The sequence below is a fragment of the Fischerella major NIES-592 genome (genome assembly GCF_001904645.1).
GTDB lineage: Bacteria > Cyanobacteriota > Cyanobacteriia > Cyanobacteriales > Nostocaceae > Fischerella > Fischerella thermalis.
In genome coordinates this window covers 346,029-395,206 of the sequence record NZ_MRCA01000005.1, presented here as the reverse complement: position 1 = coordinate 395,206, position 49,178 = coordinate 346,029, and the positions used below count along the sequence as shown (strand labels likewise).

General features: G+C 40.7%; 49 protein-coding genes, 2 tRNA genes and 1 pseudogene (1 of these 52 only partly in view). 31 read left to right on the top strand and 21 right to left on the bottom strand.

Translation table 11 applies throughout. The features are described from left to right. Positions 1 to 388: 388 nt before the first annotated feature. The 3 genes from NIES592_RS12530 (at position 389) to NIES592_RS12515 (ending at position 2,716) form a co-directional block, all read left to right on the top strand. Positions 389 to 754 (top strand): hypothetical protein, encoded by a 366-nt coding sequence (locus tag NIES592_RS12530; protein WP_062250557.1) that lies wholly within the window; start codon positions 389 to 391, stop codon positions 752 to 754. Positions 755 to 1,432: 678 nt separating this feature from the next. Further along, positions 1,433 to 2,200, top strand: a complete 768-nt coding sequence (locus NIES592_RS12520) for a ChaB family protein (RefSeq protein WP_062246757.1) — start codon at positions 1,433 to 1,435, stop codon at positions 2,198 to 2,200. Positions 2,201 to 2,533: 333 nt separating this feature from the next. Beyond that, on the top strand, positions 2,534 to 2,716 hold the full coding sequence (locus tag NIES592_RS12515) for a CsbD family protein (protein ID WP_009453724.1): 183 nt from the start codon (positions 2,534 to 2,536) through the stop codon (positions 2,714 to 2,716). Between the two features lie 480 nt (positions 2,717 to 3,196). On the opposite strand, the gene NIES592_RS12510 is transcribed toward NIES592_RS12515, so the two are convergent. After that, the gene (locus NIES592_RS12510; RefSeq protein WP_009453725.1) at positions 3,197 to 3,472 is read right to left on the bottom strand and encodes a GlsB/YeaQ/YmgE family stress response membrane protein; all 276 of its coding nucleotides are present in this window, start codon (positions 3,470 to 3,472) and stop codon (positions 3,197 to 3,199) included. 540 nt (positions 3,473 to 4,012) lie between these two features. Then, positions 4,013 to 4,732: a response regulator gene (locus NIES592_RS12505; RefSeq protein WP_009453726.1), complete on the bottom strand. Its 720-nt coding sequence runs from the start codon at positions 4,730 to 4,732 to the stop codon at positions 4,013 to 4,015. A gap of 990 nt (positions 4,733 to 5,722) precedes the next feature. Here NIES592_RS12505 and NIES592_RS12500 point away from each other — a divergent pair. The 4 genes from NIES592_RS12500 to NIES592_RS12485 all read left to right on the top strand — a co-directional run bounded on the left by NIES592_RS12500 (position 5,723) and on the right by NIES592_RS12485 (position 10,035). Next, the gene (locus tag NIES592_RS12500; protein ID WP_073555896.1) at positions 5,723 to 6,154 is read left to right on the top strand and encodes a response regulator; all 432 of its coding nucleotides are present in this window, start codon (positions 5,723 to 5,725) and stop codon (positions 6,152 to 6,154) included. Positions 6,155 to 6,422: 268 nt separating this feature from the next. Further along, entirely contained in the window at positions 6,423 to 7,763 is a 1,341-nt protein-coding gene (locus NIES592_RS12495) for an ATP-binding response regulator (protein WP_062246753.1), read from the top strand. A 144-nt stretch (positions 7,764 to 7,907) separates the two neighbouring features. Then, positions 7,908 to 9,029, top strand: coding sequence for an ATP-binding response regulator (locus NIES592_RS12490; RefSeq protein WP_062246751.1), 1,122 nt, complete (start codon positions 7,908 to 7,910; stop codon positions 9,027 to 9,029). A gap of 601 nt (positions 9,030 to 9,630) precedes the next feature. After that, entirely contained in the window at positions 9,631 to 10,035 is a 405-nt protein-coding gene (locus NIES592_RS12485; RefSeq protein WP_062246748.1) for a DUF2294 domain-containing protein, read from the top strand. Between the two features lie 20 nt (positions 10,036 to 10,055). Here the strand turns inward: NIES592_RS12485 and NIES592_RS12480 are convergent, their stop codons facing one another. Then, the gene (locus tag NIES592_RS12480) at positions 10,056 to 10,547 is read right to left on the bottom strand and encodes a response regulator (RefSeq protein ID WP_062246746.1); all 492 of its coding nucleotides are present in this window, start codon (positions 10,545 to 10,547) and stop codon (positions 10,056 to 10,058) included. Positions 10,548 to 11,213: 666 nt separating this feature from the next. Here NIES592_RS12480 and NIES592_RS12475 point away from each other — a divergent pair. The 5 genes from NIES592_RS12475 (at position 11,214) to NIES592_RS12460 (ending at position 14,192) form a co-directional block, all read left to right on the top strand. Further along, positions 11,214 to 11,414, top strand: a complete 201-nt coding sequence (locus NIES592_RS12475; protein WP_016865358.1) for a hypothetical protein — start codon at positions 11,214 to 11,216, stop codon at positions 11,412 to 11,414. A gap of 211 nt (positions 11,415 to 11,625) precedes the next feature. Further along, a tRNA-Arg gene (locus NIES592_RS25145) sits at positions 11,626 to 11,695 on the top strand. Positions 11,696 to 11,746: 51 nt separating this feature from the next. Continuing rightward, entirely contained in the window at positions 11,747 to 12,196 is a 450-nt protein-coding gene (locus NIES592_RS25885) for a hypothetical protein (protein WP_256678125.1), read from the top strand. Between the two features lie 206 nt (positions 12,197 to 12,402). Beyond that, a tRNA-Asn gene (locus NIES592_RS12465) sits at positions 12,403 to 12,471 on the top strand. A gap of 287 nt (positions 12,472 to 12,758) precedes the next feature. Continuing rightward, positions 12,759 to 14,192 (top strand): vWA domain-containing protein, encoded by a 1,434-nt coding sequence (locus NIES592_RS12460; RefSeq protein WP_073555895.1) that lies wholly within the window; start codon positions 12,759 to 12,761, stop codon positions 14,190 to 14,192. 63 nt (positions 14,193 to 14,255) lie between these two features. On the opposite strand, the gene rpsU is transcribed toward NIES592_RS12460, so the two are convergent. Both rpsU and NIES592_RS12450 read right to left on the bottom strand, forming a co-directional pair. After that, positions 14,256 to 14,453: a 30S ribosomal protein S21 gene (gene rpsU, locus NIES592_RS12455; protein ID WP_009453736.1), complete on the bottom strand. Its 198-nt coding sequence runs from the start codon at positions 14,451 to 14,453 to the stop codon at positions 14,256 to 14,258. Between the two features lie 227 nt (positions 14,454 to 14,680). Continuing rightward, positions 14,681 to 14,992: an RNA recognition motif domain-containing protein gene (locus NIES592_RS12450; protein ID WP_009453737.1), complete on the bottom strand. Its 312-nt coding sequence runs from the start codon at positions 14,990 to 14,992 to the stop codon at positions 14,681 to 14,683. 158 nt (positions 14,993 to 15,150) lie between these two features. On the opposite strand from NIES592_RS12450, the gene NIES592_RS12445 reads away from it, so the two are divergent. Next, positions 15,151 to 15,954 (top strand): vWA domain-containing protein, encoded by an 804-nt coding sequence (locus tag NIES592_RS12445; protein WP_073555894.1) that lies wholly within the window; start codon positions 15,151 to 15,153, stop codon positions 15,952 to 15,954. 297 nt (positions 15,955 to 16,251) lie between these two features. After that, positions 16,252 to 16,344 (top strand): annotated as a pseudogene (locus NIES592_RS26270) (helix-turn-helix domain-containing protein); the annotation flags it as partial. A gap of 501 nt (positions 16,345 to 16,845) precedes the next feature. Here NIES592_RS26270 and hetR read toward each other — a convergent pair. The 5 genes from hetR to NIES592_RS12415 form a co-directional block, all read right to left on the bottom strand. After that, the gene (gene hetR, locus NIES592_RS12435) at positions 16,846 to 17,745 is read right to left on the bottom strand and encodes a heterocyst differentiation master regulator HetR (RefSeq protein WP_016871868.1); all 900 of its coding nucleotides are present in this window, start codon (positions 17,743 to 17,745) and stop codon (positions 16,846 to 16,848) included. Between the two features lie 1,008 nt (positions 17,746 to 18,753). Next, entirely contained in the window at positions 18,754 to 19,977 is a 1,224-nt protein-coding gene (locus tag NIES592_RS26265) for a DMT family transporter (protein ID WP_371915100.1), read from the bottom strand. Then, positions 19,922 to 20,677 (bottom strand): coiled-coil domain-containing protein, encoded by a 756-nt coding sequence (locus NIES592_RS26260; protein WP_371915099.1) that lies wholly within the window; start codon positions 20,675 to 20,677, stop codon positions 19,922 to 19,924. Before NIES592_RS26260 ends, NIES592_RS26265 begins: the two co-directional genes overlap by 56 nt. A 416-nt stretch (positions 20,678 to 21,093) precedes the next feature. Further along, a complete protein-coding gene (locus tag NIES592_RS12420; protein WP_178379535.1) occupies positions 21,094 to 22,395 on the bottom strand; it encodes an inorganic phosphate transporter in 1,302 nt (433 codons plus the stop codon). 113 nt (positions 22,396 to 22,508) lie between these two features. After that, the gene (locus NIES592_RS12415) at positions 22,509 to 23,555 is read right to left on the bottom strand and encodes a zinc-dependent dehydrogenase (RefSeq protein ID WP_062246740.1); all 1,047 of its coding nucleotides are present in this window, start codon (positions 23,553 to 23,555) and stop codon (positions 22,509 to 22,511) included. Between the two features lie 473 nt (positions 23,556 to 24,028). Here NIES592_RS12415 and NIES592_RS12410 point away from each other — a divergent pair, with 473 nt between their 5' ends. Together NIES592_RS12410 and patX are read left to right on the top strand one after the other, a co-directional pair. Then, a complete protein-coding gene (locus NIES592_RS12410) occupies positions 24,029 to 25,804 on the top strand; it encodes an FAD-dependent oxidoreductase (protein ID WP_073555892.1) in 1,776 nt (591 codons plus the stop codon). Between the two features lie 109 nt (positions 25,805 to 25,913). After that, on the top strand, positions 25,914 to 26,219 hold the full coding sequence (gene patX / locus NIES592_RS12405) for a heterocyst-inhibiting protein PatX (protein ID WP_062246735.1): 306 nt from the start codon (positions 25,914 to 25,916) through the stop codon (positions 26,217 to 26,219). A gap of 582 nt (positions 26,220 to 26,801) precedes the next feature. Here the strand turns inward: patX and NIES592_RS12400 are convergent. Next, a complete protein-coding gene (locus tag NIES592_RS12400) occupies positions 26,802 to 27,857 on the bottom strand; it encodes a class I SAM-dependent methyltransferase (RefSeq protein ID WP_062246733.1) in 1,056 nt (351 codons plus the stop codon). Between the two features lie 314 nt (positions 27,858 to 28,171). On the opposite strand from NIES592_RS12400, the gene NIES592_RS12395 reads away from it, so the two are divergent. Continuing rightward, entirely contained in the window at positions 28,172 to 28,372 is a 201-nt protein-coding gene (locus NIES592_RS12395; RefSeq protein WP_009453750.1) for a hypothetical protein, read from the top strand. Positions 28,373 to 28,689: 317 nt separating this feature from the next. Here NIES592_RS12395 and glnA read toward each other — a convergent pair whose 3' ends face one another. Further along, positions 28,690 to 30,105 carry a type I glutamate--ammonia ligase gene (glnA, locus tag NIES592_RS12390; protein ID WP_009453751.1) on the bottom strand — a complete coding sequence of 472 codons (1,416 nt, stop codon included), beginning with the start codon at positions 30,103 to 30,105 and terminating at the stop codon, positions 28,690 to 28,692. 363 nt (positions 30,106 to 30,468) lie between these two features. Here glnA and apcB point away from each other — a divergent pair, with 363 nt between their 5' ends. Both apcB and NIES592_RS12380 read left to right on the top strand, forming a co-directional pair. After that, entirely contained in the window at positions 30,469 to 30,978 is a 510-nt protein-coding gene (apcB, locus tag NIES592_RS12385) for an allophycocyanin subunit beta (RefSeq protein ID WP_062246731.1), read from the top strand. A gap of 172 nt (positions 30,979 to 31,150) precedes the next feature. Further along, the gene (locus tag NIES592_RS12380) at positions 31,151 to 31,987 is read left to right on the top strand and encodes a TlyA family RNA methyltransferase (RefSeq protein ID WP_073555912.1); all 837 of its coding nucleotides are present in this window, start codon (positions 31,151 to 31,153) and stop codon (positions 31,985 to 31,987) included. On the opposite strand, the gene NIES592_RS12375 is transcribed toward NIES592_RS12380, so the two are convergent. Together NIES592_RS12375 and NIES592_RS12370 are read right to left on the bottom strand one after the other, a co-directional pair. Beyond that, positions 31,984 to 32,208 carry a Calvin cycle protein CP12 gene (locus tag NIES592_RS12375; protein WP_062246729.1) on the bottom strand — a complete coding sequence of 75 codons (225 nt, stop codon included), beginning with the start codon at positions 32,206 to 32,208 and terminating at the stop codon, positions 31,984 to 31,986. The genes NIES592_RS12380 and NIES592_RS12375 overlap by 4 nt on opposite strands. 426 nt (positions 32,209 to 32,634) lie before the next feature. Next, the gene (locus tag NIES592_RS12370; protein ID WP_062246727.1) at positions 32,635 to 33,705 is read right to left on the bottom strand and encodes a Photosystem Q(B) protein 1; all 1,071 of its coding nucleotides are present in this window, start codon (positions 33,703 to 33,705) and stop codon (positions 32,635 to 32,637) included. A 420-nt stretch (positions 33,706 to 34,125) separates the two neighbouring features. Between NIES592_RS12370 and NIES592_RS12365 the strand changes: the two genes are divergently transcribed. Beyond that, a complete protein-coding gene (locus tag NIES592_RS12365) occupies positions 34,126 to 34,353 on the top strand; it encodes a hypothetical protein (RefSeq protein ID WP_009453756.1) in 228 nt (75 codons plus the stop codon). A gap of 10 nt (positions 34,354 to 34,363) precedes the next feature. Here the strand turns inward: NIES592_RS12365 and NIES592_RS12360 are convergent, their stop codons facing one another. Next, positions 34,364 to 35,746: a GTP-binding protein gene (locus NIES592_RS12360; protein WP_062246725.1), complete on the bottom strand. Its 1,383-nt coding sequence runs from the start codon at positions 35,744 to 35,746 to the stop codon at positions 34,364 to 34,366. Between the two features lie 222 nt (positions 35,747 to 35,968). Then, positions 35,969 to 36,118 carry a hypothetical protein gene (locus NIES592_RS25140; protein WP_016871874.1) on the bottom strand — a complete coding sequence of 50 codons (150 nt, stop codon included), beginning with the start codon at positions 36,116 to 36,118 and terminating at the stop codon, positions 35,969 to 35,971. 25 nt (positions 36,119 to 36,143) lie between these two features. Here NIES592_RS25140 and NIES592_RS12355 point away from each other — a divergent pair, with 25 nt between their 5' ends. The 3 genes from NIES592_RS12355 (at position 36,144) to NIES592_RS12345 (ending at position 37,497) form a co-directional block, all read left to right on the top strand. Continuing rightward, the gene (locus tag NIES592_RS12355) at positions 36,144 to 37,004 is read left to right on the top strand and encodes an HIT family protein (RefSeq protein ID WP_073555891.1); all 861 of its coding nucleotides are present in this window, start codon (positions 36,144 to 36,146) and stop codon (positions 37,002 to 37,004) included. 83 nt (positions 37,005 to 37,087) lie between these two features. Then, positions 37,088 to 37,291 carry a type II toxin-antitoxin system HicB family antitoxin gene (locus NIES592_RS12350; RefSeq protein WP_026723058.1) on the top strand — a complete coding sequence of 68 codons (204 nt, stop codon included), beginning with the start codon at positions 37,088 to 37,090 and terminating at the stop codon, positions 37,289 to 37,291. After that, positions 37,288 to 37,497 carry a type II toxin-antitoxin system HicA family toxin gene (locus tag NIES592_RS12345; RefSeq protein ID WP_062246721.1) on the top strand — a complete coding sequence of 70 codons (210 nt, stop codon included), beginning with the start codon at positions 37,288 to 37,290 and terminating at the stop codon, positions 37,495 to 37,497. The genes NIES592_RS12350 and NIES592_RS12345 overlap by 4 nt, the downstream gene beginning before the upstream one ends. Before the next feature lie 128 nt (positions 37,498 to 37,625). On the opposite strand, the gene NIES592_RS12340 is transcribed toward NIES592_RS12345, so the two are convergent. The 3 genes from NIES592_RS12340 to NIES592_RS12330 form a co-directional block, all read right to left on the bottom strand. Beyond that, positions 37,626 to 37,856: a type II toxin-antitoxin system HicB family antitoxin gene (locus tag NIES592_RS12340; RefSeq protein WP_073555890.1), complete on the bottom strand. Its 231-nt coding sequence runs from the start codon at positions 37,854 to 37,856 to the stop codon at positions 37,626 to 37,628. Then, positions 37,853 to 38,140 carry a hypothetical protein gene (locus NIES592_RS12335; protein WP_073555889.1) on the bottom strand — a complete coding sequence of 96 codons (288 nt, stop codon included), beginning with the start codon at positions 38,138 to 38,140 and terminating at the stop codon, positions 37,853 to 37,855. Before NIES592_RS12335 ends, NIES592_RS12340 begins: the two co-directional genes overlap by 4 nt. 433 nt (positions 38,141 to 38,573) lie before the next feature. Then, positions 38,574 to 39,098 carry a COP23 domain-containing protein gene (locus NIES592_RS12330; protein ID WP_370745862.1) on the bottom strand — a complete coding sequence of 175 codons (525 nt, stop codon included), beginning with the start codon at positions 39,096 to 39,098 and terminating at the stop codon, positions 38,574 to 38,576. Between the two features lie 477 nt (positions 39,099 to 39,575). Between NIES592_RS12330 and NIES592_RS12325 the strand changes: the two genes are divergently transcribed. Continuing rightward, positions 39,576 to 39,890 (top strand): hypothetical protein, encoded by a 315-nt coding sequence (locus NIES592_RS12325; RefSeq protein ID WP_073555887.1) that lies wholly within the window; start codon positions 39,576 to 39,578, stop codon positions 39,888 to 39,890. A 454-nt stretch (positions 39,891 to 40,344) separates the two neighbouring features. On the opposite strand, the gene tftA is transcribed toward NIES592_RS12325, so the two are convergent. Continuing rightward, positions 40,345 to 41,694: a hormogonium tapered terminus morphoprotein TftA gene (gene tftA, locus NIES592_RS12320; protein WP_073555886.1), complete on the bottom strand. Its 1,350-nt coding sequence runs from the start codon at positions 41,692 to 41,694 to the stop codon at positions 40,345 to 40,347. A 171-nt stretch (positions 41,695 to 41,865) separates the two neighbouring features. Between tftA and dnaG the strand changes: the two genes are divergently transcribed. The 7 genes from dnaG (at position 41,866) to NIES592_RS12285 (ending at position 46,864) form a co-directional block, all read left to right on the top strand. Next, complete coding sequence (dnaG, locus tag NIES592_RS12315) at positions 41,866 to 43,797, top strand: DNA primase (RefSeq protein WP_073555885.1); 1,932 nt, start codon at positions 41,866 to 41,868, stop codon at positions 43,795 to 43,797. A 394-nt stretch (positions 43,798 to 44,191) separates the two neighbouring features. Further along, positions 44,192 to 44,914 carry an MBL fold metallo-hydrolase gene (locus NIES592_RS12310; protein ID WP_073555884.1) on the top strand — a complete coding sequence of 241 codons (723 nt, stop codon included), beginning with the start codon at positions 44,192 to 44,194 and terminating at the stop codon, positions 44,912 to 44,914. A gap of 40 nt (positions 44,915 to 44,954) precedes the next feature. Then, the gene (locus NIES592_RS12305) at positions 44,955 to 45,374 is read left to right on the top strand and encodes a YeeE/YedE family protein (RefSeq protein WP_062246704.1); all 420 of its coding nucleotides are present in this window, start codon (positions 44,955 to 44,957) and stop codon (positions 45,372 to 45,374) included. Positions 45,375 to 45,441: 67 nt separating this feature from the next. Next, positions 45,442 to 45,903: a YeeE/YedE family protein gene (locus tag NIES592_RS12300; protein WP_073555883.1), complete on the top strand. Its 462-nt coding sequence runs from the start codon at positions 45,442 to 45,444 to the stop codon at positions 45,901 to 45,903. 25 nt (positions 45,904 to 45,928) lie between these two features. After that, positions 45,929 to 46,207, top strand: coding sequence for a SulP family inorganic anion transporter (locus NIES592_RS25875; RefSeq protein ID WP_073555882.1), 279 nt, complete (start codon positions 45,929 to 45,931; stop codon positions 46,205 to 46,207). Between the two features lie 3 nt (positions 46,208 to 46,210). After that, complete coding sequence (locus tag NIES592_RS25870; RefSeq protein ID WP_146005817.1) at positions 46,211 to 46,372, top strand: SulP family inorganic anion transporter; 162 nt, start codon at positions 46,211 to 46,213, stop codon at positions 46,370 to 46,372. Between the two features lie 105 nt (positions 46,373 to 46,477). Further along, positions 46,478 to 46,864 (top strand): ArsR/SmtB family transcription factor, encoded by a 387-nt coding sequence (locus tag NIES592_RS12285; RefSeq protein WP_073555881.1) that lies wholly within the window; start codon positions 46,478 to 46,480, stop codon positions 46,862 to 46,864. Between the two features lie 165 nt (positions 46,865 to 47,029). Here NIES592_RS12285 and NIES592_RS12280 read toward each other — a convergent pair whose 3' ends face one another. Beyond that, positions 47,030 to 49,178, bottom strand: partial view of a zinc-dependent metalloprotease gene (locus NIES592_RS12280; protein ID WP_073555880.1) — the 3' portion only. The gene runs 782 nt beyond the window's last position; the window shows 2,149 of its 2,931 coding nt (coding positions 783–2,931); its start codon lies off the right edge, out of view; its stop codon occupies positions 47,030 to 47,032.

Below are 49,178 nucleotides of genomic sequence, written 5' to 3'. Positions count from 1 at the left end.
GTGTGTATCGGTGGTCGATTTCTAAAAAAACGTTTTTTACCAGGCGCAAGGAATTTTGCGTCTCCATATTCAATTCACATCAGGCGTAAGTAATAATTTAATAACTAGCCTGACAAATATATATCAAAATATCTATCTCTAGAGAGAATATCTTGTAAATTCTTGTATTCAGACTTTCAGTCTACAGGTCGATTTAATAAATCTAGATTCCCGACTATAAAATTACTATGCACGCATTTAAAAAATCAATGTGAAATGCAATCAAGAAAAATTTATTGAGACAGATAAATAAAAGTGAATACTAGATCAACAACAGCATTTAGTATTTATGACTGCTCAATTTTCTCTTGATTTTATATTACTTACACCAGTCCCTGGAGGAATTAAAATGCAAAAATCTATTTCTTTGTTAGGTTTTATTTTTCGTCCCGTACGTTTTCTGTTTGTAGCCTTTACATGTGCTTTGCTGTTGTTCTCTAATGCTTTTCCTGCTGCTGCAATACAAAGCTATCAAAGCAATCCAACAGAAGCTACCGATCAATTGCTTGAAACTCAGCGTCAAACGGACGAGGTAGCTAAATCTGCTCCTCTGGGATTGAAAGAAACTCAACAGCGTACCAGTGGAGGAGGACTGAACGAAGTTCAAGGTACTGCTGATGCTGAAAAAATGAATCGTCCTGAAAATTCTCAAGAAGCAGTTTCAGTAGAAGAAGAAGTAAGCAACTTTTTGAAAAAAGTTACCGGTAATAAGTAATAGACATCAAATGTCTTTTGCCCCAGAATTTTTAACTGGGGATTTATTTTCTATAACTTTCTCTATATAGCAGAAAGTCAAATCCCCGAATTATCCAAAAATCCGGGTCTCTGTGTCTGATAATTTTTGAATTAAAATAAGAACGCTATAGATTTATATTGCTAAAAAAGCCAGGTTTATTTCATTCTCCCCTAGTCCGCCAAGGATTTTAATTCTTGGCTCATAGTTCAAGTCGGTTAAAACCTATTACTAAATAAAACATAATCATTCTTTGGATTGATGTTATGTCACTAATGAATTGCTGAAGTTATAAGAGGAGTTAGCTTAAGGATTGAGAAACAAGGTAGATAGAATTGACACCTCATGAATAAGAAAGTTCGTAGTAAGTGTTATCTTCGCCAAATATATCAAGACTAGAGACTTACGTCTAATGTGAATTAACAAAGGCGCTAATAGATCATGGGAAATACTCAACAAACCAATGACCACTCAACCACCCATGAAAGATCCATCTGTGTTATCTGTGTTTCTCGGTGTGTATCAGTGGTCGATTTCTAAAAAAACGTTTTTTACCAGGCGCAAGGAATATTGCGTCTCCATATTCAATTCACATCAGGCGTGACTTACTACGAACTACTGGTTTGGATATATGCAAAAACAATATAACAGGAGTGTTGAATGACGGCAGAATATAAAGCTGAACGGACAATTTCGGCTGTTTATAAAGAACAAAACCAAGTAGATGACGTAATTCGGCGTTTGCTTGATCGGGGTGTGCCTAGAGATCATATTTCGGTCATGGGCAGAAACTTTAAATCAGAAACTCGCATTGCTGGTTTCATTACTAAAAAAGATGTAATTCTTGGTGGTTTAAGAACAGGAGCAATTTTTGGCTCTTTGTTTGGTTCTTTTTTGAGCTTGCTTACAGGTGTTGGTGTATTATTCATTCCTTTTGTTGGTCCAATTGTAGCAGCAGGTCCAATTGGTGCTTTGTTATTAGGGGCTGCAAGTGGAGCGATCGCAGGTAGCGCCGGTGCAGGTTTAGTTTCTGTGTTAGCCACCCTAGGTATGCCAGAAGATAAAGCCGCAGTATATCAAACTCGTCTGCAAGCTGGAGAGTTTTTAGTCATGGCAGAAGTTCCAGCTGATCGGAGTGGGGAATTTCAAATACTGATGGAAAGTGCTGGTGGTGAAGAAATTCATACGATGGAAACAGCATTACCCCGTCCCTGTCCTGGTCGTTGCAATAGTCCCGAGGATTTATCTCCAGAAGTACGCTCTCATCTTTCCGGTGAAGCTCAGAATACCTTTATTGAGCGCTACAACGCTGTGTTAGACGAGACTAATGACCAAACAAAGGCAGAACAAGCTGCTTGGGAAACTGTTCAACAAAATTTTGATGAAGATGATAATGGTGTTTGGTCGAAGAAGAAAGTAAGTGTTTAGTCCAGTGTCAATTGTCAATTGTCAATAGTAAAAACTCTTAACTATTAACACTTGACACTTGACTAATTACGGTGATTTATAACTGGCAACTCGGATAGTAAACCGTTTCTAATGTCAGTTCTTGTTTAGAACTAAAAGCTTGAAATATTCCATAAGTGTGTCGTATCCATCATATGGAAGATATTAGCTTTAAATTAAATAGTTTAGTTTTAAGATTTTTATTAAAAATCTATCTCTTAGCAACTAGTAGTTCGAGAAATTTATCTCTGGGGAGCGAGTTTTTGAATTAATAACAATAATATATTATAAATAAATAATCGAGGAAAAACAATTATGAGTATCGAAAATAGAGTAGAAGCAACCACTAAAAACATAGAAGGAAAAGTTCAAGAAATGGTTGGCGAAGTAACTGGAAATCCCCAGGATAAAGCTGAAGGCCAAGCGAAGCAAGCAGAAGCACAGCTACGTCATACAGTTGAGAACATCAAAGATGATGTGAAAAAGTCCCTAGAGTAGTATCAGCACACTAAAACAAGGTTTAGAGCTTGAGCAATTAGAGGATATTGGCAATTATAATTTGTTTATACACAACTCAGGCTTGCAAAACTAAGCTCAAAAATTTCTTGGTTTTTCCTAATGTTTTATAGATAAAGTTAGCTTGTGTAGTAACGGATTATCTGAGCCAAATTGTTGACAACATCCTCATTAATACTAGAGCTATTTACTAGATTTTTATACAGCAGTACTGATTTAATTCTCCCCAAGATACACTTAGGGGAGTTTTTACTATATTATGTCCGACTAATTACTTTATTATCTAAAGCTTGGGCATTGGAAAATTATCAGTATCTTAATTAACCATTACTGGCCCCAACGAATAATATAAGTCCTCAAGCGGACATGATATTATTTCTGCTTTTAATTAATAATAAAAAAGGTTAGTTCCTAAATAAGTTGGAGCTAACCATAGATAGTTTATACATATTCAACACTACTCTAAGCTGCACTACGCCGTGTAATTAAACTCCAGATAAAGATAGCGATAATTGCACCAATGATGGCAACTATTAAACCTCCAAAGTTAAAACCTACTCCTGTAATAGTCAAAGTACCTGTGGTTAACAAATTAAATAAGCTTCCTCCAATTAAGGCTCCAACTATACCTAAAAGTATTGTGGCAATTATCCCACCACCTTGACGACCAGGGTAGATTGCTTTGGCAATAGCTCCCGCTAAAATACCTAAAATGATCCAAGCAATAAGATCGATCATAATAAATGTATTCCTCAATTAGTTTACTTTTTGCTATTAGTATAACAATTACTAAATATTATTTGTTCTATCTCAAGTTCAGTTGAGAGTCTATCGCAAGAAATAATATCTAGGCAAGCATCCCCATCAAATTAATAGTAAAATACACTTATTTAATAAAATGATTGTAATCTTCTATAAATCTTTGTCGCTTAGTATTAAATCAAACCAATGAATCTATTTAATATTCTGTGTCAACAATTAGTCCAATTAGTTTGTAATCCAAAATTATCTGACTGATAACGGTGCAATGGTGTGAATATACTTATTCCTTTAAGAAAGCAATTTAAAATGGTTACAGATAATATATGTATTGAGGAGTTTTCAGGAATTACAAATTCTGCCTCAAACTTCTATGTTTTAATTTTTGTAAATAAAAATAAAATTGACTAAATAATTCAATAAAGATATAACCGAGTAAATTTATTTGATCAATTAAGTAGTATGAACAGATTAAATGAAAAACCTGCGCTATACCTTCAGGGTATAGCGCGGATTAGTTCACGCTACTAACCCTGAACGCAGGGCGCGAACAGCTGCTTGGGTACGGTCGTCTGCACAGAGTTTGTTTAAGATATTGCGAACATGGGTTTTGACAGTTCCAACTGTAATGTAGAGTTTTTCTGCAATCTGCCCATTGCTACATCCGGCTACAATCAACTCTAGAATTTCTAATTCCCGTTGAGTTAAGGGATAAGTTTCTAAGACTTGCTCGTATTCTGGCGCTAATGCATCTATTTTTACAGTCTTGGGTTTGTCAACGGATTGATTATCTGGGAAAACTTGTCGCATTTGTTGTAATACAACATTGGCGATCGCGGGGTCAATCCAGGAGTTACCTTCGTATGTTGCTTGGATTGCTTCTGTTAATCTTTCAATGCTGGTATCCTTCATGTAGTAAGAATCTGCACCAGCAGCAAAAGCAGCAAGTACTGTATCCTCTGAGTGTTCCATTGTCAGGATGAGGATTTTAGTTGTTGTATCTCCTGTTTCAGTCTGCCACTGCCGAAATCTGCGGGTGAGTTCAACACCATCCATGTCTGGCAAGCCTATATCTACCACAGCTACATCTGGCTTGGCACTTTCCAAAAGTTTCAGACCCTTGGTAGCATTTGCAGCTTCGCCGATAACTCTAATTGCACTGTCGGTTTGCAATGCCGCTTTTAGTCCCATTCTTGTCAAGTCATGGTCTTCAATTAAAACAATACTAATTTCACTCATTGCTACTTGTACTCTCTACTAATTCCATCTGTCGTAAGCCGACATTTAGTGATTTATTTTTTTTTATTTTCCAAAACCTAAGATAGATGATATTTTTATAAATTTGCATCCACCAATAGAAATAGTCATTTCCACGTTTTTTACTTGCCTCAGATGAGAAAATCTAGCCCAGGACATATGGCTAAATCACAAATAACTATAGAGTACTGACACTAAGCTACAATTGCCGCTATTACAGACTGTGAATGAAGAAAAATTGCTAGCATAAGGCGGCAGGCAAAAATTTTCTTAGTTAATAAATCAATATTAAATTTACATAAAGCGATCGCTTGTGCAGTCCAAGGAAAATTAATCCGCAATCAACTTCACATTCTCAGTACAGAAAATAGAATTTCGACCATCGAATATTCTGTGCAAGCAATTCGAGTTTCAGAATAAGATATTTGTAATTTGCCAAACACTAGAAGCGCTCGTTCATAAGGAAAGTACAGGGGCGGAAAAAGATTGTCGAAACTGAAACAGGTACAATCACCTTGAAATCTCAGGTAGTCTAAGCAACCAAAAGAATAACTCTGTTGAAGATTTTGATTGCAAAAGTTTATTGCAACTCTGACCAATGGCTGAAGACGATATTCAACCAGTGAATCTACAATTGGGATGAACTGGTATTAGAGGTATTTTTTTACTAGATTTTGCTTTGAAATTGTGTGATTTAGGAATGTATACTCAAGGCTAATGTAGCCTATCTTTTATTAGGGAGAAAATTTTGGGAAACTAATTTTTTCCTCAAAATTTGCAGAGGCAAAATAAATAGTTGACTTCTAGTAGACAAGAATCGGAGCATCTATAATTCGCTAAAGGTAATTCCCAAATCATGATAACTAATTTTTAAGAAGTATTAATGTTTTGGTAATTAGGTATAAGTCTAACTCTAATACTCTAGTCAGGAAAGTAAATTTAGGATACAACTGAATCAATTTAAAGCAAGTGATGGCAGAAAGAGTGATGAATATACTACTAGTGGAGGATGACGAAGTAGATATGATGAATGTCAAACGGGCATTCAAAAAAGTTAATATTATTAATCCATTATATGTTGCCACTAATGGTATAGAAGCCCTAGCAATGCTGCGTAGTAGTAATGGTAAACCTCTTGAGGTTCCTAATGACCGACGTTTGATATTGCTAGATTTAAATATGCCCAAAATGGGTGGAATCGAATTTCTCCAAGAACTACGGGCTGATCCCCAACTCAGACCTACTCCTGTGGTGGTGATGACAACTTCCAATCAAGATAAAGACAGAGTGGAAGCTTATAATTTGAATGTCGCTGGTTATCTTCTGAAGCCTGTGACATTTAATAATTTTCTTGAACTCATGGCAACGCTCAATAAGTATTGGACTCTCTGTGAAATGCCTTAGTTGGTGAAGTGCCATCCGATTTAAGATTTTGGATTTGGGATTGGTTCCACACATAAATCTGGCGGCTTGTACTATTGAGAAATTATGATATTGCCTGATTTCTAATTGAATCTATAGATCAATCTAGGGGCTTGTTCTATTGAGGAATCACTGGTCAGTTGAAAATAATTATCAACCAACCACTAACTACTAACTAAAAAATATCTAGATGGCTGGAAAACTTCAATGTTATACGAGAATCTGTATATAAGAGCAATAATTAAAAGCGATGGAAGAAACGCTAAAAGTATTAGTTGTAGATGATGATGAAGTAGACCGCATGTCAGTCAGGCGGGCTTTGAAAGCAGCAGGGATAAGTGTACAGCTGTTTGAAGCCAATGACTGTAAAAGTGCGATCGCTCATTTGCAGGATAATTCTTTTGACTGCGTTTTTCTCGATTATCGCCTACCAGATCAAGATGGATTGACCTTGATCAACGATGTACGTTCTCGTAATATCAAAGTGCCTTTGGTTGTACTTACCGCCCAAGGAGACGAACAAATAGCTGTTGAATTGATGAAAGCTGGTGCTGTAGACTATCTTTCCAAATCAAGAGTCTCACCAGTCACACTGACACAGGTTTTACGAAATGCCATTCGAGTTTACCGGGCAGAAATGCAAGTAGCTTTGGTAAACCAGCAACTTCGAGAAAGTAATGAATTGTTACTTCGTAAAAATCAAGAACTAGAAGCACAACAGCAACAAATTGAACTACAAAACATCAAGCTTAAAGAAGCTTCACTGCTAAAATCCCAGTTTTTGGCAACAATATCTCATGAACTGCGGACACCGATGAATGCTATTATTGGCTTTTCTCAGCTATTGCTGCGTCCCAAATGTGGCGATTTGTCACCCCAGCAAAGGGATATGGTGGAACGCATCCTCAATAATGGCAAGCATTTATTAATGTTGTTAAATGAAGTCCTTGACTTCTCTAAACTAGAGTCTGGTAGATTAAGTCTGAAACCAGAAATATTCGACTTATCACAGGTAGTCAAAACAACCGTTGCTGAAACTTTATCTCTAGCAGAGGCAAAAAAACTTTCTGTACAGGTTCAAAATAACTTACAAAATAGTATGGTATTTAATGATCCTGTACGTGTGCGGCAAATTTTAATGAATCTGCTCTCGAATGCGATTAAATTTACAGAGTCCGGTAGTATCGGTGTGGATGTCACAGAACTACCAGATAATCAGATAGAAATTGCTGTATGGGATACAGGTATTGGTATTGCCCCCTCAGACATAAAATATATCTTTGAAGCCTTTCGCCAACTCGACCAGAGTATTACTCGTAAATATCCCGGTACAGGTCTTGGTTTGCCAATTGTAGATGCACTAGTCCAAATGATGGGGGGCAAAATAGCTATAGAAAGTGAATTAAATCGGGGTTCAGTCTTTCGGATTTCACTGCCACGCCAAGTTCTGTTATCCAGGACGCAAAATCAAGATGGAGCGCCAAAGGCTTCTAATATAATATCACCAAAAAAGACCTTAAGTAAACAGCCAGAGGCACTTCATCTGGCTCAAGAACAAGTGCAGCAACTACCAAGAGAAAGAGGCAAGTAATTTCATGTATTTAGTCATTTTTGATTAAGTGGAAATGTTAAATTAAAAATAATTATAGATGCACTAGCGACTGAGTGCATAAAAAGAAAAATAAGAAATGACGACAATACAGCTTTCCTCAATATTATTATTATTAAATCAAATATGTTTTCAGCTACAGATACTAAAGTAGAAAAAATTCTTGCTGTTGATGATACGCCTGATAATCTATTCTTACTACAGACAATCTTAGAAATTGAAGGGTACGAAATAGATTTAGTAGCAGATGGGGTAACAGCGTTAAAGCAAGTCGAAGAATCTCCCCCAGATTTAATCTTACTAGATGTGATGATGCCAGGGTTAGATGGCTATGAGGTCACTCGGCGCATCCGTAATCACCCTTTTCTAGATTACATTCCCATCTTGTTATTGACGGCATTTCATGATGTGAGTGTTGTGGAAGGTTTGGATGCAGGAGCTGATGACTTTATCCGCAAACCATTTGATCAAGATGAACTATTAGCAAGGGTGCGATCGCTACTCAGACTTAAACGTAGTCTTGATGAACAAAAAAAATTATTTCGTCAGCAGGAAGACTTTGTTTTACGTTTAACTCACGACTTACGGACTCCTTTAGTTGCTGCTGACAGAATGCTAAATTTATTTCAGCAGGAAACCTTGTGCAAAATTTCGCCAGAGATGAAACAGGCGATCGCGGCCATGATTCGCAGCAACCAAAACTTGTTGGACATGGTTAACACATTGCTAGAAGTCCATCGCCTAGAAGCAGGTAAAAAAACACTGCAATTTGAAAACTGCAATATTTGCGAAATTGCCACAGAAGTAGTTGAAGAATTACATCCACTCGCTGATGAAAAAGAAATACTCCTCAAAGTAGATAGCAGTGAATTAAATCAACAGGATGAAAATGATTGTATCGTTTTGGGCGATCGGCTAGAACTACGTCGCTTAATCAGCAATTTAGTCGGAAATGCTTTGAAATTTACAGATACAGGTAGCATAACTGTTCGCATTTCGGCAACTCCTCCATCTTCGACAGATCAAGGCTGGATCAAGTTAGAAGTAGAAGACACCGGTTACGGAATTGCTGCTGATGATCTGCCAACACTATTTGAACGATTTCGCCAAGGTAAAAATAAACGTGCTGGTAGTGGTTTGGGATTACATTTATCACGCCGCATTGTCGAGTTACACGGAGGAACAATCGAAGTCACTTCCGAATTGGGTAAAGGCAGCGTTTTCACAGTACATTTACCAAAGAAATGAATTGCAAGTTTACCTCACCCCGTCAAGAGAGGACACCCTTCTTTGCGAATTCAAAGAAGGGTTATTTGATTCTCCCCTAGTCTGCCAAGAATTAAAATTATTGGCTCATAGTTCAAGTCGGTTAAAACCGAGTAAATAAGCTGTGAGTCCGTTTTAACAGACTAGGCTATAAGACTCGTGAAATTTATTTCACAGGCGGGTTATGCCAAGAATGAAATAGCCCTGTTGCTAATACATAGGTGTATATCTTTCAGATAGTTTACTTATCACTTGATCTAGAGTCAAGATACTTCATTGGGATGGTGATCTGAAAAATTTGTACCACTATTATTCAATACAGCAACCTGAAACAGCAGGCTCACTAAATCATCTCTAACACCAATATACGTCAATGATTTTTAGGTTACACTGCTAGTGATAACTCAAAAAGTGAGGTATTATTTCATAACTAAGAGTTTATTTTCCTTTGATAGTTGCTTGTTATTTGTTAGCTTTTTAACTACTAACAAATGGTAAATGACTAGTGACTCTTAACAATTAATTTGTTGCTGTACTTGTTGACTTATTACTAGTGGTCTATATCTTAAGTTATACAAAATATATGGCAGAATCAATTCCCACTCGTGGTCAAGTAGAACGCACCTTAGCACAACGTATACAGGCTTTATATCGCCAACAACTCGGACATCAGCCTAGCAAGGTAACATCTCGCCTTTCAGATACAAATGTAGTGATTGTAATTGAAAATTCAATTACACCACCAGAACAGTTGTTGGCTCAAACAGGTAGACAAGAACTAGCAGAACAAGTGCGCTCTGATTTAGATGAAGCTATTCAACCCCAATTAAAAGAATTAATTGAGGAGATTTTGCATGTATCTGTAGTAGAGATATTGAGTGATGCCACTTTGGAAACTGGCCGTTCAGGAATTATTGCTATCTTATCCGATACACCTGATCTTCGTGATTCTGTTTCTAATTCTAAAATCAGGAAAAAGGCTTCATAAACAATCAATGATTCTTGCCCTCATATACTTTGGTCCTCACACAAGTCAAGAGCTGAATTATGCTTTAATTTACTGCCGAGATGACGAGAAACGATATCTTCTAAATCTTCAATCATGTAAGGTTTGCTGATGTAATCGTCAAACCCAGCTTCAAGAATACGCTCTCTATCCTCTAAACTAGCTAAAGCAGTAACCGCAACAACATTAATATTGTGTGTTAGCGGTTCTTGTTTTAAGGAGCGTACAACATCAATACCATTGATTGCTGGTAATAAAATATCTAGTAGTATCAAATCTGGCTGATATTCTTTGGCTACCAGCACTGTTGTATAACTGTCTGTTTGACAAATGAGCCTACAGCCAAATGACTCAAGAGCATACCTCATCAATAGCAGGTTGTCATCATTGTCTTCCACCACTAGTATCAACGGCGGTTGGAAGATTTGTCTATTTTCATCAGCCATAAACACTTGCGCCAGTTCCATTCCTTCTCCAGGCAATCTGATGTGCATTCGTCGTTCCTCCTGAACGAACAGACGAGGCATTCCAAGAGCGGTAGGTTAACGCTCATTCAAGACTGGCTCGTTTATCAACTTTATCAAAGTCGGCACTTTTTGCTCTAACAACAACGCTATGTAGAGGAAAAAGTATATCAAGCTGAAAGAATGTAGCTACACCTTCTGATTATAAACAAAATAAAGAAAATGTTTAACAAATAAATTATAAGTACTTAATATATTTAATAATATTTAAATATAAGTTCTTAAATTTAAAAGCAAAGCTGTCTAAATACCATATGTAAAGCAGCTTTTGATGATTTTTACGTGTGTGTTATTTACAAATCAATAATTGTCAAGATGCGTGTGCTACTTTTTATTATATAAAAAAATCCTAATTTGCTAAGTATAAATACTTTGGAAGCTGACATCTGTAGCGATCGCTCAGATCAATAATTAGACTAGTGTAACATTTAAAAACAGATTATGGAGACTCGAGAAAAATTGCGTCTCTACTTACTTTTTGGGTTAAGTGCAAAACATTAAATTGTGAAAATTGAAAAAACTTTCTTTTACCCCTTGACATCTCTTGTAGTACATTAGTAGTATAGGAGCAACAAACAAGTTAAACAAACACAACAAGTCTTACCTCCCAAAAATCTATATAAAGGAGGTTGTAGTATGGTTCATATTCGCTTTGAAGGTCGTTCTTATGATGTTAGCGAGTCACAACTAGGCTTAACAGCTAACATGAATGACAATATTATTAAACAGCGACTAGCACAACATTTTGATGTGCAACTAAACCGCTTTGAATCTTACATAATTGACCGTAGACCAAGTGGGGATTTAATCGTAAGACCAGAAGCAGTTTACGGATAAAGGATTAAGTTTTTGTCCCGCATCCTCACAGGTGAAGCTTACATACATTCAACTTCGCAAGAAGTTTGTAGGTTCAAACCCTACCACCTCCACTTAATGGGGGTGTAGCCGAATTGGTATAGGCAAAATGTTCATGGCTTTACCAACTTATGCGGGATACGATTATTCCCAATGATTAAATATTCCACTTCGCGCCCTCACAGGAAAAGCTTACATACTAGCCGAATGGAAAAGGCGCTTGATTTCGGCTCAAGATTATACAGGTTCAAATCCTGTGTATGAACAAACGGCTTTTTCAACTTGCGCGAAGTGACCTAATAAATTATTGATTAATGAGTGATGAAAATAGCAAATATCAAACAGTCACACAAATCGAAAATCTCATAACTGCATTCAAAAATTGCACCTTGCCATGCTGTAAGTGGAATCATACTGCACATTTAACTGTGGCATTATATTACCTCATACATTACGGGGAGAAACAAGCAAGCAATCATCTTCGCCAAGCTATCCAAAATTATAACGCAGCCATAGGTATCCAAACCAGCAAAAATAGTGGTTATCACGAAACTCTTACCAGATTCTGGATTCACATGGTGCGTCATTATTTATCAGTGAATCAAAAGCAAGCTTCCCTGTTGCAGCTGACTAATGGACTCATTGATAGTTACGGCAATAAGCATCTACCACTGCAATACTACAGTCGGGATTTGTTAATGTCCTGGGAGGCTCGTAATCACTGGGTTGAGCCGGATTTGAGACATCTTGATGTTCTTGAATAATTTTTGCCGTACCCTCATTGAGGAAGCTTACACACTCCTAATATAAACAACTTAAAAAACAGAGTCTTACGTCTGAAGCCGTCTTCAGGCTTATGCTTCCTCAACTTGTGCGGCAATTTTTTACTAAGTATAAATGTAGCATTTGACATCTATTCTTCTTGCAGTTACAACAGTAGTTGTCACCGCGCCCTAACAGAAAAAGCTTACATACTAGCTCAATTGGTAGAGCAGTCGGCTATTAACCGATGGGTAACAGGTTCGATTCCTGTGTATAAACCAACAGCTTTCTCAACTTGCGCGGTGATTTTATTCACCTCGTAGCGTGTGACAATTACACTCCACAGTTTTAGTTTTTGTTTGCAATTAAAGTTTACACTGGCGAAGATATTTGTTAGAAATCGAACACCGATGCACACAGATATACACAGATTGACGCAGATAGGTTATGAGTGTGTATTTATGTTTTCGTGATCTAACCTCCGGGAAGCTGCCTGACGAGTGTCTACGCTTCGCTAAAAGCAACAAAATCTAAAATCTAAAATTCTTAATGGAGGTAGTATTTATGAATACAGCAGAACGCGATTTGCGTTTAGAACTTCTCAACAGCTTGCTGACTACGCCTCACCGTGAGTTGGAGAAGGTAGCAGAATTTCACAAGTTGATGATAGAGCTTGACCCTATTTTCTACGGACACCTGGCTGTATGGTATCAGCATAATGGTGATGTCCGCGACCACAAGGAAGTATTTTTGGGACATCTGCTGACAAGCAATGTAACTGCACACCGTGATGCTGGTTTTGTGTTGTTACAAGAGTTTCCGCCTTATCAAGTAGCGCGGATTGTGGATTTTATGAAGCAGCAACGCGGTAAAGTTCCCCGTTCTGCCCGTACGGCTGTACAGCGCTATTTGCGGGCGCGAGAAATAAACCCCCAATTTTTTGACCGTGCTGCTTTACGGGGACGCAAGGCGATGAAGCATTTGTATGCAACTTTGCATATTAAACCAAGTATGCGTGCAGATGCGGTGTTATTTAAAGATGCACCACCAGAGGATAGCTTGGCTTATATGCTGAAGCAGGTAGCAAAGGCAGAAACACCAGCTGCACAAGCTGCTTTGATTGTTGAGCATAACATCCCTTACACTATTGCTATTGGTGCAGTAAAGCAACTGACTCCAACGGTGTTGGTGGCTTTGATCAACTCTATGTCACCCCAGGAGGTAATTAACAACCTCAAATCTCTGAAGCAGCGCGGTGCGATGGATCATCCAGAAGTCAAGGCGTTGATTGATGGGAAGTTAGAACAAGCGGCTAAGAGTGATAGGATATCTGCGTTCAAAGCCACGGTTGCAGCTGATGTCACGCAACTGGACACAGAAACTGCGGTCAGATTGGAAAAGGTTGCCAACGAACAAGTTAAGAAGCGCGGTAAAATTGCCAAGTCGACTGCTTTGTTAGTTGATAAGTCTGGAAGTATGGATGTAGCACTAGAAGTTGGTAAGCAAATAGCTGCCTTGATTTCTGGTATTACCGAAGCAGATTTATTTGTCTATGCTTTTGACACTATTGCTTACCCAGTCAAAGCTACTGGTACACAATTATCAGACTGGGAAAAGGCTTTTCAGCATATTTTCCCTAATGGTGGAACCAGTGTGGGTGCAGGTTTAGAAACCATGCGCTTGAAAAAGCAGGTGGTAGAACAAATCATCATTGTCAGCGACGAAGGCGAAAACACCCAACCCTACTTTGTGGCTGCTTACCAAGCTTATCAGCGCGATTTAGGAATTATGCCCAATGTGATTATCGTCAGAGTTGGCGGATGGTGTGATTACATCGAACGCAACTTGAAGGAGAAGCAAATACCTGTGGATACCTTCACTTTTGCGGGTGACTACTACTCTCTGCCGAACTTAGTGCCATTGCTGTCTCGTCCATCCCGGTTAGAATTGCTGATGGAGATTTTAGAAACACCGCTACCTGTGCGGGATGACAAGTAAATTACGTCTAGCGGCTGTGCCGCTAGATGTTAATTAGGTATATTTATACTAGATGTACAAAAATTAAGAAGAGCGGAAACGTTTCTTATACCGTCTAGAATTAGCAACGGCTTTAGCTTTTCGCTTGTTTTTCTCAAGAGGAGTTTCAAAGTGACGATGTTTCTTTAAGTCAGGCATAATTCCCGCTTTGGAAACCTGGCGTTTAAATCGGCGTAAAGCCGACTCAAGTGCTTCGTTTTCGCCCACTACTATTTGGGTCATTCTATCTCCTTAAGATATTAATACTGGATAGTGATAAGGTCATAAACATTGAATTTGCATTTTTTGGGTTGTGGGGAAAAATTAACCATGCTTTCCTATTTCCCTCAAAACCGAAAATGTGCAACTAAAATGCACTTTCGCTTTGCCAATCCAGTCAACTGAGAACAAAAAAGGGCAGACTCCCTGCCTGCCCAAGAGACTTAAAAGTTAAACTTGGGTTTCAAACCTTAGTAGCGTCTGGAGTATCCTCCACCATTGTTGCCACCACGTCTACCACCACCAAAGGAACCTCCCTCTGATTTAGGTCTTGCTTTATTAACTTTCAGGCTACGACCCATCCACTCAGCAGTATCAAGGGCTTCAATTGCCGCAGCTTCTTCTGCGTCTGATCCCATTTCTACAAAAGCGAATCCTCGTACACGACCAGTTTCCCGGTCTACAGGTAATTGAACGCTTTTCACTGTTCCATACTCGGAAAAAACCTGCTTGAGGTCGTCTTGCTCAACCTCATAGGACAGATTACCAACGTAAATCGACATAAAAGATCTCCAGAATCAAATGGCGTAGAGTTTTAGATCCGGAGAAGTCTGTAATATAAGTACAAATAAAAACAAACCGCACAACCGAATTTAAACTTCTTAAACTAGTTTATCACAAATTAGTAAGATTCAAGCAAATTTATTAATATCAAATTTCTATGAAACCTCTTAACCACGTTGATTTGTGCTTTGTTATAGATACAACTGCTAGTATGAGTAGTTTCATTCACTCAGCACAACAACAATTGTTAAACACCATCAAGCTACTGTCGGCTGATAGTAATATTGATTTGCAAATTGGTTTGGTAGAGTACCGCGACCATCCCCCACAAGATCACTCTTTTGTTACCCGTGTTTACCCGCTGACTGCGAAATTGCAGCAAATGCAGCAAGTTATCAATCAACTTAGGGCTGATGGTGGTGGTGATGGTCCAGAAGCAGTGTACAGTGGTGTCTACGATGCCTGTACAAAAATGAAATGGCGTCAGCACAGTTGTCGTTTTATTTTACTGGTAGGTGATGCACCACCCCACGGTTTTGGCACATGGCTACGAGAAATGACGTTAGAGACACGCAAGTATCATAGTAATGATGCTTGGCCTGATGCTTGCCCTAGTGGGTTAAATGTCCAGTCTGTAACCGCAACGGCAGAAAACCATCGAGTTATTATTCATGGGTTGTGTATGAGTGGTGATATGCTGGCACAACAGGCGTTCAATGCAATCGCGCAAATTACAGGTGGTCAATGTGTAGCTGTCAGTAATGCCAAAGATGTCATTGATAAAATTGTGGCTGTACTGCAAAATGAATTCTCTAATTTGGAATTTGACCAAAAAGTCTTAGAGACTGTGCAACAAATAGGACATCTAGATACAAGTTATACTGCTGAGATTTTAGATATGCCAAGATTGCCAGTAGCAGCTGCGATCGCTCGTTTGGGTAAGCGGGGTTTTTTAGATTAGATGATCTTCTAAGAAACACCTACTGAATTGAATGTGTTTCTTAGAAGTCATGATTTCAGCAACCTTAACCGCATTTTGATATATTTATCATCTGAGGCGATCGCAATCGACACTTTGGGCTCCGTCATGTGAAGTAAAGCATTTTGGAAATATGCGATCGCTCTTGAGTGCGAGGAAATTCTCTATAAACTTGCAAATAGTTGCGACACCCCAACTAGACATTGCAGGGCGATCGCTCACGTACACTAGAGTTGGGTGATTTGTTTGGTGTGATCTGCCAAAAATCGGCGGATATGATTGGCGATCGCAGAAACAGGTGCTTCCACCAAAACTGCTGAACGCTTGTTTGTCTCCCAACCTTCACTTTCGGCAGGTATCAAGAAACTGGACTAAGAACTATTTGAGCGGGGTGGGCGACGGGCGAGTCAGGTGATATTGACTTAGACTTACCATGACAGCGTACAATCGGTTTAATTTGGCGAGCAAAGCAAGAATCAGTGGTGATTAACAAATTCTGTGCCTTTGCAGCAATCTATTATTGGCAGGGATCATACTGTGGTTGAAAGCCTGATTGAAGGCGCTACACACGAAGAAATGCTCACTTTATATTTTTATATTAAGAGATTATTTATCCCGACTTTTCAGGACTTGCTTCTCGCATACCGTCTATCCTTATGAAAAGCAAGCAATCCTAAATTTCCAACGCAGTTAAATTATGCATAGGAGTGTCAATCTACATAATATAATATATTTTTATTCAGTTTTGCATGTGTCCCACACTAACAACACTGTACTATTCAGTACTTGTTGTATAGCGTGGGACTGTCGTTGATGGTACTAGCTGGGAATTTAACCCAGGAAAATTTAAAGACCATATCTGTCTTTGGCATACTAGTCTTCTTTTTTACCAAATACCATCTGTAATACCACAGGGACTCCGTCATCTTGATGATACTTATCTGCCCAAGCACGGATAATTTCATCCAATTCGTCTTTGGCCTGCTGCATCTTTTCAGGTAAAATGTCCAACTCTTCCAAGACGCGCATGGTGTTTGGTCTTTTTTCTGCCCAATCTCGCATCATTCGGAAGAAGCGGGCGGTATCTTCCACCATGATGTAAGTACGCTCTTGGTCGTCTGCTGGCGCATAAAAGGGACGGGTGAGAGCGTAGAAGGGCATTCCCCAAGGAGAATCAATGCGTGTCACCGTACCAGAGTAAAGCAAACGGCGCTTAATATGCTCCGCTAGAGCCTCACTCAAAGGCATCTGGTGTTCTTTGGGTAAATCTTCTTGCGATCGCTTGTGCAGAAATTCTATCAACTCTAGAAATTCAAACGAGGTGATCAAATGAGCATCTGGCAGATTAGAAGGTAATTTCTGCTCAATTTGTCTTTTTTCCTCGCTAGTTAGACTTGTACCGGGAATGCGCGAACGTCCAGGTCGCCAAGGATATTTTTCCATCCAGACATAGGGAAACTGAATCAAATAGCGTGGTTCTTGAGAACCGAGCATTTTCAACAGTTTGCCCTCAGTCAAGGCTTGTCTAACTTCCTCGACAATGGCTTTGACTCGTTTTGGTTCTAAGTGATGCAAATGCCCTGTCATCCGCAGGTTTTGTCCCTGCTCTAGATAGGTCATGTAGATTGCACACTTGGCTGCGGTTGCGGCTGCATCTAAAAAGGCCCCATGTCTGTGCCCACTTGTCCGCATGGCACTAAAAGCCAGATAAAGCATGATCTGATCCATCGCACTGGGCCCAAGACGTTTGATCAGATCTACGTCGTTACTCATATAACAGGCAATTCAATAGCACGTTTACAGTAATAAGTCAATGAAAAGTATGTAGTATACACGCGACTGAAGGCGATGTCTTTACTTAGATGATCTATTATGCGTTAAGTATGGGTGTTCTTGGTAGTCATAATTGTCATTTAGTCCGTATTTTCTGGCAAATTGGCAGAATCAACTTAGTTGGTAGGCTTTATTAACAAATAGAAAGGGAATAGGCAATAGGCACTCTTGCAATAAGGAGGAAGAGTCTCCAAGCTTATTGCTTGGCTGGACAATGGTTAATGGCAGAGTCTTATACCATTTCACAAAATTTTTGATATAAATCTTCCCCCTAGTCCTCCTAGTCCTCCTTGTCCCCTTTGTCTGGTCGCTAAATGTATCAGACTTATAGGGAAACGGTATTAATAGGGGTTCACCTGCCTCTACCATATACAGTCCTGTCCCTTTTTACTAATTACCCCTGTTTGTGGCGTCCATCCTTTCCAAGAAGGTCGACATTAAGCTTAACTTCGTACAGAACAAGTACTACTGCTTAGGTAATTAGCTGCGATCCTATGCTGTATATGTTCTGTGACAGGAGAGCTAGCCTAAGAAGATGAAGGTGGCATGTTTAGCAGTCTCACTAAAAACGCTGCGTATGGTGAACTGCTTTGTAATGGCCAAAGGATGATGCTGTCTTGATAATAAGGCGGATCTGATTGAGGGAAAGTCATAGACCTCAAAACTAAGATAATAATTCAAAAAAACAAAAAATCTTTTTATTTTCAACAAGATTTTTGCTGATTTTAGCAATTTTTAGCCAGTGCATATGTAAAAACATTTACAAATTTGCTATTTATGCTCAAAGTTTTATTTAGAAGCTTCTTAAAAAAATCATAAATCGCCTGCTCAATTCCAAGTTTGGACTTTTGCTTAAAAGTTGTTAATAGAAATTTTAGTTTTATTTAAACTTTTGATTCACAGCCAAGTATGATAAATATTTTCCTACGCCCTAAAATCCTCGTACTCCTACGCCTTTTTAGCACGATTCCGCATTTTTTCATAGCTCACGGCGGCTGCACCAACTGTCACAAATAAAACTCCTAATACCTGTGCAGGTAGTAGTGTTTCTTGAATAATCAACCCAGCTAAAATCACAGTTATTACAGGAACAGTAGCACCTAAAATTGCCGATCGCGTAGCTCCGAGTTTGCGAATACCGACATTATTAAAAACATGACTAAATAATGTCATTACGCCCAAAATGAAGGCACTTAAAATCAATTCCAGTAATTTATTAGGATTGACTTGAAGGCTCCAGGTAATGGGTAAAGGTATGATCAAACCAACGAAAGACAACACGAGCATAGTGGCAAAATTAATTAGAGTAAAAGGGACAGGATGCAGTTTGGTTGCACAGATGTTTGTCAATATCACGTAGAAAGCAAAAGCTATTCCAGAAACAACAGCTGTGATACTACCTAAAAAAGCGTTACCTGTACCAATACTTGTATCTCCTGCTAAAATCAGCATCTGCCCCAAAAAAATAGAGGCGATCGCACTCAAACGCAAAGAAGTAGGTTGCTCTCTCAGTAAAGACCATGCCAAGAGTCCGCTAATGGCTGGATAAACAAACATTAAGGCGATCGCTACTCCCGTCGCAATTTGACTAATAGCAATATAAATTAAGACCTGAGACAAAAACAAAAAGCATCCACTGACAATCGACAGCAGCAATACTTGCTTAGCTTTTGCATTAGCAGTAGTAGATTTTGTTCGCCGTGATCCCACCAGACTTTGCAAGTCCTGCCATACTTGTGGATGCAGTATAGGAGCTAAAACCAACATTAATGGTACAACTACCAGCATCCTGAGCATTAAAATCAACAGAGAATTACCAAGAGTAGGCGCAAGTAAACCTTCTACCTCAAATACTCCAAAAATTAGCGAAGTTGGGTTGAAAAGAACTTTGATAGCGACGTTGTAAAGCGATATCACCACTGTTGACACCAAAATCAACAGTAAACCCATTGGCGCAATTGACGAATTTCTTCTCCTTTGAGGTGGTGCGGATGCGGTTACTTGTTCTCTTGGTGATACACCATTCATAGAAAATGTTGTGTCACTGTCTCGGGAAGAATTGGTTGCGACAACATGATCTCTACTAGATGCAAAAGCTTCTGATTCTTCTGAGAGATCAATTTCCGTCTCTGGATACTCTCGAATCCTGTCTGTTTCTAACTCCGTCGCCACATCCCAAGAATTTGTTTCCTGTCGCTGGGTTGGTTCCTCTGTCAGATGGGGTGGTGTTTCCCAAAAACCTGTTTCTTGTTGCTGGGTTGGTTCCTCTGTCAGATGGGGTGGTGTTTCCCAAAAACCTGTTTCTTGTTGCTGGGTTGGTTCCTCTGTCAGATGGGGTGGTGTTTCCCAAAAACCTGTTTCTTATTTCTTCCCCTTGCTGTTGTTGCACTGACATCTGGGACAACTGTTGAGAAAGATTATTTTGATAGTTCTTTACTTCCTGCTGGAGAGTGTTAAAAGCAATAGTGAGGGTATCATCTAAAGAGCCTAGCAGATGATTGACAATGGCGTTGCTCTTGTCATTGTTTTCATTGCCTTTCTCTATAGCTTGTTTGGCTAAAGTTTCTAAAGAAGATTGCAGTTGGGAGGATATGTGACTAGCTAATATATTGGCTAGCTGACGCAACAGCACTTGTAATTCGCTTAATTGCCTACCTTGTAGTAGTTCTTCTTTTTCTTCTTGCAAACGTTTGATATCGTCAGCTAAGCGGAGTCTTTCCGTTTGTAAACGCTTGATATCTTCTTGTAAAGACTTGAGCAAAGTCCGCTGGATAATTTGCAATTCCTCGGTGACAGCTCGTAGAGCGGTATCTGCTTCTGTGAATTGATCCCCTGCTCGTGAGTTTTCTGATCGCTTCTCATATCGCCCCATTAGTTTGTTACCTCTGACCTAAGGTTCCAGTCTTAATTGCCGAATTTTGATATAGCTTCAGGCTTTGTATAATTTTTGATAAATTTTCAGTTTCAATCAATCATTATCTGGTATTATTTGTTTCTGAATAAAAATCTTACAGAGATTTATGTGGTCCAAATAAAAATTAAATAAATTCTTTTGGTAATTAGAGTTTCCTAGAAATACATTTACCATGTAAGAATGTAAATTTAATGACAGTTTGCCTACAAATATCAAGATTAATTTTGAAGTTTTTTGTGGAAATTAAAAGTTTTGCGATCGCCCGTAAAGCATTTTAACAGTTATCAGCTATCAGATATCAGTTTTATCACTTGAGTAAGGCTCCCCTGAGCAACCACTACCCACCCTAGTTCTTTCCTATTGCCTGTTCGCTGCTATAGAATCCGGGCTATGCTAAAGATGACAGCACAAAGTCCTGCACTGATGGGAACTGTAACTAGCCAAGCGGTGGCGATTCCTTGGAGAGTCTTAAATTGAACAGATTTAGGGTTCTGTACCAGTCCTACACCAACTACACCACCCACGAGTGCGTGAGAAGTAGAAACAGGTAGCCCTAAACGAGAAGCAAGCAAAATTGTGGTAGCAGTGGCAAGTTCAGCACAAAATCCACTACTGGGTTGTAAAGAAATAATACTTTTGCCAATAGTGGCAATAACTTTTTTACCCCAAATTGCTAAACCAGCAACAATACCAGCACCACCAAGCACTAAAATCCAGATGGGAATAGCGATCCCGCCTATGGGTACTGTACCAGTGTTATGAATATAGACGATCGCCGCCAAAGGAGCGATCGCATTACCGACATCATTAGAACCATGAGCAAAAGCCACAAAACAAGCACTCAATAACTGGAATTTGGCGAATAGACGTTCAATAGTTTCGTTGGTAGTTGGTGGTTGGTGGTTAGTGGTTATTGGTTTACTACTCCTCACACTCCCCCCACTCCTCACACTCCCCCCACTCCCTACCTCCAACTGTCGCCAGCTATACAAACTCAACCCAACTGCGGCAATTCCTCCCACACATAACGAAATATCATGAGTGGGTATTTTGACACCAACTTCCTCAATCAAAAAATTTGCCAGTGGTTGAGTAACTGATGGTAAAACTATCACACCAAAAATCCCCAGTAACATTGCACTTAACCAGGGAATCCACTCATTCATTTGTAATAATTGATGCGGTTGTGTTAAAATCCAGCGCTTGATCTGACTGTAAAACAAAGCAGCGATCGCACCACTGATTACTGGTGTCACAATCCAACCGAGAGTGATTTTACCAATCGATGACCAATCGATCGCATCTACTCCTAAAGCTACCCAGCTAAAGCCTGCGATCGCACCGACAACTGCATGAGAAGAAGATACAGGTAAACCTCGTGAAGTGGCAATTTGTAACCACAAACCGCAACTAATCAGCACCGTGATCATCCCGTTCATTAACATCTGCGGTGTATCAGCAAATAAGTTGGGATTAGCAATTTTTGTTGCAAGAGTTTGTGAGACTTCATGTCCAAACAATACCGCACCTGTAAATTCTAAGACACCAGCAATAATCAATGCCTGTTTCAGAGTTACAGCCTTGGAACCGACAGAAGTTCCCATTGCATTAGCAACGTCATTAGCACCAAGGTTAAAGGCGAGATAGAAAGCGAGGAGGATGACTATGAAGATCATGGGGAGGTGGAGAGTGGGGGAGTGGGGGGAGTGTGAGGAGTGGGGGGAGATGGGGAGGTGGGGAGACACAGAAGAAATTCTTCCTTGTCCTCCTTGTCCCCGATCCCCAAATATTAGGGATAAATCAAAATCTTATATGTTTCCGGTGTTGGTGTGATCGCTTGGTCTACGGCTTGAGATAAATTTTGTAATGGGTAGCGATCGCTGATTAATGCCTGTACATCAATGCGTTTGTTAAACACAATATCGGCCGAGAGGCTTTGCAGGCGGTAGGATGAACTGTAGCTACCCATCAAATCTATTTCTCGACGATAGAGAATATTGGGATTCAGAGGAATTTCCACTTCATCGGGAAATTCGGCGAAAAAGAGAATCTTACCGCCTTTGCGGGTACAGTCAAGGGCTTGGAAGAAAGCTTTTTCACTGGGAACAGCAAGCAAGGTGACATCCACACCTAAACCATTAGTGAGTGCTTGAATTTTAGCTGGTAAATCAGCGTCGCGGGCGTCAAAAGCTGCTTCTGCACCCACAACCAAAGCTTTTTCGATGCGGGAGGGAATGAGATCAGTAGCGATCGCTTTTGCCCCAAAATATTTTACCAACATCACAAACATTAACCCAATCGGCCCCGCACCAGTAATCAAAACTGTTTGTCCGGGAGCAATTTGGGCTTTTTTCACTGCTTTGAGACAGCAGTTAGTAGGTTCAACAAAGCTTGCTTCTTCAAAACTGATATTATCGGGGATGGGAATCAACCCACCATTGCGGACAATGTGACCAGGAACCTTGACATACTCAGCAAAGCCGCCACCACTGGGTGTAAATCCGGCTGTCGTGCAGATATTTTTATAGGTGTCACACATTGAAAAATTGTCATTCAGACAATAATCACAACGCATACAAGGGATGTGGTGCATCACCGCCACCCGTTGTCCGACTTGCCAATTTTTCACCTCTGCACCTACTGCTGCGATCGTTCCCGCAGTTTCATGTCCAAAAATGCGTGGTGGCTCATACAGGGGATAACGAATTTTTTTGATATCCGACTGACACAAACCTACTACCCGCACCTGTACCAACACCTCATCCGGTTGCAATTCGGGTACAGGGATCTCTTCGTAGGAAAGTTGATTAACGCCTCTAAATACCTGTGCTTTCACCTTGATATCTCACCGCTCAACGATATTAGATTTAACACTAGGGGCGTGATTTGGGCTATGAATTTTGAGATTTTTGTACACTAGCTTGTGCTAGTTCTATTTCCAGGTTTTGGTCAAAGATTTGAAATGCTTTAATACCATCCGAAGAGAGATTTCCCTTGACTAGACCATTCTCAAGTCGCAGAATCTCGCCTCGGTCGTCCTTAGTAGTAATTGTAAGACTTTCCCCTTCTTGCCAGAGTCGATAACGTTTTCCTTTAAAGTATTGCCCACCTTCTCAATCATTCATAGCGAATTCTCTATCAAAACACTCTGCGTTACTCTGCGCCTACTCCGCGTTCCTCTGCGTTTAAAAAATACTTAAATCAGCAATAATATGCTCTCGTGGTCGTTTTTTATCGACCATTTTACTGGTGTTTAATTTTACTTTTTTGCATCATATCAAATTGTCGAAAAACCAACGAGGTTAACAGATGGTGAATCAGACATATACAGCTGATATCTTAGTAGTTGGTGGCGGAACAGGCGGAACTGCTGCTGCTATTCAAGCAGCGCGACGGGGAGCAAAAACTATCCTGGTCAGCGAATTTTCTTGGCTGGGAGGAATGCTGACATCTGCGGGTGTGTCTGCACCAGACGGTAATGAATTAGAAGCCTTTCAAACAGGGTTATGGGGTGCATTTCTACGAGAATTGCAGCAGCGACAAGCAGGAGGATTAGATAATAGCTGGGTCAGCTTTTTTAGTTATGATCCACGTGTAGGGGCGGAGATTTTTGCAGATTGGGTGCGGGAATTACCAAATCTGCTTTGGATTTCTGGATATGTCCCTTTGGAGGTTTTCCAGGAGGGAGATTGTATAGCTGGCGTTAGGTTTGCAGATTTTACTATTAAAGCCCAGGTGACTCTCGACGCCACAGAATTAGGGGATTTATTAGCTTTGGCAGATATATCTCATCGCTGGGGTTGGGAATTGCAGTCGGAGTTTGGAGAAATTAGCGCCCCAGCTGATTTTAATTATCTCACAGAAAAATATCCTGTGCAAGCCCCTACCTGGGTAGTGGTGATGCAAGATTACGGTGAAACTGTTGCCCCAGAAATTCCGCCTGCACCAAACTATGATCCATCACTGTTTGCTGGTGCTTGGGATGACTATGGTGCTGAGAATTTTTTGAACTACGGACGCTTACCAGGAAACAGGTTCATGATCAATTGGCCGATTCACGGTAATGATTATGGTGAAGGCGTGGGGCGATTAATTGAATCAGAATCAGCAAGGCGAAATTTTCAAAGAGAATCCCTTTGGCATAGTCAGAATTTTGCCTATTTTATTCAAGATCAGTTTGGTCGTCGCTACGGCTTAGCAAATGGTATCTTTCCCCAAATCCAAAATCAAACAGGTGCTTGTGCACTACATCCCTACTACCGAGAGAGTCGTCGTCTAGTAGGGCTAACTACTATTAGAGAACAGGATATTTTGCCAGTAGCAGGGGGTAGTGTAGCAGCATTAAATATAGATGCGATCGCGATTGGCAACTACGCCAACGATCATCATTATCCTGGTGTCAAGTTCGACTTAAAACCAAAATCCATCCGTTGGGGAGGGCGCTGGACGGGAACTCCCTTCACTATTCCTTATCGTTGTCTAATTCCGGTAGAGACAGATGGTTTATTGGTGTGTGAAAAGAATATTTCTGTGTCTCATATCGCCAATGGCGCAACTAGATTGCAACCTGTTGTTATGGGTATTGGTCAAGCAGCGGGTATGGCTGCTGCTATTTGCGTAGAGTTGAATTGCCAGCCCAGAGATTTACCTGTTAGAGTCCTACAAACAGCTTTACTACTAGATAAAATAGCACCTGCGGCTGTGATTCCATTATTCAACCTTTCACCCACCAATACAAATTGGTTACACTGGCAACGCTATTACTTAGAGCATCCAGAGGCCTATCCATGTAGTGGATATTGTCCTGTTGATGTTGATTATCAGTATTTTTACGACAGTATAAAAACTGGACAAGAACAACATTTTAACTGGTTTCAAGGTATTTTTCACCGTTTAGATCAGCAAGATTACAGATTCACGATCATGATCCCAGCTTCATACAAAGACCAAATTTGGCAGCTTGTGACCTTGCGATCGCACATCAACGAGCAGCTACAAACTTTGTCCCATGGACAAAAAATCAATCTTTGGGGTCGTCTCAATCACGCTGGTCATTGGTTACTAGTAGAAAATACTCATTGCTGAAGAAAATATTTTTTCTGTTAAAAACAATACTTTTTTTACTAAATTGTCCGGAAGCAGTAAAAGAAACTCAGTATCAGTGAAATGAAGAGTTTTAAAATAGACACTTGTTATGCGTGCTGCCATTTCACTTTTGGTTACAGGTCTGTTACTGAGTAGCTTAGCTGCGAACAGCCAAACAGTTACCAATTCCCTATCCAATATGTTGCAATCTCACTTTAGTTCCGACCTGTTAATCTCGGCAAAATCTAAACAGCCCAAATCACCTTATCGGGGTAGTGGACGCGATCGAGACAGAGAAAGAGTGTCTTATCTCTTACTGTCTTCAAAAGCCAATCCTCCCAAAAATCGTCCCGTGAAGGGCGGTTCACGTAGAGATTTAATGCAACATTCTGGTAATGAGCGTGTTGTTGCCTAATAACCACAAACTAAAAATAATCTTTTAGGCTGGTAGTTTTGTTGGTAGCAAGGAATTCAGATTACACCCAAACAAGATGTTTTACTTAAACATCTGTTACACACCTTCTATAGCAAGTATATAACAATTGAGACACAACAAAATCAGGTAATCGCTCTGTATCCATTCTGTTATCTCCGTGTAAATAAAGGGTCTTCCACCCTTGCGAACAGAAGGCAAAATCAACCAAATCCATACTGCAAACAGCATTACTCCTCAAAGCAAGTAAACATATCCCGATCGCAAACCTCAAATAATCAGGAAAAGGGTGTCACTTCGTCTACCAGTTCCGCGCCAGCACATCTGTTTCAGATACATGTAGATCATTAGGGAAACAAGTAAAAAAGCAACTCCCTGATATCCTACTCAGGCTTTTATATGTGTTGAGCTACTGGTATCTTGCATCGGGAAACTAGAATTTTGTTGAGGTTACAAACAACATTGCTATTACCGAATTAAAGAAATAAGGGTGTAGGGAAAAGAAAACAACTATTTCTCCCCCTTACACCCCCACACCTTTTCACCCGCCCCAAAGGGGATAGATTAAACTGGCTTGTGAGCAATCAAATATTTACTCATGAAATGAACTTGCACTTTAACATTCTCAAAACCCGCTTTTTCTAAACGCTCTACTAAATCATCAGTCATGTAATGCTTATAGTAGGGTTCATGGTAAATCTCGTGGAAGTTCTCCATCAGAGGTTCCATTTCTGGGGAATCGCTCATTTGAATAGAGTCACAAATTATGAATACCCCTCCTGGTTTTGTTACCCGATAGCATTGTTCAATGACTCGCTGGCGTACTCCTGCGGGTAACTCGTGAAAAAGAAACACAGAAGTCACTGCATGAAAATAATTATCCAGATAGGGTAATTCTTCAGCATTTGCTTGCAATAGCTGTGGTAACTCTCCTGGGATTTGGCTTAACAACTCATTTGCCTTTCGCAAATAAGCTGGTGACAAATCCGTACCAAACAGGGATGCTTGCGGTAAAGCTGCACGAATCATCTTCAAAGTTCGACCCGTTCCACAAGCTACATCTAAAATACGTACTTGCTGGGTTGATGTATCAGCAAAAAATTTTAGTCCTTCTTTGAGGGGTGCAAGAATTCGCCGTCGCATTGGATCGGCTGTACCGCCGAACAGAATTTCTACCTGCAAATCGTAGAGATTGGCTGACAAGTCACTCAAGTAGCCATCAGTCTGGTGATGGAAATTTTGTACATAGTAGCTGGGATAAGCAGAAGTTTCCACATTTGGGGGAAAGTCTTGATACCTCTTCTGCTTAGCCCGCTCCCACATTTGGAATAAATCTAGGCATACTACTGGATAGTATTGGAAAAAGTCCTGCCAAGGATTATCAAATAGCAAGCTCGTAGGATAGACACCCCGCTCTGCATCTTGCCAATCAATTTCCAGTAGATTATCCAGTCTTTGTTGAAGTTTAGGTAAAATTTCAGTTGGAATGGGTTTGGTTTGTTGCTCCACAGGAGAGATGAAATTCAACAACCGTGTGCTCAATGTTTTATGAGCCAAACCAAAGTAGTTTTTGCCTTGCTGAAAAGTTTGATAAGTCAGCTTCGTTAATGTGTCGGACATGTGAATGGCTAGGCTTTTATTTATTTTTATTTATGTAACTTAAATAATTGTAACTATGAATTCATTAATCTTGGGAATGATCTATTCACCAGAATTTTTCTCATTAACCAATACTCAGTGGGGTGGGCAAAGATTCACGGGCAACGAAAATGAAGCAACAGTAATAAGATTTTTCCTCTTGCCCTTAGCAGTCACTCAAATATTAAGTTTTGTAAAAATGTATCATTCTGTAACTTAATATACAGAATTTTCCTGTTATCTTATTAATGGAGACAAACAAATCAATCAAATAAAACTACAGGGAGGACTCTGGTATGTCTACCCAAGACAAAGCTCGTGCTTTAATGGTGCGTCATTATCAGCTGATCAAAAATCGGCAACAATCGATGCTAGAACGTACAGGGGAAGAATTGGGTCTTCCTGGAGAAGTGTCTCACTATTGGAACCCGACTCAAGGAAAAATAGACCCCAATGCTCGTATGACTTATGACCGCAGTAATGCTGCGATGAGTTAAATAATTGTTGGTAGTTGGTGGTTTAGTAGTTAGTGGTGAGTCAGCGCGCACTTATAGGGCGTTTCCCTCATGTAGACGCCCAAACTCCCCCCGGCTGTAGGGTACGACTGACAAAAACGAAGGGCTGGTAAAGACTAATGAACAAAAACCAACAAATAGCTATTAAAAATAAAAAAAGCCACCAAATAAAGGTGGCTAAATTAATGCTCTCAAATAGCTAAGTTTGGTTAAATAGAAAATCATTAGATAGGTAGTTAACAGCAGATGAGCAACCGATACCCACTAACTACTAACTACTAACTACTAACCCTTTCAAATTAGCAATCATAGTAAAGAGCAAATTCGTAAGGATGAGGACGTAGACGCATTGGGTTAACTTCATTGTCCAGCTTGTAAGAAATCCAGGTTTCAATGAAGTCTTCGGTGAATACACCAGGTTCGGTCAAGAAAGCATGATCTTTCTCTAGTGCTTCCAATGCTAATTCTAAAGAACCAGGAGTGGAGGGAACTTTTGCCAGTTCTTCTGGTGAAAGTTCATAAATGTTCTTATCCAGAGGTTCACCAGGATCAATTTTGTTCTTGATTCCATCTAAACCGGCACACAGCATGGCAGCAAATGCCAAGTAGGGGTTAGAAGTCGCATCAGGACAACGGAACTCTAAGCGCTTGGCTTTGGGGTTAGTACCAGACAGAGGAATACGAATAGAAGCAGAACGATTACCTTGGGAGTAAGCCAAGTTAACTGGTGCTTCATAACCGGGTACTAGGCGCTTGTAGGAGTTAGTAGTGGGGTTGGTAATAGCCAACAGTGCTGGCGCGTGTTTGAGAATGCCACCAATGTAATGTAACGCTGTTTCACTCAAACCAGCGTATTTGTCACCTGCGAACAGGGGTTGACCGTCTTTCCAAATAGACTGGTGGGTGTGCATCCCAGAACCATTGTCTTGGAAAACAGGCTTAGGCATGAAGGTGACAGTTTTACCGTATTTCCTGGCTACATTCTTGATGACGTATTTGTAAGTCATCAGCCAGTCGGCAGCTTCAATTAACTTACCAAAGCGGAAACCAAGTTCGCACTGACCGCCAGTAGCGACTTCGTGGTGCTGCTTTTCAATAGGCACACCGCATTTTGCCATTGTCAGCAGCATTTCTGTACGAATATCTTGGAAGGTATCGGTGGGAGGTACTGGGAAGTAACCCTCTTTGTAGCGGGGTTTGTAACCCAGGTTGGGGCCTTCTGATTTACCGGAATTCCAACGACCTTCTATTGAATCTACGTGGTAATAGCCTTCGTGGGAGTTTTGGTCAAAGCGGACATCATCAAAGATGAAGAACTCAGCTTCTGGACCAAAGAAGGCTGTATCGCCAACACCAGAGGAAACCAGATAATCTACTGCTTTCTGGGCAATCACACGCGGACAACGACTGTACCATTCGCCCGTACGGGGTTCCTTAATACTACAAATGATACTAAGAGTCGGTTCTTTCATGAATGGATCGATCCAGGCAGTGTTTGGATCGAGGACCATTGCCATGTCTGATTCGTTAATAGCTTTCCAACCCCGGATACTGGAACCATCGAAGGGTACGCCGTCTGTGAAGCTACTTTCATCGATTTGGTTGTGAAACACTGTCAGGTGCTGCCATATCCCTGGCATATCGATGAATTTCAGATCGATCATCTGAATGTTGTTGTCCCGAATCATCTTCAGGACGTCTTGTGGGGTTGTCATGGTTACTCCTTCTCCGCCAATTTAGTACAGTAAACCACAATGTTAATGCACGCTGACCTTGCTTGATGAACCCAAATCATTAAAGACACCTGGAATATCCTAAGGATATAAAATTGAGATATTTTGTATTTTTTGTTACAGAATATCATGTTTGTAGGTTATGTTCACTTTTGCCGAACAAACTCTACAAAACTTGACAGTTCATCTCACGAGGTCAACTTTGGCATAGAATCCTTTAAGTAGCGCATACATTGTTTTTGTGCTTGAGCTTCTTTTAATATTCATTGGCACAAAAATTAGCCGCTTGCAAAAGCAGTCAAATAAATATCAAACCATAAATAGGAATGATTGGGAGATAAAAGAATGCGGGATGCAGTCACAAGTTTAATTAAGAATTATGACGTTGCTGGGCGGTATTTTGACCGGAATGCGATCGATAGTCTCAAGTCCTATTTTGAAAGTGGGACAGCACGAGTACAAGCCGCAGGAGCTATTAATGCAAATGCGGCAGCAATTGTCAAGCAGGCTGGCTCGCAATTATTTGATGAACAGCCAGAGTTGATTCGTCCTGGCGGTAATGCTTACACTACCCGACGGTATGCGGCTTGTCTGCGGGATATGGATTACTACCTGCGCTATGCTACTTATGCGATCGTTGCTGGCAGTATGGATGTACTGGATGAGCGCGTGCTGCAAGGTTTGCGAGAAACTTACAATTCTTTGGGTGTTCCGATTGGGCCTACAGTTCGTGGTATCCAAATTATGAAGGATATTGTCAAGCAGCAATTGGCAGAAGCTGGTGTTAGTGGTGCTAGCTTTGTAGATGAGCCGTTTGACTACATGACCAGCGAGTTGAGCGAGAAGGATATTTAGTCCTTCAGTAAAGCAGGCTTTTTGCCTGCTTGATTGGTCTAAGATAGAGTTGGCCTCCTGAGGTTGGAGCTTTGTCAGCACACTCTTATGGGATGTTGTGTTAGCAAAGTTCAGATCTGGGAGGTTAGTTTTTTATATGAACCACAAAGGCACGAAGGACGCAAAGGGAAGATTGGCAAAGAAGAGATTGGATGTTTTATTGGTAGAGCTTGAGTTGTGTTCTTCTAGGCAGCAAGCACAACGGCTAATTCAAGCGGGGGAAGTGACTGTTGATGGTAAGCTTATTGATAAGCCGGGGACAGAGGTTGAGGTTGCTGCTGCGGTTAAGGTTAAGGAGCGATCGCGTTTTGTTTCTCGTGGGGGCGAAAAACTTGCCAAAGCGCTACAAGAGTTTGCTATCACTGTAGAAGGTCGTGTTTGTTTAGATGGTGGCATTTCTACAGGAGGTTTTACTGATTGTCTCCTGCAAGCTGGGGCAAAGTTAGTTTATGGTGTTGATGTTGGTTACGGACAAGTTGACTGGAAGTTACGTAATGACCCACGGGTTATTTTGAAAGAACGTACGAATTTACGCTATCTTACGCCTGATGAGTTGTATGGTGTATCCCCCTTAGCAGAAACGGGGGAGGGTTATGCTGATTTGATTGTAGTGGATGTTTCGTTTATTTCGCTAACGAAAGTTTTACCTGCTTTGTGGCGATTAACTCAACCTCAGCGTGAGGCGGTTTTCTTGGTGAAACCTCAATTTGAAGTCGGGAAAAGTCGTGTCGGTAAAAAAGGGGTGGTACGTGATCCCAAAGACCATGCTGATGCGATCGCTCAGGTGTTACAAGCAGCTGTTGAGTTGGGATGGCATTACAAAGGTCTAACTTGGTCGCCTGTAACTGGTCCGGCTGGAAATATTGAGTATCTTTTGTGGTTGGGAATGGATAGTGAGATAGCACCGCCAAATTTAGAAGCTATTCAGGAACTTACAAAATCTGCTGTTGTTGATTTTAGAGAAAGCTAAATGTCATAAATACGACACTCAATGGCTTCTGGATGAATTTCACAGTAGCGTTCTAGGTCTGTTTTACGTTTTGTAATTTGTTGCTGGTGAGATTGCTCTGCTCTTAGTTTTTCAACTATTTCCCAGGCTAAAATACATTCATTTGAGTTAGTTCCTTCTTGGTTACAAATCGCACGAGCTTTATCAAGAGCTTGAAAGATATCTAAAGTTTGTGATGTCATAATTTACCCTTTTTGTACTGCACAATATGACTAAGAGCTTATTGCTTCTTGAGCCTTTATTTATAGCGTAGATAGACAAAATAAAAAAGTGCAGTAGTAATATTTTTCACTACATAAAATTTTATAAAACTGATTAGATTTAATAAACTTTTGGTGGATTTATAAGTAACAAATCTATTAAATTAAAGTGATTTTTGACAAGCGTGAAGTACAAAACCTCACCCCGCCCTATTGGGCACCCCTCTCCTTGACAAGGAGAGGGGCTGGGGTGAGGTGTATTCTACTCACACGCAAAGCCCTATATTATGAATACATCTTGGGTTGATTGAAAAAACCGCCCTTATAAAATCCAATCCAAGGGCGGATTTTAATCACGAAACTTTTTATTAACCCTTCTGTCTCCTAGCTTCTGCCTTCTTCAATTCTTCAACTTACTGAAATTGGTGTACCGCTAGACAGAATCGGTGGAAAATTATGGGTATTGGGAGCGTACATAGCTTGTAAGCCTAGATTGGCTCGATTGAGGATATCAGCATCTGTAGGAATCACTGCACCCCGACTATCTAAGATAGAGTGATTGAAGTTAAATCCGTTCAGGTTGAAGGCTACAGAACAAACACCCAGTGCAGCAAACCAAATACCTATTGTTGGCAAAGCAGCAAGTAGGAAATGGAAAGTACGGTGATTTCGACTAGCAAGAGGTGGAATCAGTAGGCGACCCAAGAAACCATAGTGACTTGCTAGGTAGTTGTAGGTCACTTTCCCTTGACCAAGTCGATACCCAGCATTGATCGATTCATTTTCGTCGGTACTGCGAATCAGCGTTGAGGTAACTAACGAACCATGCAAGGCGCTGAAAAGTGCGCCGCCAAAGACTCCAGCAACACCCAACATGTGGAAGGGATGCATCAGGATATTGTGATTTGCTTGCACGGCCATCATAAAGTGGAATGTCCCTGCAATTCCCAAGGGTAGACCATCAGCAAAGCTACCTTGACCAATGGGATAAACTAGCAAAATGGCTGTGGCGGCGGCGACTGGTGCAGAAAAGGCAACAGCGATCCAAGGACGGGCCCCCAAACGATAACTCAGTTCCCAAAGTCTTCCCAAGTAGCACCAGATACCAATTAGGAAGTGTAGCACTATCAATTGATAGGGACCGCCGTTATAAAGCCATTCATCTAAGGAAGCAGCTTCCCAAATTGGATACAAATGCAAGCCAATCGCCGCAGAAGTTGGCACAACAGCGGCTGTAATCAAATTGTTACCATCCATCAAAGAACCTTTTATTGGCTCTCTAATACCTTCCATATCTACGCTAGGAGCAGCGATCAAAGCGAGAATGAAACAGATAGTAGCAGCTAGTAAAGTAGGAATCATCAGCACACCAAACCAGCCGATATAAATCCGGTTATTAGTGCTGGTAATCCACGCGCAAAATTGATCCCAGAGATTGGAAAAATCAAATTCTTTTCGACGTTGAACAATAGTCGTCATCGTTTATGCCTCCTCTAAAAAGAGAATGTGCATTAATTGTTGAAAATCAGTTAAACGCGCATGATTTCAGTTTTTTATGCAGTTAACTCTGTATATTTCGTAGTTGGAAAATCTGGTAGCTGTTAGTGTTTTAATTGTTGAGTTGAAGAGTTAATAAATCTCTTAAGGATCTCTATATATTCTAGAAAATATATCAGTAATGCTTACTAATGAGTTAAATATCTTTGCAATCTTTTGTGGATGTTTACTTAGCAGTGTGTTAGGCGCTTTGGTAGTTGTAGAATGCGCTATTACTTACTCTACGCAGAAAATATAAAGAAAATTGGAAATAATTATTGAATCTACCTAAAGTAGGAAGTGATTAGTTCATAAATTTTAGAAATTATATAAAAAGCTTAAAATTGGATTTACTGTTCAAAAATGTATTCTAAGGAGATAGAGGAATTTTTTCATACACAACTAGTTAAGTATGGTGTCGATTACCAAAGGGCTGCTCAAGTCGCTCATATTTTAGCGTCTGGAAAACCAGATGAACTGTTGAGTGAGAAAGAGATACAAATTGCCGAAGAAGTTTGTAGAGAGTGGTTAAGACAATACAAGCGCTACAAGCACTTGACTTCACTTTTAAGAGAACATAAGCGTTTATGATGCTTAAAGTTTAGTCATCTGCCATACCCAGATTGCGTTCCAATTCCTGCCGCAAACGATACAGAATTGTATTTGATTCTACCTCAGCCAAAATTTCTGTGATTACGGTGCTAGCACCTAGTTGTCCCCAGGTGCAACCTTTTTCTAGGTATACTTGGGCAGCTTTACCGACTGCATAGGCTCCATAACCTGCGATCCCTGCTTGAGCGATCGCACTCCCAGCAAAGGCTGTTATATTGCTAGGATTGTCACCACTGGCAATGGCTGCCGTACTTTTACCTAAGCCTAAAATCAAGCTGCTACCTAATTCCCCTAGTAATAAACCACCAGAACTGAATAAAATTGTTTTTAATAGTCTCCCGGCTTCGTAGCCAGTCATAGGCAAACCATACAACCTGGCTAAGGAACGAATTAAGGCTAAGTCGGCGACAGTTCCACCTAAGACATCTAAAAAAGCGATGGGATTTAACCCGACAGCAACAGCTTTATATTTGGTAAATTGCCAAATTAATGCTTCTGCTTCTTGTTGACGTACATCGATAGTTTTGAATGCGATCGCTTCTTCCGCGTCTCGCGCTTGGATAAGTGCATTTAAAGCAATTAGCGATCGCCCTTCTCGGTTGAGAATTTTCAGAAGAGTCTGTTTGAGTTCGTCTATTTGGGGGGGTGGTGTCTCCCATTCATAAGTTACCTTCCCATCTGGCCACTCAACCCGTACTTCTACAGGTGCTGGTTCCGCCGCAATCATGACAATTTCATCGGGTTGTAAGGGTTTGGCTTGGATACTACCTGCACCGAGTTGTTGTAAATTTTTGTAAATCTTTTCTCGGTCTGTATCTGGATACAAGTCTATTTTGTTAAACACGAGAATCAGCGGTTTTTGCGCCTGTCGTAATTCGCACAAAGCCTGATATTCGGTGCGAGTAATATCGCCAGCGACCACAAACAAAATCAAATCTGCTTGACGCGCCACATCTTTGGCCATTTGCGATCGCGCTTCTCCAGCAATTTCATCTAGCCCTGGTGTATCAATTAATTCCACCTGTGCTTTATCACCAAGATTCCAACGTACAGAACGGGGATACTGAGTTACACCGTGTAGAGGCCCTGTTTGGAGAATTTTTTGTCCTAGTAAGGCATTTAACACTGCCGACTTACCACGACTCACCAAACCAAAGGCGGCAATGACAATTACATTATGGTCTAGTTTGTTGAGGCTAGCAGTTAAAACTTCTAATTCTGGTTTTACCAAACCTGCTAATTTTGGGTTTGCGGATGCTTGTCCGGGTTTGCGGAGATTGCTATACCAAGACAGGGCTTGTCTGATGCTAGCACGAGCGCGGTTGAGATGAGTTTCTTGTGGGTTTTTTGGCACTTGCTGAGGTTGAGTCAAGGCTATTCCAATTTTAGATTTTAGATTTTATATTGGGAAGTTAAGTTTACAGCTTACTTATTCATTTTCCCAAAAATACGTAGCGGGTAATCTATCTGTGTCCATCGGTGTTTATCACCCCCCTGATTTCGCTTAGGGTTGGGGTGGGGTAAAACTATTTTTACAAGGGGTCTTATGATATTGCTTGGTGTTTGAGTGGTGATTAGTTGAAACACTAAGACTCTAAGACACAAAGTGAATGTGATCGCTATTTTGAGTTTCTGTAAAAGCGCGATCGCAGTAGTAAGTATTGCCCAAGTCTAAGAGATTCTCTAGATTGTTGTCAGGATCAATCTTGAAATTTCTGTTACAATCTGTGGTTGCTTCTTGCAAGTCTTCCTAAAAGCTTTATTTTTTCATGAAAAAGCAAATTAATCAATTTAGCCATCTTACAGCAATAGAAAGAGTTTATTTATCGGTTCCAACAAGTTTTTTATTAGAGAAAAATTTACTTCAAGGTAAAGTTCTGGATTTTGGTTGTGGCTTTGGCAATGATGTTAAGTTATTGCAACAAAAAGGATTTGATGTTATAGGGTATGACCCTTATTATTTTCCCCAATACCCGAAGGCAAAGTTTGACACTATAATTTGTATTTATGTTTTAAATGTTTTATTTCCTGAAGAACAAGCAAACGTTCTTATGGAAGTATCACACCTATTGAAACCAGGAGGTAAAGCTTATTATGCTGTGAGAAGGGATATCAAAAGAGAAGGTTTTCGCGAACATTATGTTCATAGAAAACCTACCTATCAATGTATTGTTAAGCTTCCTTTTAAATCTATATTATTAGAAGAATCTTATGAAATATACGAGTATAGACATTATAATTTACAGAGAAATTCTTCTAATTATTGCTTATTTTGTAACCCAAATAAGCACCTCACTATACTTACAGAATCAGCAACTGCCTATGCTATGTTTGATGGCTATCCTGTGAGTAAAGGTCATGTTTTAGTTATCCCTAAACGTCATGTGAGTAATTATTTTGAGCTACCTTTTAAAGAGCAATCTGCTTGTTGGCTGATGGTTAACAAAGTGCAAGAACTTCTCAGCCAAGAATTCGCACCTGATGGGTTTAATGTGGGGATGAACATCAATCGAGATGCAGGCCAAAATATGATGCACGCCAGTATTCATATTATTCCACGTTACAAAGGTGATACTGTTGGTGCTAAAGGTGGTATCAGAAATGTGATTCCGAAAAAAAATAATTTATAGTTTGCGATCGCTTTAGTAATATAGCCTAGAATAATAGACTAAAAGTAAGTTTAAATTAGCCTCAAGATAACACACAGCATTGTATGAAGATCAAAGCAATTATCCATCCAGCTGAAGAAGGTGGCTACTGGGTAGAAGTTCCTGCGCTTCCCGGTTGTATTACAGAAGGTGACACGATGGAAGAAGTATTAGCTAACTTGAAAGATGCAATTGAAGGATGGCTTGAAGTCGCAAATAGCAGCCATAAGGTTGAAGCAAACGATCAAGTAATCGAAATTGCTGTATGAAATCTATATCTGGTAAGCAGCTGTGTAAGATTGTTGAACAAAAAGGTTGGGTATTGCAAAGAGTCACAGGAAGTCATCACATCTATGAAAATCCTGAAACCAATCAAATAATTTCAATTCCAGTTCATAAAAATAAAGACCTGAAAATTGGAACTTTAAAAGCTTTAATGAAAATAGCTCAGTTAACAGAGGAAGATTTGATTTAGCTGATTGTAGAATAGCGGTCGGTTGTATTTACCTAAACCAAAAATGGCGATCGCTATTTTGTGGAAGTGAGTGCGTAGACACGCAATCCGAGTCAAGAGACATCACCTGTACTCCACGTAGTCAAAGTTTACGCCACTTTTAACGGATTTTGTGGCAAAGCGATCGCCTCTGGTAAAGACTTTCCCTGCTCTTTATACCATTCAATTAAAGACTCAATCACTTCGTGTCCGTGTTTTGCAGCTTCTTCGTAAGTTTTGCCATGAGTATGAAATTGCTGCCAAGGAAATTCGGGTAAGTGTACTAAGTAGCAATCATCCTCGTCTGACCATTGAATTCCCATGCTGTAGCGATGGTTCATTGTTCCTCCTCAATTTCTTTTTGGTTTTCTATCTCCTCTAGCTTTTCCAACACCCGATTGACTTGCTTCTCTAAGTATCTTTGCGCATCATCTCCATCTTTGCCAGCAATAGTAACAGGTTCGTCAGGGATGATTAGCATGATAGAACATACTGCTATTGTAGTTACTTCATTGTTTGCTAGTGCGAAATCAAAGAATGTGATTGCACTCGGGTAACCTAAAACAATACAGGCGATCGCTTTTCTGATGGGTGTGAGTGCGATCGCACAATCTACACCAAACACACAGATTCCCGACTTCTGTTGAGAAGTCGGGAATCTTGTTTTTCGTCATACACAAAGTTACTAAGACAAATCAAACCTAGAGTTTCAGGTTCTAAACTCGAAGTTTTTTATTTCAAGCTCGGAATTTCAAGTTCTAATATCAAGTTCGCATAATTACTTATAATTCTCATTTAACCTCACCCCGCCTCCGGCACCCCTCTCCTTACTAAGGTTACGGTGTACACAAAAGTCGGAAAAACCTGATTCAAATTGACTCGAAAAGCCCAAAATCACAACCTCACCCCGCCTCCGGCACCCCTCTCCTTACTAAGGAGAGGGGCTGGGGGTGAGGTTTTTCGAGGTTTGGAGTGATTTGATCATTTGTGTGTACACGGCGGTAGCCAAGGAGAGGGAAAGATTTTTGCCTAGCAAAAAGCGAGGGTGAGGTTCAGTTTTATGGTTCCTCTGGTAAGCTGTTCAGATAAATATTAAAATCAACTAAAATCTGTGTATTGTCGCCACTTTGCTGCTGTACTTTCCCAGCCGCTAAAGCATGACGATTTAATAAGCTTTCCACAGCCTGTCTAGCATTAGCACCACGCTTGAGAGTGAACAACAAAGTGTCGCTTGTGCAATCATCATTTCTACTCACAGCAACACAAACTACAGGATAATTCTGGAGTGTCCCAGAAATAATATTTTTGAGACTCCCATTGTCATAATTCTTTTGAAATCTGTATGCTACCTGCTGACAACGCACCAAAGGAGTCAAATCAGAGGGGAAGTAGTTACTGCTAACCCAACGAATCATCGGTATCCTTCTGCCATTCTGGGTTTTCGCATAAGTTACAGGGACACCCTTGCTCTTAGCACAAAAAAAGGTTGTGCTACTGGCATAACTAGGCTGATGGATAATTGTTGTTGTGGTCAATGTAGTCAGCAAAGCAATACCACAAAATCTTACAACTTTTGTCAACATGGGACTGAGTAACCTGTTGCTCATAAAAAGTGCGTGATTGGCTAAAAAGCGTAGATTTTACTGTTTTTGGAATATAAGCAACTACAAATATGATTTGTAGAATTTCGGAATTATACTTAGATATATCAGTAAAAATACGATTTCTGAATAAAGAAAGTTTGAAAATGCCTGTTCTAGTTCTGATTTGCTTGTCCTTTATCAATTAGATTGACCGGAAAATCATAGGCACAGGTTTAGTAAATATGGCGGTTTGCATTTGAGTAAAATAAACCTCACCCCGTCCTATCGGACACCCCTCTCCTTACTAAGGAGAGGGGGCAGGAGTGAGGTTTTGTACCTGATTGAGTTGAAAATTGCTATAAACTTAAACTCAGTTAAGATATACCAATCCTAGTTGATTTGTAAAAATTTTCTGCGTAAACAAAACTACCCCAAAAGCTTTATTGGCACCATCTATACTTAGCATCACTTAGCATCATGCGAATTAAATATTTATCAGCTTTTATCATTTATTTTCTTGTTTCAGTACTCTTTTTCTCTTTCGTATCTTCTGCTGAGGCTTCTGTTTGTCGCAATTATCAAGAACATCAAATTTGCATTATTGATATTAAACGCAGTGCGAAAAATTATTGGGAATATCGGGCAGTTGTGAGTGTAGATGGAGTCAAAAGATCCCTCGAAGTTTACAATTGTCGTGACCAAAATAAAGTTGAAGAAGATGGAACTATTGTGCCATTTGATGACATTGATCCTGGTAAATTAATATGCAGATATTTTCAAAAACAAAAGTAAGTAATTAACGAGTTGTCCTCAAGATCGCATTTTATATACGGGTGATTTTGTGGTTTAGGCTGAATGTAAATTGCAGCGATGACAATGATTTTATTTTTGAAATCGAACACAGATGAACACAGATGAACACAGATGTAGACGCCCCTAAGGGCGGCTACCTACGGAAGCCACTCCGTGTCTACCCGCAGGGTACATAGATAGTTCATCCGTATGTATTTAGGTTATGTGTTGCTATTTGCTTTGTCTCAAACAAGTAGACTGTTACCTAATACCGAGTTGCATTCATAGATATTACCTCACCCCGCCTTTGGCACCCCTCTCTTTACCAAGGAGAGGGGCTGTTCTTGTGAGATTTTTAAACACAATTTGGTATAAAATGAATTTATGCAACAAAATTAATTTCTCATTAAATAATGCATACTCAAATTTTCATAATTCATAATTCATAATTCTTCTACATCAATCCTGCTGATTCATACAGGCGTTTGAGCATTGCCATGATCTTGTCACCATAATTTAAATCTGCTGACCACCGTCCTGATAATTGACCTACTAGGGGGGCGATACCACGTGTGACGAAGCGAAATCTTGGATCTACTACATCCTGTACCAGAGGTTCTAAACTGGCGTAAGCTTTCAAGTGTTGGACATGCGCCCTGACCCCAATTCTGGCACTTTCAAACGTTGCTGCTTGGCTACCTCCGCCAATTGTCCCTAATCCTGCAAAGTTATTTTGTTCTGGTTTGATATCATCGCCAAAGCGTAAAAAACCAGTTTCTACACACATTTGGCAGAAAGCTATATCATAGTTAACTCCTTCGATCGCTGCTTCTTCGCGGTAGAGTTTGGCGATGTCAGGAAACCGCACTAAAGCATTTTCATTATTATTTTTGAGAAATATCTGTAACTGTACTTCTGAAGCATTACCATGAGACATGATTTTGTCAATTTGTCCAGAGCAAATCAATAAATTGGAACGTAAAGATACAGTACGACTCGCACTATCCCAACTAATGGAAACGTTAAATTCTCGCAGTTCAATTGCTTTGACATAAACAATTCGCCGATAGGTAATACGGCGGACATTGGGTGCTTTGGACAGATCAATTTGTAAGCGATCTACTAAGTCAATTGGAATATAAGCATTACCGTCAACTAATATCCCTTGCTCGGAATATTTTTGTCCGTTAATGTTAATATTAATTGCCGGATATGTTGCTTCCCCGCCTCCTGAACCGGGATCAACAGCACGACTCCAAGCAGCAAGTCCATCTGCTATTCCTAAGGCAAAATCACGGCGGCGGTTTTGTAGCAAAGCCCGATCTTCTGGATTACTCAAAAAACCAACTTGCATTAACAAGGCAGGCGCTTTTGTTTGGCGACAAAATGCTAAACTGCCCAAACCCGAATTTGTATCTGGTTTCACGCCTCGGTTAGGTAATTGCGTCACACGACGTAGCAACCCCATTAATACCAATTCTGCATTGCTTTTGCGTTCATCGTTGTTGGCAATGTAAAAGACGCTAGCCCCACGCACAGAAGGACTGCTAGCAGCGTCAGCATGAATTTCTAGAGCTACATCACCGCGACGCACACGAGAATTGATCCATTCGATTGTTTGCTTAGCACTCAAGTCATCGGGAACCGATAAAACTTCAAAGCTCCGCGCCCTCAGTTCTGTCAGAATTAAATCGCGCAATAAAATCATTTCTCTGGCTTCTGTCGTCCCACCAGCAACGGAACCTGGATCAATCCCACCTGTTTCTTTGCCTCCGTGGGCTGCGGAAAGAAAAATACGTCCCATTTACAGTATTTCCTCTGATAAAATCTCAGTGTAAGTAATTGAATACATCATTATTGGCTTGGGAACAAGAATATAATAGCTATGAGAAGTTAGTAGTTAGTAGTTAGTTGTGGGTTGATAGCCATTAAACTACTATCCAATAACCACTATCCACTAACCTAATGACTAAATATGTACACTCCCCGCCTACACCCAGACACTATAGAAGAAATTAAACAACGGGCTGACATTTACGATGTCATTTCGGAATACGTTGTTTTACGCAGGCGCGGTAAAGATTTTGTAGGTTTGTGTCCTTTCCACGATGAAAAATCCCCCAGTTTTACCGTCAGCCCTACGAAGCAAATGTACTACTGTTTTGGTTGCCAAGCGGGGGGGAATGGGATCAAGTTTCTGATGGACTTGCACAAGCGTTCTTTTGCGGAAGTGGTGCTGGATTTGGCGCGGCGTTACCAAGTTCCTGTGCAAACTCTGGAACCAGAACAAAGACAGGAGTTACAACGGCAATTATCGGAACGATCGCAACTTTACGAAATTCTCGCTTCTACTGCCCAATTTTATCAACATGCCCTCAGGCAATCCCAAGGACAAATCGCTCTTGAATATCTACAACAAAAGCGGCGATTGCAAGATGAGACTATTGTGCAGTTTAACTTGGGTTACGCTCCTGCGGCTTGGGAAACTCTCTACCGTTATTTAGTTGAAGATAAACGCTATCCGGTGCAGTTGGTGGAAAAAGCCGGGTTAATTAAACCCCGTAAAGAAAGCAGTGGGTATTATGATGTGTTTCGCGATCGCTTAATGATTCCGATTCACGATGTCATGGGAAGGGTAATCGGTTTTGGTGGTAGGACTCTGGGAGATGAGCAACCGAAGTATCTGAATTCACCGGAAACTGAGCTGTTTAATAAGGGTAAAACTTTATTTGCCCTTCATCAAGCCAAAGCTGGTATCTCGCAAATGGATCAAGCCGTGGTGGTGGAAGGATATTTTGATGCGATCGCCCTCCATGCGGCTGGAATTAAGAATGTTGTTGCCTCTTTGGGTACTGCCCTCAGTATAGACCAAGTACGGATACTATTACGCTACACTGACTCTAAACAACTAATACTGAATTTTGACGCCGACAAAGCCGGCAATATCGCCGCCGAAAGGGCAATTGGAGAAATTGCAGAACTGGCATATAAGGGCGAAGTACAACTGAAAATTCTCAATTTACCCGATGGTAAAGATGCCGATGAATATTTGTATACCCATACATCCGCAGATTATCAACAATTGTTAGCAAATGCACCTCTATGGCTAAATTGGCAGATTCAGCAAATTGTTAAGGATCGAGACTTGAAGCAGGCTACAGATTTTCAACAAGTCTCGCAGCAATTAGTAAAATTACTGAAAAATATTGGCAATGTTGATACACTTAACTATTACGTTTCTTATTGTGCAGAAATTCTAGCTTTAGGAGACGCTAGACTAGTACCCTTGCGAGTCGAGAATCTTTTGACTCAAGTTGCACCTCAAAATAATATCAGAGGTATAGCGCGATCGCAGTATAAACCAACTCCAGAATTACCTGCACAGACAAATACAAAGACTCCTACAACTTCAGAAAAGAGTCTGTTAGAACAAGCTGAAGCTTTGCTACTGCGAATATATCTGCATTGTCCGGAACACCGTCAAACCATCAATGATGCTTTAGAAGAACGAGATTTGCAGTTTAGTCTTTCTCACCATCGGTTTTTGTGGCGACAAATTTTAGAAATTGCATCTGAGAGTTTAGAGGATGATCTAATTTCAAGGGTGCAAGACAGATGTTTGCAATTTCCTGAGGAAATGGCGTTGGTTTCCCATTTGTTTCAACTCAACGAAAGAAGTAAAAAAGAAATATTACGTACTCCCCAAGTTGTCCAGGCGACTACTGCTTGTATGGAACGGGTTTTGAGAGAAAAACGCTATCGTCATTTCTTGGAGTTGTGGGAACAAACTGATCCACAGACTGAACCCCAAAGATGGCAATTTTATTATCAAGCTTTTTATGCAGAGAAGTTGCGGTTGCAGGAATTAGATAAACAAAGGCAGTTTTCTTTGACTGATTTGTTGTGAGGTTGTAGGAAAGTTAGAAGTAATCACCTAGAGGTGCTTTTTTAAACGCAAAGGGACGCAGAGTCGGCGCGGAGGTTCGCAAAGTTTCTAAGCATTTTCTTATATTTAATGTTTCAAAATATACTTTTATAATGTTAGATTTTTTGTACTACAAACACTAAATAAAGTAAGAAATTTAAACTATATGCAAGAAAGAATGTGTTCTGATAGTTGGTTTAGATGATCCGGAGGTTAGTGCTATTCGCGATCGCCTCGACTATATGATATCTGGGTGATTTAAGAGACTGACTATTTTGCCAATACAGTAATTACCGAAATTGTAGTTTTTTATTGTATTACTATATAATAATATGATAGATAGTTTTTAAAACGAACTAATAGGAATAAAACAACAATGCTATTCCGTCAACTCTTTGACCAATCCACCTGGACATATACCTACTTAATTGCTGATCTAGGTACAAAAGAAGCTGTTTTGGTTGATCCTGTGATTGAGCAGGTAGAGCGCGATTTGAAGCTGATTCATGAATTGGGTTTAACACTGCGCTACTGCCTAGAAACCCACATTCATGCTGACCACATTACTGGAACAGGCAAACTGCGTTCCCTGACGGGTTGTCAGGGAGTAGTACCAGAAAATGCTCAGGCTAGCTGTGCGGATCGTTTCATTAAAGATGGTGAAGTGTTGCAAGTAGGAGATGTGCAGATTCGAGCGATCGCCACTCCTGGTCATACCGACAGCCATCATGCCTATCTCGTCAACAATGACCGTGTTTTAACTGGAGATGGGCTGTTTATTCGCGGTTGTGGTCGAACTGACTTCCAAAGTGGTAATGCAGGCACCATGTACGATTCTGTTACCCAGCGGTTGTTTACCCTGCCTGATCAGACGCTAGTTTATCCAGGTCATGATTATCGAGGACATACTGTCTCTACGATTGGTGAAGAAAAGCGTTGGAATCCTCGATTTGTTGAACGTATTGGTGAAGCCTCTTCTTTGAGGGATCGCCAGAGTTATATAGAGCTGATGAATAGCCTTAACCTTCCCAATCCCAAGAAGATTATGGAAGCAGTACCAGCAAACGAACTCTGCGGTAATGTCGCCGCCTTAACTTAAGTCAGACTACAAGAGCACATAAAGATATCGAAGAAAATATATGGCAGAGTTTAACTGGTTTACTGCCCTAGTCGGCGGCATACTCATTGGGATCAGTGCCACGCTCTTGTTGGCATTCAATGGTCGAATTGCCGGTATCAGTGGCATTATCAACGGTGCTATCACTTTTAACAAAGACGAAATCTGGCGTTGGATGTTCATCCTTGGTATGTTACTGGGTGGCGTACTCTACGAGTATGGACTAGCATCACAGCCAACTCCAAAGTCTACCTTTGCCCCAGTGGCGATGATCATCGGCGGTTTTCTCGTCGGTTTTGGCACACGCATGGGCAGTGGTTGCACTAGTGGTCATGGAGTGTGTGGACTTGGTCGATTGTCACTCCGCTCGTTAGTTGCAGTCCTCACCTTCTTAACCACTGCCATGATTACGGTCTTTATTGTACGTCACGTGCTGTCGTGAACTAGCCACTAAATGAAAACATGGGCACAGAATGAGCCAATTTCCGCTGAATCTTGAGGATGGGAAGATGAAAATAAATCTCACAGCTTTATTTGCAGGATTGCTGTTTGGTCTCGGACTGGGATTTTCGCAGATGATTGATCGCGATCGCGTGCTTGGCTTTTTGGATGTAACGGGTGTCTGGGATCCCACACTATTGTTTGTCTTAGGTGGAGCCGTTGCTGTCACAGTGATTGCTTTCCGATTTGTGCTACGCTGTCCCCATCCGGTATTAACTGACAAGTTTTATTTACCTACCAAAAAAGACATCGATCTACCTCTAGTTGTAGGATCTGCCATCTTCGGTGTGGGTTGGGGAATTGCTGGATACTGCCCTGGTCCGGGTATCACTGCTTTGGTGTTAGGCATTTGGAATCCAGTTCTATTCATAGTTGCACTCATTGCAGGCTCACTGACCTACAAATGGTACTCAACACGTCTAAGTCACAAACCTAGCAGCACCCCACCAGAATTACCACAATCCCAGTAAAGTTCCATTGGTTTGAGCAACTAAAATGCTTGAGCAAAACACACAGAAAGAGCGATCGCTGCGCTGGAGCCACTATTTACCGATTCTGGATTGGGGTTTGCATTATCGCCGGGAGTATCTTGCAGGTGATCTGACCGCAGGTATCATTGTTGCCAGTCTCCTTATTCCCCAGGGTATGGCCTATGCTTTGTTGGCAGGCTTGCCACCACAGGTCCGGCTTTATGCTAGTATTCTGCCACAAATCATTTATGCATTCCTTGGCACTAGTCGTTTGATCTCAGTTGCGCCTGTGGCGGTGGATTAGCTGATGGTCGCTGCGACTGGAGGACTGAGCCGATCCGTCGTGAATTTTTCTGCAAATGCCAATACGCCTTTGGCATCAATGATCACGGCGTTGATGATTGCACTCACTATGATGCAGTTGGGCAATTACCAATTACCGGCCTTCACAGATATGATAAGTCTTTAAACGAACATGATATGAAAGGGTATTTATACTGAATTCAACTATATTGCTATATAATGTTATACTTAAAATAATACTATACTGGGTATAAAATTTTTGAATTTGGATATGTTGCAAACTTCGCCTATGGCTTTAGCTCCAGTTGCCGACTACTTCAAAGTCTTGTCTGAGGTTAGTCGCCTTCAGGTTTTGTGTTGCCTCAAAGCCGGTGCGAAGAATGTTACCGAAATTATTGAGGAAACGGGACTGGGACAGGCAAATGTCTCCAAACATCTCAAAATTTTGGCTCAAGCAGGCATTGTGAGGCGCCAACCAAGAGGTGTGAGTGTCTATTACGAGATTACCGATCCACTGATTTTTGAATTGTGTGAACTAGTGTGCGATCGCATCGCCCTGCGCTTACAGGAACAGTCTCACCAATTGAAGAAACTCGAAGCATTACGCGAGCAACAAACATCACAAACAAAAATCTCTTCCAGTTCAATCTCCTTTTAAGCGAATATGAAACTAAGCTAATCCACATTTAAGCAGCAACATAGCTACTATTTCCCTTAAATTTTAATTCTCCACTCCCCCCACTCCTCACACTCCACCCTACGGGAAGCCTATGAGCGCGTCTACACACTCCTCACACTCCCCCCACCTCCCCATCTTCATTAGCTAATTCCCCTGCAAAGGTGCATCCAAAACTTTCTTAATGCGATCGCGTGTCTCTAGTAAATGTGCTTTGGTATATTCATCTTCTGCACGGACATTATCCAGTTTCTCGGCTAATTGTTTAAGTTTATACCAAGCTATAGTCCGAGCATCTTCCGGGACATATTGTTTTCGCAACACCATTTCATTGAGTGTTTCCACGTATTGGCGTTGTATGCCTCGACGCAGGCTAGAAATTGTGATGGTTTTGCCTTCGGGTTTTAATACTTCTGTCCAAATGCCATTTTGGAGTGTATCAAATAATTCAGGCAATGTCAGGGAATTTTCGGCTTTATTTTTGAATTCCATGTCTTTGAGACGGGAGAGGCGATCGCCTGAAAGCAAATCCCACAATACCAGACTCTGCATGAACAATACCAAATCATGAATCGGATAGTCTAAGCGACCGATGCGGGGGCTACTACCCCAATGTCGCCAACGTGATGGTGCTAGTTTATTCAGTAAATCTGGTGGGAAGTTAAAAGCATCTTCGCTAAAGACATACTTTTGCAACAGTGCTAATGCTTGCCGTTGTTTTTCTACTGGCACTGCTTTAAATGGTAGTTTTTGTTGTTTCTCACTAGGATGAACTCGATAAAAAGACTGTCCACCGATGTATTTTGTCGCGTAGTAAATGTTTTGGAAATAATTTCCCAGTACTGTACCAAACTGTTCTCTCATATCGCTATAACTATCGCCATCCATAGGAGGGCGTTTGTTCAGACGATCCCACATGATCCGGGCATTTTCTAACTGCCAGCGAGAATAAAGCAAGACATTATTGCTGTTATCCCAAGCATCGGCAGTGGGATCTAGATCATACATGTCTTCATCGGTAGCATAGGTCAATTCTGGCTGGTCAGATTTTTCGGCAATTTTATTCAAAAAGGGTTTCTCACCTACGGGAGTTGTGGCTGGAAATTGGGTGTAACCGTATTGAATAGCCCAGTCATCATAAGGCCCCACCATCTGAGGAAAATAATCTCCTTGTTTTTGATCTTGGGGTGCAATATTTGGTGGAATATAGTCCATTACTGAAGAAACTAGACCTTTGTTGCGGGTAATATCTTTATTGTTCAGTTGTTCTGGTGTCAGCATAGTGCTTCCACGGAAGTTGTGGCGTAACCCCAGAGTATGTCCGACTTCGTGAGCAATAATTAACCTTAAATATTGATGGACATAATTTTTCACCTGTTCACTGCTAGGAGGTGCTGGTTGCAGGAGTCTCATTGCTAGAGAACCAAAGGCAAATTGGTTAGCAGCTTCCATTCCATAACAAAGGTCGTACTCTCCAGCTAGTTTCGATAAATGTTTGGCAAATAGCTTGCGCTTGGTTCGGTTTTGGTTCGCTTCTAAAGCGTTGGCACAAAGCAAGCGATTTTGCATTAATGCTGTCAAAGAAGTCCTGGTTTGTCGTTCATTTTCGTTGGGTTGGATAATTTGGCGATATTCACTTTTGAGGGCGCGGATAAAACTAGCATCTACTAAAATGCTGGCGTTCAAAATTTCTCCAGTCAGGGGATTAACACGAGAAGGCCCCATGGCAAAATATCCATCGATGGTGTTGATCCAGCGAATTGTGTTGTAACGAATATCCGCAGGATCCCATTTGGCGTTATCTGGCATTTGTTTGACTTGGATGGCATCTTTAAAACCAGCCGCCTCAAAGGCTTTGTTCCACATTAGGACGCCTTCAGTAATGGCACTGCGGTATTCTAGGGGTACGGCGTTATCTATCCAAAATACTATCGGTTTTTTGGGAGGAGAAATGGGGGCGTTGGGGTCTTGTTTTTCCAGATGCCAACGGTTGATGTAGCGGACGAAGGGTTCTTTGCGATCGTCGTTGGATAAGTCTTGGTAGGCGGTGATAAAATAGCCGATGCGATCGTCTGCTAGCCGGGGTTGGTAGTTATTATTTGGGAGTTGAGAAAGACTGTAGTGGACGCGCAAGGTAAAGCCACGGCTATCGGGTACACTGATAAAGCCTAATGTTTCGTCGCTGTCTTCTTCGTCTTCGTCATCGCTACTACTGCCAGAGAAATTCATCACCGACTCAATTTCGACATTTTGCGGGAAAACTTTGGCGTTGCCAAAATAAGATTCATCGGCGCTT

Excerpts from the sequence above, each read along its gene's own strand:
- NIES592_RS12340 (WP_073555890.1), bottom strand. The coding sequence starts at position 37,856 with ATGAACCATCGCTACAGCATGGGAATTCAATGGTCAGACGAGGATGAT.
- NIES592_RS12330 (WP_370745862.1), bottom strand. The coding sequence starts at position 39,098 with ATGTTGACAAAAGTTGTAAGATTTTGTGGTATTGCTTTGCTGACTACA.
- NIES592_RS12370 (WP_062246727.1), bottom strand. The coding sequence starts at position 33,705 with ATGACGACTATTGTTCAACGTCGAAAAGAATTTGATTTTTCCAATCTC.
- apcB (WP_062246731.1), top strand. The coding sequence starts at position 30,469 with ATGCGGGATGCAGTCACAAGTTTAATTAAGAATTATGACGTTGCTGGG.
- NIES592_RS26260 (WP_371915099.1), bottom strand. The coding sequence starts at position 20,677 with ATGGGGCGATATGAGAAGCGATCAGAAAACTCACGAGCAGGGGATCAA.
- glnA (WP_009453751.1), bottom strand. The coding sequence starts at position 30,105 with ATGACAACCCCACAAGACGTCCTGAAGATGATTCGGGACAACAACATT.
- dnaG (WP_073555885.1), top strand. The coding sequence starts at position 41,866 with ATGTACACTCCCCGCCTACACCCAGACACTATAGAAGAAATTAAACAA.
- NIES592_RS12285 (WP_073555881.1), top strand. The coding sequence starts at position 46,478 with ATGTTGCAAACTTCGCCTATGGCTTTAGCTCCAGTTGCCGACTACTTC.
- NIES592_RS12420 (WP_178379535.1), bottom strand. The coding sequence starts at position 22,395 with ATGATCTTCATAGTCATCCTCCTCGCTTTCTATCTCGCCTTTAACCTT.
- NIES592_RS12530 (WP_062250557.1), top strand. The coding sequence starts at position 389 with ATGCAAAAATCTATTTCTTTGTTAGGTTTTATTTTTCGTCCCGTACGT.
- NIES592_RS12505 (WP_009453726.1), bottom strand. The coding sequence starts at position 4,732 with ATGAGTGAAATTAGTATTGTTTTAATTGAAGACCATGACTTGACAAGA.
- NIES592_RS12375 (WP_062246729.1), bottom strand. The coding sequence starts at position 32,208 with ATGACATCACAAACTTTAGATATCTTTCAAGCTCTTGATAAAGCTCGT.
- tftA (WP_073555886.1), bottom strand. The coding sequence starts at position 41,694 with ATGGGACGTATTTTTCTTTCCGCAGCCCACGGAGGCAAAGAAACAGGT.
- NIES592_RS12495 (WP_062246753.1), top strand. The coding sequence starts at position 6,423 with ATGGAAGAAACGCTAAAAGTATTAGTTGTAGATGATGATGAAGTAGAC.
- NIES592_RS12305 (WP_062246704.1), top strand. The coding sequence starts at position 44,955 with ATGGCAGAGTTTAACTGGTTTACTGCCCTAGTCGGCGGCATACTCATT.
- rpsU (WP_009453736.1), bottom strand. The coding sequence starts at position 14,453 with ATGACCCAAATAGTAGTGGGCGAAAACGAAGCACTTGAGTCGGCTTTA.
- NIES592_RS12445 (WP_073555894.1), top strand. The coding sequence starts at position 15,151 with ATGAAACCTCTTAACCACGTTGATTTGTGCTTTGTTATAGATACAACT.
- hetR (WP_016871868.1), bottom strand. The coding sequence starts at position 17,745 with ATGAGTAACGACGTAGATCTGATCAAACGTCTTGGGCCCAGTGCGATG.
- NIES592_RS12520 (WP_062246757.1), top strand. The coding sequence starts at position 1,433 with ATGACGGCAGAATATAAAGCTGAACGGACAATTTCGGCTGTTTATAAA.
- NIES592_RS25885 (WP_256678125.1), top strand. The coding sequence starts at position 11,747 with ATGAGTGATGAAAATAGCAAATATCAAACAGTCACACAAATCGAAAAT.
- NIES592_RS12350 (WP_026723058.1), top strand. The coding sequence starts at position 37,088 with ATGAAGATCAAAGCAATTATCCATCCAGCTGAAGAAGGTGGCTACTGG.
- NIES592_RS12490 (WP_062246751.1), top strand. The coding sequence starts at position 7,908 with ATGTTTTCAGCTACAGATACTAAAGTAGAAAAAATTCTTGCTGTTGAT.
- NIES592_RS12345 (WP_062246721.1), top strand. The coding sequence starts at position 37,288 with ATGAAATCTATATCTGGTAAGCAGCTGTGTAAGATTGTTGAACAAAAA.
- NIES592_RS12450 (WP_009453737.1), bottom strand. The coding sequence starts at position 14,992 with ATGTCGATTTACGTTGGTAATCTGTCCTATGAGGTTGAGCAAGACGAC.
- NIES592_RS12510 (WP_009453725.1), bottom strand. The coding sequence starts at position 3,472 with ATGATCGATCTTATTGCTTGGATCATTTTAGGTATTTTAGCGGGAGCT.
- NIES592_RS12325 (WP_073555887.1), top strand. The coding sequence starts at position 39,576 with ATGCGAATTAAATATTTATCAGCTTTTATCATTTATTTTCTTGTTTCA.
- NIES592_RS12365 (WP_009453756.1), top strand. The coding sequence starts at position 34,126 with ATGTATTCTAAGGAGATAGAGGAATTTTTTCATACACAACTAGTTAAG.
- NIES592_RS12460 (WP_073555895.1), top strand. The coding sequence starts at position 12,759 with ATGAATACAGCAGAACGCGATTTGCGTTTAGAACTTCTCAACAGCTTG.
- NIES592_RS12515 (WP_009453724.1), top strand. The coding sequence starts at position 2,534 with ATGAGTATCGAAAATAGAGTAGAAGCAACCACTAAAAACATAGAAGGA.
- NIES592_RS12485 (WP_062246748.1), top strand. The coding sequence starts at position 9,631 with ATGGCAGAATCAATTCCCACTCGTGGTCAAGTAGAACGCACCTTAGCA.
- NIES592_RS12300 (WP_073555883.1), top strand. The coding sequence starts at position 45,442 with ATGAAAATAAATCTCACAGCTTTATTTGCAGGATTGCTGTTTGGTCTC.
- NIES592_RS12500 (WP_073555896.1), top strand. The coding sequence starts at position 5,723 with ATGGCAGAAAGAGTGATGAATATACTACTAGTGGAGGATGACGAAGTA.
- NIES592_RS25875 (WP_073555882.1), top strand. The coding sequence starts at position 45,929 with ATGCTTGAGCAAAACACACAGAAAGAGCGATCGCTGCGCTGGAGCCAC.
- patX (WP_062246735.1), top strand. The coding sequence starts at position 25,914 with ATGCGTGCTGCCATTTCACTTTTGGTTACAGGTCTGTTACTGAGTAGC.
- NIES592_RS12355 (WP_073555891.1), top strand. The coding sequence starts at position 36,144 with ATGAAAAAGCAAATTAATCAATTTAGCCATCTTACAGCAATAGAAAGA.
- NIES592_RS12410 (WP_073555892.1), top strand. The coding sequence starts at position 24,029 with ATGGTGAATCAGACATATACAGCTGATATCTTAGTAGTTGGTGGCGGA.
- NIES592_RS12395 (WP_009453750.1), top strand. The coding sequence starts at position 28,172 with ATGTCTACCCAAGACAAAGCTCGTGCTTTAATGGTGCGTCATTATCAG.
- NIES592_RS12400 (WP_062246733.1), bottom strand. The coding sequence starts at position 27,857 with ATGTCCGACACATTAACGAAGCTGACTTATCAAACTTTTCAGCAAGGC.
- NIES592_RS12310 (WP_073555884.1), top strand. The coding sequence starts at position 44,192 with ATGCTATTCCGTCAACTCTTTGACCAATCCACCTGGACATATACCTAC.
- NIES592_RS25870 (WP_146005817.1), top strand. The coding sequence starts at position 46,211 with ATGGTCGCTGCGACTGGAGGACTGAGCCGATCCGTCGTGAATTTTTCT.
- NIES592_RS12480 (WP_062246746.1), bottom strand. The coding sequence starts at position 10,547 with ATGCACATCAGATTGCCTGGAGAAGGAATGGAACTGGCGCAAGTGTTT.
- NIES592_RS12475 (WP_016865358.1), top strand. The coding sequence starts at position 11,214 with ATGGTTCATATTCGCTTTGAAGGTCGTTCTTATGATGTTAGCGAGTCA.